Here is a 57,671-nt window from a genome sequence, read left to right on the forward strand (position 1 = left end):
AACCAGAATTTCAAAGCATTGCATAGGCAAGCTTACCGTACAAGCGCGGGATGGAGCAGTCTGGTAGCTCGTCGGGCTCATAACCCGAAGGTCGTAGGTTCAAATCCTGCTCCCGCAACCACATTTAAAACCCAGCTTTTGCTGGGTTTTTCTTTTTATACGACAAAACATAATAGCGTTTCTTGATTTACACGATAATTTTGAATTAATTACTACACTGTGTAAATTAGTGTGCTAAGTTAACCTCACGCCACCATTGAAAATTAAACTAATAGGTAGTATGGCCGCGTTATGATATCCCGTTTTTTACTTTTGAAGAACACGCTACCTTAATAGAAGGTGCTTATCATTTTCCTTTGGTTATTCTATCGCTTATGGTGGCTGTGTTTGCCTCATTTATGGCGTTCAATGTGGCAGGGCAAGCCGCGATCACCGAAGACAAACTTCGACGAAATACCTTATTAGGCACCGGCAGCGTTGCATTAGGTGGTGGTATTTGGTCTATGCATTTCTTGGGGATGACCGCTTTTGATTTATGTCTGCCCGTTGACTATGATCCTCTGATTACCGGGCTCTCTGCCGTTCCCGGGATTGCCGCTGCTTGGGTGGCGCTTCACCTTTTAACTAAGTCCCGTATTAGCCTCGCTGAAATAATATTAGGTGGTGTACTGGTAGGTGCTGGTATTGGCACTATGCACTATAGTGGTATGGCCGCTATGGAAATGGCACCGCTTCTTCGTTACGACCTTGGTATGTTTGCCCTTTCTATTGTGGTAGCTGTATGTTTAGCCATGCTGTCGCTGTGGATTAAATTCGGTATTACAGCTGCTACGAAAAGTAAAAAGCTGTTAGGAAAACATGTATTACTTGCAAGTATCGTCATGGGACTGGCTATTTCTGGTATGCACTATACGGGGATGGCGGCAGCAAGATTCGTATTGCCACCAGGAATGGAAACGTCGGGTCAGTCTTCAGATATTGCTGTTTTTCTAGCAATTTCGATTGCTATCGTTACGTTGATATTAATTACCATGGTATTGGGCATTAGCCTTCTGTTTAAATATCGCGATGTAATGGTACGCGCCATTGAAAGTGAGCGAATTCAAAGTGCTATTACCGATACCGCCGTCGACGCCATCCTGACCGTTGATGACAAAGGCATCATAAAAACCGCTAACCCCGCTGTTGAGCGCATCTATGGCTATACCCAGCAAGAAATAATCGGTATGCACGCAGCTGAGGTAGTAACTCCTGAAAGACGTCATTTATACGGTGATGACTTCTTCAGTCAACGAGTAGTACCAACTGAGCAAATTATTGGTACAGGAAGAGAAGTAGAAGTACTTCGCAAAGATGGTGAGCGCATACCAGTGCGCCTTGGTGTCGGCTACACAAAAATTGATGGAAAACCCGTTTTTGTCTCTTTCGCTTCTGATTTACGCAAACGCAAGGAAATGGAAGATGCATTGCGTGAGAGCGAAGCTAAGTTTAGAAGCCTCATCTCTAACATTCCTGGTATGGCTTATCGCTGTTTAAATATGCTAGGGTGGCCCATGGTATTTATTAGTGATGCTGTATTAGAGGTAACCGGATACCCGCCTGAAGATTTTACCTTGCCCAACCCGAAGCGCTCTTTCACCGATCTTTACCATCCTGATGATGTTGAACGCCTTTCGTCTATTAGTCCTGAGGTGGGCGAATTCTCATATGAATATAGAATTGTCGCGAAATCTGGCGAGGTGAAGTGGGTTATCGAGCATGGAGTACAGGTTAAGGACGACGATGGCATGGTGCTTTATGTAGACGGCTTCATATCTGACATAACACATCGAAAAGTGATGGAAAATGAATTAAAAGCGGCAAAGGAAAAAGCAGAGCAAGCTGCCGCTGCGCGTACCGCATTTCTTGCTAATATGAGTCATGAAATCCGTACGCCTATGAATGCAATCATAGGCTTTAGCGACCTCATGTTAGGAGAAGCCTTACGCGAAGAGCAAAAATCTCACTTAACCACGATAAACCGTTCCGCACGTTCATTGCTGCATCTTCTTAACGACATACTTGATAGCGCGAAGTTAGATAAAGGTAAGCTTGATTTAGATTATCGCGATTTCCTTATTCGCGAAGAGTTGGATTTGGTTATTTCAACATTTTGGTTAGAAGCCAAACGCAAAAAAGTTGGACTTGTACTTAATGTCGATGATTCGGTAGCTAACGGATATAGAGGTGTACCGGAGCGAATGCGACAGGTACTTAACAATCTGATAGGCAACGCCGTTAAATTCACTCACGAGGGTGAAGTGACTATCAATGTCAAAAGTGATGAAAAGTTTGTGTATTTTGACGTGACAGATACCGGCATTGGTATGACGCAAGAGCAAGTAGAAAGAGTATTCGACCCGTTCTCTCAAGCAGATGCATCGATGAGTCGAAAGTACGGCGGCACGGGGCTGGGAACAACTATTTCCAAGCAGTTAGTTGAATTGATGGGCGGTAATATTTGTGCAACTAGCGAAAAAGGTAAAGGAACGACCTTTACTTTCAGACTTCCTCTAGAAGTTGTAGAAATTGATGATTACGTATCTAGTGAGCTCTCCTCGAAAGCTGCACGTATTGAAACCTCGTTAACCGTACTGGTTGTTGATGATGTGCAGCAAAACCTTGAGTTGCTTTCGTTGCTGCTAAAACGCGCTGGCCACAGTGTAGAAACGGCAACAGATGGACAGATTGCATTAGATAAAATGCGCGCTAAGTCGTTTGACGTGGTACTGATGGATTTACAGATGCCTAAGTTAGATGGCCTAGAGGCAGCCAAACAGCGTCGAGAGTTTGAAAAAGAAAATAGCTTACCACCTACGCCCATTATTGCGCTGACCGCTAGCGTGTTAGTACAGGACAAACATGCCGCGCAGCAGGCGGGAATGGAAGGGTTCGCCAACAAGCCCGTCGATTTCCCTCAATTGATGGACGAGATTGCTCGCGTGCTTAACATAGATACGCTTCAGGTCGACTCGGTACCAGACACATTAGAAGTAAATGCTCCAGCATCTGCGCTTAAAGTTGATAAAAACGTGTTGGATTTGAAGAAGGCCATCGATTTATGGGGGAGTGAAGAGGCCGTCCTACAAGAGGTGGATAAATTCTCTACTACCTGCAGGGATAAAGTCGACGACTTAATGGGGGCGGCAATTCGCGAAGACTATAAAGCGGTTGCTACACTTTCACACGGTTTAAAAGGTACATCGGGTAATCTTTGCTTAACCACCTTCTATCATACGACCAGGGAAATTGAAGCTCAGGCTCTAAAATCAGAGGTGAATATTGAAGACGTTAACCGTCTTCGTGATGCCTTAGATAAAATCGAGTTGATGCTTAGCGAATCGCCACTGTATGCCGAAAATGCCATTAATGAAAGTATCGATAATGCATTGCTGCTGAGTCATTTGGAGGCTATGCTCGATAGTGTAGAGCAAAACATGGTAGATGAAGATGAATTGTCATTTTTACGCGAAGTTGGGTGTTCTAGTCACAAAGAACAGATAACTCAAATTCTCTTAGATATCGATGATTTTGAGTTCGAGTTGGCGCATGAGCGCATCTCTACATTGATACAAGAATTAAAGTAGCCAAGAGACGCGGCATGTTAAACATTGAAATCACAAAACCTACTTTATTACTCGTTGACGATGAGCCAGTAAACCTAAGGGTTTTAAAGCAACTTCTCGCTAATGATTATCAGCTTATTTTTGCGAGAAATGGCGAAGAAGCGTTAAAGCTCACTGAGACTAGACAGCCAAATTTGATATTGCTTGACGTTATGATGCCAGGACTGACGGGTTTTGAAGTATGCCGCCAGCTTAAACAGCAAGCAGATACAAGGCACATTCCCGTTATATTCGTCACCGCCTTAAATGATGAACACGAAGAAACGGAAGGCTTCGAAGCGGGCGCTGTGGACTACATTACTAAGCCTATATCTCCGGCCATCGTAAAAGCGAGAGTTAAAACCCACCTCAGTTTGGTGCAAGCTGACGAGCTACTTGATAGCCGTTTACAAGTTGTACAGCGTTTAGGTAGAGCGGCGGAATATAAAGACAATGAGACGGGCATGCATGTCATGCGCATGAGCCATTATTCGAAAGAGCTTGCGCTTGCCTATGGACTTACAGATAAACAGGCTGAAATTCTGCTTCATGCTGCACCGATGCACGACATCGGCAAAATTGGTATTGCTGATAGTATAATGTTGAAACCAGGGAAGCTGACAGACGAAGAATTTGCCACCATGAAAAACCACCCTGAGATTGGTGCGGAAATCATTGGTGATTGCGGCGATTCTTTGTTGTTGAAAGTTGCAAAGTCTGTTTCGCTTACCCACCATGAAAAATGGGACGGATCAGGCTATCCTAAAGGGCTTGCGGGTGAAGATATTCCCATTGAGGGACGTATTTGCGCCATTGCTGATGTGTTCGATGCCTTAACCAGCAAACGTCCTTATAAAGACGCCTGGAGTATTGAAAAAACGGTAGATTTTCTTCAAAGCCAAAAGGGAAAGCATTTCGAACCCAGACTTGTCGATTTGATGATAGAAATTATGCCTAAAATTCTTGATATTAAAGCGACATTTAAAGACGAAGACTAAGTCTGCTGGACTAAACCGCAATTAAAATACTTTCATGCAGGCCGAATTTTACACAGAAAAAATCGACACCCTCCAGTGTCTGCGCCTATTGGCTGTTGCTTAATGCGACGGCTATACGTATAATGTGCTCATTAAGTGATGAGAGCGGGCTCCCTCAGTACAGGAAAGTAACGCACTTATCATTAGCAAGCTATCACCTAACGGTGGTTTTACCCATAGGTTTGCAACTGCCCTTGTTGGCAGGTATGGGTTCAGAATTTTAATAAAAGCCCCGCTAGTCCGGGGCTTTTTGTTGTATTAAAACCTGGAGTCAGCCTCGCTGAGCCGGGTGATGACAGGTGGGCTTTAGGCCCTTTTTTCGTTTTTGGAGGTTTGCATTGGCAAAACTTGAAGAGAAACTAACCGAAATGCTAGAGCCAGGTGTTGAAGCACTGGGTTTTGAGTTGGTTGGGATCGAGTTTGTACGAGCGGGGAAGCATTCTATTCTTCGCGTTTTTATTGATCATGAAAACGGTATTACCGTTGATGATTGTGCAGATGTAAGTCATCAGGTTAGCGCAATTTTGGACGTTGAAGATCCAATTAGCACTGAATACAACTTGGAAGTGTCATCACCGGGTATGGACAGACCGCTTTTCAAAGAGAAGCACTATATCGAGTCTGTGGGTGAAGTGGTTCAAATTCGTTTGTCTATGCCAATGGATGACAGACGTAATTTTAAAGGCAAAGTACTCGCGTGCGAAAATGGCATCGTAAGTATTGAAGTGGATGGCCAGCAGTTCCAGTTAGCTGTGGCGAATATCGAAAAAGGTAACGTTGTTCCCACGTTCGATTAACGGAACAGCTCTGCTTTCATCGACGAAAGCAAAAGAGAGGCGAAAATGAATAAAGAAATTTTGTTAGTGGCGGAAGCCGTTTCAAATGAAAAACAAGTGCCTAGAGAGAAAATTTTTGAAGCGCTAGAGTTTGCGATCGCTAGTGCAACAAAAAAGAAAAACGAAGGCGAAATTGAAGTTCGTGTAAGCATCGACAGAACGTCTGGTGACTTTGATACATTCCGTCGCTGGTTGGTTATCCCTGATGATCAAGAACAGGAAAACCCATTTGCTGAAATTACGATTTCTGCTGCACAAATCGACGAACCAGAGATACAACTCGGCGATTATGTGGAAGAACAGATTGAATCTATTAAATTCGACCGCATAACTACGCAGACCGCAAAGCAAGTGATTGTACAAAAAGTACGTGAAGCTGAGCGTCAGCAAATGATTGCTGAGTACGAAGACAAAGTAGGTGAGCTGGTTACAGGTACGGTTAAGAAAGTAAACCGCGACAACATCATCATCGACTTAGGTAACAACGCTGAAGGTGTTATCTACCGCGATGACATGCTTCCTCGTGAAACTTTCCGTCCGGGCGACCGTGTACGTGGCCTTCTTTACGTTATTCGTCCAGAAGCACGTGGCGCACAGCTATTTATTAGCCGTACGCACCCAGACATGCTAGTTGAGCTTTTCCGTCTGGAAGTACCAGAAATTGCGGAAGAGACACTAGAAATTAAATCTGCAGCGCGTGACCCAGGTTCTCGTGCAAAGATTGCGGTTAAAACTAATGACAAACGCTTAGACCCAGTAGGTGCGTGCGTTGGTATGCGTGGTTCACGTGTACAAGCTGTATCAGGGGAACTTGGCGGTGAACGTGTTGATATCGTGTTATGGGACGAAAACCCAGCGCAATTCGTTATCAATGCTATGGCTCCCGCCGAAGTGGCGTCAATCGTTGTTGATGAAGACAGCAACAGCATGGACGTAGCGGTTGAAGCAGACAACCTAGCACAGGCAATTGGCCGTAGTGGTCAAAACGTTCGCCTAGCTAGCCAGCTTACAGGCTGGGAACTTAACGTGATGACGGTTGAAGATCTCAACAAGAAGCACGAAGAAGAAAACGCGAAGGTACTTGATCTATTTACTGCTGGTTTGGACATCGACGAAGAGTTCGCGTCTGTCTTGGTAGATGAAGGCTTTACAACGTTAGAAGAAGTGGCATACGTGCCTGCAAGTGAGCTTCTAGCGGTTGAAGGGTTGGATGAAGAAATGGTTGAAGAGCTGCGCAACAGAGCGCGCGCTTTCCTAACCACGCGTGCACTGGCGAACGAAGAATCGCTTGAAGGTGCAGAGCCTACAGAAGCCTTATTAAATCTTGAAGGTATGAGTAAACACGTGGCCTATGTGTTGGCCAGCCGCGGTGTTACCGACCTGGAAGAATTAGCAGAACAAGGTACCGATGATATCAGTGATATCGATGAACTAGACGAAGAGAAAGCCGGTGCGTTAATCATGGCGGCTCGTAATATCGTATGGTTCAGTGAAGAAGAGTAAGGTCAACAGGGGGAAAATTACGTAATGGCAGATGTATCTATTGAAAAGCTCGCCAGCGACATTGGTACGACCGTTGACCGATTGGTTGGCCAGTTTAAAGACGCGGGTATCTCTAAGAATGCCGGCGATCAGGTAAACGAAGACGAGAAACAAAAACTATTGGATCATTTAAGTAAGCAACACGGCAGCGCAGCTGAACCGACACGTATGACACTTAAGCGTAAGACAACCAGCACGCTAAGTGTTGGTAAGTCTAAAGAAGTGAAAGTAGAAGTACGTAAAAAGCGCACTTACGTTAAGCGTAGCGATGTTGAAGAACAGCAGCGTCAAGCGGAAGAAGAGGCGAAGCGTCTTGAAGAAGAAGCTCGTCTGAAGCGCGAAGCGGAAGAAAAAGCAGCTGAAGCGAAAAAAGCCGCTGAAGAGAAAGCGCGTAAAGCTGAAGAAGCGAAGAAAGCTGCTGAAGAAGAGCGTGCCCGTCGTGCAGAACAAGCGAAAAAAGAAGCTGAAGCACGTAAAGCCGACGAACCTGAGCTAACTGAAGCTGAAAAAGCGGAAGCTGAAGCGGCTCGTCAGGAAGAAGAGCGTCTGCGCAAAGCGCAAGAAGAAGAAGCGCAGAAGAAGCTTGAAGAAGACGCGAAGAAAGCGGCTGATGAAGCGCGCAAACTTGCTGAAGAGAACGAGCGTCGCTGGAAGGAAGAAGAAGAGCGTCGTAAGAAAGAAGAAGCTGAAGAAGTTCACTTGCACTCTAACCGTTATGCTCAAGAAGCTGAAGACGAAGAAGACATGCAGGTTGAGCGTTCATCACGCCGTCGTCGTAAGTCGAAGAAAAATGCGGGTGAGCATCTTAAGCAAGGCTTTAACAAGCCAGCCGCACCTGTAGAGCGTGTAGTTAAGCTTGGCGCAACCATCACAGTTGGCGAACTTGCAAGTAAACTTGCAATTAAGTCTAACGAAGTTATCAAAACGATGATGAAGATGGGCGAAATGGCAACCATTAACCAAGTACTAGACCAAGATACAGCGGTACTAGTAATTGAAGAAATGGGTCATAAGTACGAGCTTGTTAACGACAACGCACTTGAAGATGAGTTGTTGGCAGATGGCACTGGCGGTGAAAAAACCACACGTGCACCTGTTGTAACCATCATGGGTCACGTTGACCACGGTAAAACGTCATTGCTTGACTACATTCGTCGCGCGAAAGTTGCAGACGGTGAGGCCGGTGGTATTACCCAGCACATTGGTGCATATAAAGTAGAAACAGAAAATGGCGAAATCACGTTCCTAGATACACCTGGACACGCCGCATTTACCGCAATGCGTGCTCGTGGTGCTACGGCGACGGATATCGTTATTCTTGTTGTTGCTGCAGATGACGGCGTAATGCCTCAAACGAAAGAAGCGGTACAGCACGCTCGCGCTGCTGGCGTACCTCTTATCGTTGCAGTGAACAAAATGGATAAAGAAACAGCTGACCCTGATCGCGTTAAAACTGAGCTATCTCAACTAGAAGTTATCTCAGAAGAGTGGGGCGGTGAGCACCAGTTCTGTAACGTTTCTGCGAAAACAGGTATGGGCGTAGACGAATTGCTTGAAGCTATCGTTCTACAAGCTGAAGTTCTAGACCTTAAAGCAGTAGCTGAAGGCCCAGGTCGCGGTATTGTTATTGAATCTCGCCTTGATAAAGGCCGTGGTCCAGTAGCATCTGTATTGGTTCAAGAAGGCCAATTACGCGCTGGTGACATTCTACTTTGTGGTGAAGAGTACGGCCGTGTTCGTGCAATGCGTGACGAAAACGGTAATGAAATTAAGATTGCTGGTCCTTCTACGCCTGTGGAAGTACTTGGTTTGTCTGGTGTCCCGGTAGCGGGTGAAGACGCAGCCGTTGTTAAAGACGAGCGTAAAGCGCGTGAAGTAGCAGCGAAACGTCATCAGAAGAAACGTGAACTTAAACTTGCTCGTCAGCAGAAAGCGAAACTTGAAAACATGTTTGCGAACATGGAATCAGGTGACGTTAGCGAACTTAACATCGTACTTAAAGCTGACGTACAGGGTTCTGTAGAAGCAATTTCTGAATCACTTGTTAAGCTTTCTACTTCTGAAGTAAAAGTGAACATTGTAGGTAGTGGTGTAGGTGGTATCACTGAGACTGACGCAACCCTTGCGGCTGCATCAGGCGCTATCGTACTAGGCTTTAACGTTCGTGCCGATGCAACAGCGCGTCGCGTACTAGAAGCTGAAGAAATTGATTTACGTTACTACAGCGTTATCTATAACCTAATTGACGAAGTGAAAGCGGCCATGAGTGGTATGCTTGCACCAGAATTCAAGCAGGAGATCATTGGTCTTGCAGAAGTACGTGACGTATTTAAGTCACCGAAACTGGGCGCAATTGCGGGCTGTATGGTTACTGAAGGTAACGTTAAGCGTAGCAACCCAATCCGTGTACTTCGCGACAACGTAGTAATTTACGAAGGTGAACTAGAATCACTGCGTCGCTTTAAAGATGACGTACAAGAAGTACGTAACGGTATGGAATGTGGTATCGGCGTTAAGAACTACAACGACGTGAAAGTAGGCGACCAAATCGAGGTCTTCGAAATCGTTGAGGTTAAGCGCGAAATTTAATTGCCTTAGTTAATTCGGCATGTGAAAAACGGGGGCCGAGTGCTCCCGTTTTTGTCTGTATACAGTAAACAGGCTTCACGCATGCCCTGCGTTAAATAAGGAAAGGAGAGTATAATGGCCCGTGAATTTTCACGTACCGACAGAGTCGCTCAGCAAGTCCATAAAGAAGTGGCGAGCATTCTGCAAAATGAATACAAGCACCGCGTTGGCGACATGCCCTTGATCACGGTTTCTGACGTAGATGTGTCGCGCGACCTAGCACATGCAAAAATCTTTGTGACTATCTACAACAGCACCGAAGAAGAAGGTAAAGCGCAAATTAAAAAACTGGCAGAATACAAAAAGTTTATCCGCAGTATTCTAGCTAAACGTATTCGCATGCGCTCAGTGCCTGATCTTCACTTCTTTGAAGATAAGTCGATTGTTGAAGGTATGCGTATCTCTAATCTTGTGTCTCAGACCATCGCAAAAGATGAGTCAAAGCGCGATAAAGACGATCCACAAGAGCAGGAGTAAATGGCAAGACGTCGTAAAGGCCGTGAAATTAACGGCATAGTATTGCTTGATAAACCGCTTGGTGGGTCATCTAACCAACTGCTTCAAAAGGTGCGCTGGCTGTATAAAGCTGCGAAGGCTGGGCATACAGGCGCACTTGATCCCCTTGCCAGTGGCATGTTGCCGCTGTGCTTTGGTGAAGCTACGAAGTTTTCTCAGTTTCTTCTGGATGCAGAAAAGACCTACGAGGTAACCGCTCAACTAGGTGTTCGCACCACCACGTCTGACGCCGATGGCGAAGTGGTTGAAGAAAAGCCTGTTGATGTAAGCGAAGAACAAGTACATGATGCGTGCTTGGCGTTTCTAGGTAAGAGTAAACAAATCCCGTCCATGTTTTCAGCGCTTAAACATCAAGGTAAGCCACTTTATCACTATGCACGTCAAGGTATAGAGATTGAGCGTGAACCTCGTGATATTGAAGTGTATGAATTAGATGTACTGCGTATTGAACTGCCGTTTGTAGAAATGCGCATTAAATGCAGCAAGGGCACTTATATTCGCTCTATCGTGGATGATTTAGGTCAGAACCTTGGCTGTGGCGCCTACGTGACTCGCTTACACCGTACGGAAGTAGCAGACTATCCTACGGATAAAATGGTCTCGCTGGACAAGTTAATTGAAATTCAGGAATCACTGGAAGAAGGTGACTTTAAAGCGCTGGATGACTTATTGATTCCTATGGATACTGCCGTAAGTCGTTTACCTTTTGTGACCATTAACGACGCTGAAAGAAACCGTTTTGATAACGGTCAATCTGTAAAAGGGACTTGTAGCGAAACGCTGAGTGAAGGCGTGTCTTACCGCGTTTACCATGGCGACGATACCAGTGGTATTTTCTTAGGCGTAGGGGAAGGGGTTCTTGACCCGAAAGACCAAGGTATCCCTAAACAAGAAGTGTTTGTTAACCCAAAACGTCGAGTTGTTTATCCATCGTAGCTGCGCCGGTAAATAAAGACGGTTTATGGCTTGCTAAGTCTGTAAACGTCATTATAATACGGCGCTCATTCCGCTTTGCTGAATTAGTGATCGGCGAAGCATTAATATTAGGAGAATGATATGTCACTAACTAAAGCAGAAACCGCAAAAATCATTGCTGAGTACGGCGTTAAAGAAGGCGACACTGGTTCACCAGAAGTTCAAGTTGCTTTGCTTACTCACAACATCAACAAGCTTCAAGGTCACTTTGCTGATCACAAGAAAGATCACCACTCACGTCGTGGTCTTCTACGTATGGTTAGCCAACGTCGTAAGCTTCTAGACTACCTTAAAGGCAAGAACGCAGAGCGTTACCTTGACCTTATCAAGCGTCTAGGTCTACGTCGATAAGACTAGGTTTCAAGAAAAGCGCCCAATGGGCGCTTTTTTTTTGCAAAAATGTACAGCAAAGTGCAATACGCCCTAGTACATGTATGAAGCCAGCCAATTAACCTTGTGTTTGTACTACGCGTTAGTTCGACGGTATGTTTTTCTTTTTATCTTCAAACATCCGCTCATCTGCAATGTAAATTAACTCTTCTAGCGTCTTGCCTTCTTCTGGATAGCTCGCGTGACCTATGCTAACGCCAACGCTGAACGCGCCTTGTGTGGTAGTAATAGGCTGTGTAAGCTTTTTAGCAAGTCGGGCTTTAAGTGTCTCTACATTGTATTCAGTGCTTAGCTCGGTGATTACTACGATAAACTCATCACCACCAACCCGTGATGCAATATCGTACACGCGACACATGGATTGAAGCCTTTGTGCAAGCTCAACAAGAACTTCGTCACCGATTGTATGGCCGTATTCGTCATTAATGGGCTTAAATCGATTGAGATCCAGATAAAGTAGCGTACACACCTTATTGTTTCTCTCTAATCGAGGAAGCTCATTTCGCATATAGGTAGATAGGGCAAGCCTATTCGCTAAACCTGTTAGCGTATCGCTATTTGCCAGTTTTCTAATTTTCTGTTCTGCTTCGACTTGCTCGGTGATATCAACATTAATTCCAAACATCTTGTTGCCTTCAATGCGACCATAACCGCTAACATGACGGTATTTGTCGCCAGCGGCTTTCACTCTGAAAATTGCGTGAAATCCTGAGCTATCTTTTATTGATTGCTCTATCTTTTGCTTCACATTGGCAATATCGTCATCGTGAACTGTGTCTTCCCAGTCACTAAACTGACCAGTAAAAGTAGCTTTGGAGACATTATAGATTTTATGCATCCACTCATCCCAAATGAGCTCGTTAGTAGCGATGTCCCACTCCCATACTCCTATGTGTGCTGCGTCAGCGGCCATAGACATGCGGCGGTTTAACGTTTTAAGCGTCTGTTGAGCTTCCCGCCATTTTGTTACGTCTTCGGATAGTGCCAATATGTATTGAGGGGTGCCGTAGTTGTCATCAATGACAATCTTTTTGGTCTCAAAAAAGCGCGTCACACCACCTATATTGAGTTTGAATTCGTTAACGATTTGCTTTTCAGAACTTGAAAGTAATTGCTTATCGTCAGATATAAATTTTTTGGCCTCCGCCTCGTCGAATATATCAAAGTCAGATAGCCCCACGAGGGACGCTTTGTCGGTGCCCAATATTTTACTTCCCGCATCATTTACATGGGTAATCGAAAGGCTGTCGGCACGCTTTACAATCAACATATTAGGCAGTGCGTCAAACACCGTTTGTGCGAAAACTTCTTGGTTCTTGACGTCAGACAAATCTTTTACCGTACACACATATGAAATATGGTTTCCCGGCAGCGAATTAATACGAAGTGTTAAAGGAAAAACCTTTCCGCTTTTCCGAATACCGTCCAAAGTTAAAGGCACGTTGTGCGCTGCGCTATTCTTTGCCGCTTTTTTTAATCCTATCAGGAGTGGCTCATGGGCATGCTCAGAAGGGCTCACAAGCTCGCGTATGTGAATGGTCTGAGGAGAAAAACTGTCGAGACCAAACATGCTTAACGCGACAGGGTTGGCAAATTCAACCATGCCGGCACTGTCGAAAGTCAATACGCCTTCTTGTACTGTATTTAACACCGCGTTATAGCGCTCTAGCAGTAACGTACGTGCTCGCAGCTCGATAAAAATAAGAATAGTAAACGCGAAAAGCATCACCATTAGCATGACCAAATAAGCGAGGTTTTTGGTTTCTGGCTCTTGTAGTATTTGCGTAGAAGGCAGTGCATATACGTGCATAGACAGCATACCGGTGTAATGCATACCGGATATAGCACTGCCCATTATAATGGCGGGAACAATTTGTTTAAGTATTCGCAGTTGCGAAGTGGTGACATATTCATGGGTTTTTAAAGCAATACCTGCCAGACCGACGGCAACCACAATAGACAAAGAGAAGTACCAGCCATCGTACGCCATGATGGCATTCATCTGCATTGCCATCATGCCGATGTAGTGCATGCTGCCAATGCCAAGCCCCATATATAAACTTCGAAGCAAAAGCGAGTTAGCTTTATTTGGCAGTTTACTCATCACAACAATACTCGCAAGAATCGCGGGTAACACAGAGAGTAGGGTTATGAAAGGGTCGTACGAAACCTCAATAGGGAGCTGATAGGCAAGCATCCCAACAAAATGCATCGCCCAAATGCCAAAACCAAGAAAGCACGCTGATGCCAGCGACCAAAATGCTCGCTCATTTTGCAACTCTGTTTGCGACATCTTCGCAGAAAGAACGAAAGAGATAAGGGAAGCAGATATTGCAATAACAACAGAAGCCACCACGAAAAACACATCGTAGTTAGCCAATATTTCAGCACTAGGGGGAAAATCCTTTACCGAAAAAAATGATAATGTCCGTTTTTCAAAGTCTTAAATTGTCTTATCAATAAACTACTACTAAATGTAGTAGTTTCATTTATTTACGCAACTCAACTTTGCTCGCTGTTTTTGTAGAAGAGCGAACTGCATTTTGCATAATAGTTAGTTCACGGCTTGTTAGGTTACGCCACTGGCCAGGTTTTAGTGAGCCGAGTTCAAGGTGCATGATTCGGGTTCGTTTTAGTTTGGTGACCTCGTACCCTAAAAACTCACACATTCTGCGGATTTGTCGATTAAGACCCTGAGTTAGAATAATGGTAAATGTATTTTTGCCCGTGGGTTTAACCACACAAGGCTTCGTCACCGTCCCTAAAATTGGTACTCCGCGAGACATACGGTTGACGAAGCGCTCACTGATTGGTTGGTTAACCGTAACTTCGTATTCTTTGTCATGAGCATTTTCAGCGCGCAGGATCTTGTTCACGATGTCCCCATCGCTGGTTAAAATGATTAAGCCTTCCGATGGTTTGTCTAACCTTCCTACGGGGAAAATACGTTCCTTGTGACCGATAGCGTCTATAATGTTGCCTTTGACATGACGCTCAGTTGTACAGGTGATACCAATGGGTTTGTTATAGACAATATATACGCGATCTGACTTGTCTGAGGCAACTGCGCCTACAACTTTACCGTCTACCTTTACAGTGTCACCAGGCCCCACTTTCGTACCCAGTTCAGGTGGTTGGTTATTAACGGTAACGCGATTTTGCTCAATGAGTTTATCCGCTTCACGGCGAGAACACAGGCCAGTGTCGCTAATATATTTATTTAAACGTTTGGGCGCTTGCTCACTCATTGCGCATTAGGTCCTATAGGTTTCAAAAGAGGGCAATATTATCACGGCAAAAAGAAAGGGGCGATTCGCCCCTTTCTTTTTTATGCGTTAAACCGTGGTTTTTATTCTCGGTTGTATACTATTGCAACAGATTTAATCTGGTTTACTGGTTACCTGCAGCTGAAGGAGCCGAACCACTTCCACCCGTTGAACCACCGCTAGATACTACTTTGGTTGCTATATCGCGAATTTCGTTTTCCAAACTGGTAATGCGGCCAGATAAGGTCGTATTGCGTTGCTCTAACACAGACAATTTGTCGGTTAAATTGCGTACGCTTTGCTGAGCGCTTTGTTTATCGCTTGCTGCTTGCTCAAGTTGAACATTAACAGCGAGCAGTTCATCAGCTAACGAAGCAAGTTGATTCTTAACCGAGCCAATGGCCGCTGCTTGCGATTTTACATTTTCTGAAACTGAGTTGATGTTCTTATTCAAGGCGTTTTGAACGTTACCTACGCGGTCGCCAAGATCAGCAATCTCTTGTTGATTACGACGCCAAGCTGACGCCCACAACTTATCCATTTGTTCCCAAAGCTCGTTTGTCTTGTTGGTTAGCTCAGTAACTTTAACTTGCAGGGCAACAGTAGATTCACCAATTTCTTCACCTGTAGCAGATAACTTGTTTTCTAACTGTAATATGCGCTGCTCCGCTTGCTCAGCAACCACTTTTTGTTGCTCAAGCATGGTGTACAGGTAATAGCAACCACCACAGGCGGCTAAGGCGATGACGGCAACGAATACAAGCCAGATTCCATTACCGTTTCCACCACCAGAGGGTTGGCGGTTTGCTGATGGGGCAGATGAAGGTGGAGGCGTTGCTTTTGTTGGCGCCGCCTGACGTTTTGTTTGGTAATCACGACGGTCTTCATCATCCAATCTAATGGTTGGAAACTCATCGTTTTTCGAATTATTTGCCATAGTAAATTTATAATCTCGTTATGTAGTGCTAGCTTCATCGCATTTAGATGCTTTAACTCAATAAGAAGACAGCACATTTATATTTGCGCGCTAAAGCATGTTATCGCTAAATTAAAGGAAATTCTACGGCTTATGCTCAATGTCAATTATACATAAGCCATAAAATCCGAGAATTTCCTTAAAGCGTAGCGCTACTGCTTATCGCCGATCCATTCAACGCGATACAAATCTCGTCTTCTATCAAGATAATTCCGCACAGAGCCTTCATTTTGAAGCTTAGTGAGTTTATCCAAATCCAAATCAACAATGAGCGTCATTTCTGTGTTTGGCGTGGTCTCAGAGACAATTGCGTCATGTGGGAACGCGAAATCACTTGGCGAGAAAACCGCGGTTTGCCCATATTGAATATCTACGTTGTCCACTTTGGGTAAGTTACCTACGCTACCTGCAATTGCCACGTAGCATTCGTTTTCAATAGCGCGAGCCTGCGCACAGCGTCGCACGCGCAAATAACCGTTTTTGGTATCTGTCCAGAAGGGGACAAACAAAATTTGCATTTCCTGATCGGCAAGAATACGCGCAAGCTCTGGAAACTCCACGTCATAGCAGATCAAAACGCCGATTTTGCCGAAGTCGGTATCAAATGTCTTAAGGCTGTTTCCGCCTTTCATTATCCAATCTTCTTTTTCGTGAGGTGTTGGATGAAGCTTATACTGGCTTTCAATCGTGCCGTCGCGTTTGCAAATGTAGCTGACGTTATAGAGCTCTTCCTCTTCTACCACAGGCATCGAACCTGCGATAATCGTAATATTGTACGATACGGCCAAATGAGACACGGCAGTTAAAATCTCATCGGTGTAGGTCGCTAAATGCCAAATTGCATCAATTGATGAATCTGACGGGCTTAGGCCCATTAATGGCGCGTTGAAAAACTCAGGGAACAGGGCAACGTCGCAAGAATAGTCAGACAAGGCATCGACGAAGTACTCTACTTGTTGTAAAAGCTCTTCTACATTATTGAAGTAACGCATTTGCCATTGAATACATCCGATTCGCGCGCTGGTCTTCCTGCTGGCGATGAGGGAAGGCGTGCCCGGTTCATAATAAATATTGTGCCACTGAAGTAGCGTCGCATAACCCTGTGAGGCTTCATCCTCTGGAAGGTATGCCGACATGACTTGCTTGACTTCAAATCCATTTGAAAGTTGAAAAGTTAAAATCGGGTCGTAGATGTCTTTGAGCTTAACTTGCTCAATGTATTCATAAGGCGACAGCTCATGCGCATGGTTTTTGTAGTTCGGGATTCGACCGCCCGCCATAATGGATTTTAGATTCAAATTTCGACAGAGCTCTTTACGCGCTTCGTAGAGACGACGACCAAGGCGTAGTCCTCGATACTCGGGTGAAACAATTACTTCAACACCATAAAGCACATCACCGTTAGGATCGTGTGTGGTCAAATAAGCATCACCCGTAATTTCATCGTAGCTGTGTTTATCCCCAAACTGGTCATAATCTACAATCACTGAAATGGCGAAAGCGACCACTTTGCCTTTATCTTCAATACATATTTGCCCATCGGGAAATGTAGTAACTTGGGCTTTATAGTTAGAGTAAGGCCATGCGCCTCCAACGTTGGCGTATACCTCATCCATTAACGCTTTAACATCGTTGTAGTCGTCCAGTCTCAAGTTTCTTAAGTCTAGATGATGTTCCGTTTCTTCTATTTGTGTTTGATCTTGACTCATGAGTTACTCTTTTTGCTAAAAATTTTAATACGTACATTGCGTATATCTTTACTAAACCGCCTTGCCATGCGTTTTTCAACTGTTAATTACAATCCGTATGTGCAGACGTAATGGCAACGGAAACAAGGGCAGAAGAAAAGTCTCTCAATCAACCCTGTTAAAATATACACCTCGGTTTACTTATTGATTTAGTTTACCTTTACCGTCATTTGCTCACTTTAAAATTGATATTAAATAAGCAAGAAGCGTGCGACTTCTTAACGACAAATAATTTTTCTTTTATCGATAAAAAAATAGCGCGGTGATGCAATTGCTATAGGATTCAACCCCGCGTATAAGTTCGCTAGTTTTTTAACATACACAACCCGCTCCTAACTACACGATTAGTTAACCGCTCAAAGGTAGAAATGCTCTGATGAATAGAGAACAACTTGCGTCGTATCAGCCTCTTCACGTTTTCGATGAAGCCATATTTGAAAATATCGTCGATGACTTAGTCACGAAAGGCTTTTCTATTCAAGAGCATGGTTTACCTGATTTCATTACACAAGCACTTTTGGCCTGCCAGCGTTCAATCTCTGAAGCTGAATATCAAGCGGCAGGTATTGGTCGCGCAGAGAATTATCAAAAGGCTGAAAAAGTTAGAGGGGACGAGATTTGCTGGATTACAGGTTCATCTAGCGAAGGCGCTTTGTGGCTTTCGTGGTGTGAAGCCTTGCAGCAGTATGTAAATCGTTCGCTTTTTATGGGGCTCTTTTCTTTTGAAAGTCATTTTGCCTGCTATGAGCCGGGTAAATTTTACAAACGCCATGTAGATGCGTTTAAAGGTCAGGGCAATCGCGTGTTGTCTTTAGTCGCCTATTTGAATGACGACTGGACTTCAGAAGATGGGGGAGAACTCGTGCTCTACGCTGATGAAAATGATCTAATTGGAACAAGGGTGCTGCCAACGAAAGGTACTTTCGTTGTCTTTTTGAGCGAACAATTCCCTCATGAAGTATTACCTGCTGCCCGCAGCCGTCACTCGGTTGCAGGTTGGTTTAGGGTTAACGGAAGCGTTAACGACGCGATTGATCCGCCTCGATAAAAGCACTAATCACGTTGTGAAACGCACGTGTATCTAAAAACCAAGACTTATGTATAATAAGTTTAGGCTGTATGCGCGCTATTATTACAAAACTGGTTTGAATTATGGGCCAACTCCTCTCGCGCACAGCTCGCGCAACATTGTGCCGTCGCAATAGCAAGTATTCTATTACGACGCTTAGGGAAAAGACGTTAGAAGTGATTGGTAAATGCTGGAAAAAATACCTGCCCCAACCCCAAGAGAAGAATTACATGTGCTGGTTATCGATAACCAGGGGCTTGTACATGATGTAGTGTCATCAGCTTTGCATGAAATTGGAATAAAAAACGTAAGCAGTGCTTTTAATGCCTTTCACGCGAAAAGGTTATGTGCTGCAAGACAATACGACTTTGTTTTACTGGCGTTTAACGTCAGTCACGACAAAGATGGCTTTCACCTTTTTGAAGAATTAAAACACCTCAATCACATCAACGACACCACCACGGTCATTTTTCTCAGTGCAGAGACATCGCCTGAATTGGTTAATTGTATTGTTGAATTGCAACCGGATGACTTTTGGGTCAAACCTCTTCAGCGCAACAAAATTGAGCTGCGTTTGGAATACCTTATCCAAATAAGGTTAAAGCTACATAAAATGCTTCATTGTATGCAGGTGCGGGACTATTCCACCGCTATGTACTATGCAGAGCGCCAGTTAAAAGATCCTTCGCTATCGGAGTATCACACCAGAATTAAACGCTTAATTGGTGATTGCTTATTGCAGCTTCGCGATTATCAAACTGCGGAAGACTACTTTAGAAGCTTATTGCAGAGCATGGATCATGCGTGGGTTCACATTGGTTTAACCCGGTCGTTGCTTCGACAAGATGAATTAGAAGAAGCCCAGCTACTGGTTGATGACTTATTGCAGCGCCACGACACGCGATTCTTAACCTTTGACTTGCTTGCTCAGTATTTTATTGAGAAAGAGCAGTTCGATATTGCCTACGAACAAATGAAAGAGGCGAGTAGGCTAGCACCTCGCAATATTGAGCGTAACAAACGGTTATGGGATCTTGCTCGATTGAACCACGATAAGGCAGGGCAACTTTCAGCCGTTCAAAATATGGCAAAGTTTGCTAAAAATTCTATTCATGACTCACCTCAGCTAACGCTCAATGTTATTCGTTCAACCATTGATTTAGCCACAAGTCTTGGCAGTACAGAAGGCGAACGCTATATGAAACGCGCAGAATCTGAACTGGAAGAATTGAAACAACAAAAGGGCATGCAGTCTCAGCTTGGCGAGCAGATTGACGTCGTAAAAGCGCGTGTCTTGTGCTTGCGAGACGACAAAAAAGGGGCTGAAAAGTTGATGAAGGATCGTTCGGCATCTACCGACGGCCTCTCGATGGAAGATAGCCTCGATAAAATGAAAGCATTTCACGAGCTAGGAATGCGTGAACACTGTGTGAGTATATTAGATAAGCTTAGAAAGCAAATTGAGGGGGACACGTTTACTTCTCAAGTGGTAAATGAATACCTGAATCAAGAATCGATTGAACGTACTGAAATTCAATTTACCACAAAAGAGCTTAAGCAAATGGCTGCGGTTAACTACAAAGAGAATCGGTTGTCGCCAGCCTTCAACAATTTACGCCAGGCACTAACACTGTCGCCTAAAGACAAACAAGTTGCGCTTAGCTTGTTAAAAGTTATTACTCAAATTCACTTAGGGGATAATTTAACAGACGAGCAGATGGAAGCGGCCTATAAAGCGGCGAAGTTTCTTCTAAGTAGCGACTTGTCGCCAACCCAGGCTGAAAAGCGGGATCAGTACATAAGCCGAATAGGTATAGAAGTGGACGACAGTAACGCTGCTGACTTAGTTGGTGTGGTGGCTGTTAAAGCATAACGGTTACTACACAGACTGTCATTGGAAAGAGTACCAATAAAAAAGCTGCCTCCATTGAGGCAGCTTTTTTTATGTGAATGAAGCACACCCGTTACGCGTGTACTTCATTCTTTCACTTTTTACTTCTTAACAGTAGTCGAACGACGACGAAAGCCAATCGCTGCAGCTAGCAGGGCAAGAATTCCTCCCATTGCTCCACCTGAGCTATCATTGTTTTCTTCTTCTTCCTCTTCAACTACGTCTGCTTGTAGGTCAAAGGTTGCGATGAATGGGTCGTGATCTGAGCTTCTAAATGGACCAACATCAGTAAAGGCGTAACCGTCTTCATCTGGGTAATAACGAAGCGCTTGATCGTACTGCAACTGGTAAGCTTCAACTGAGTTGATGTTCCAGTGAGCACCGTCAATGGCGTCTTCAAGCATGGCTTCACTTGCTAGTACGTGATCTAAACTACCTACCTGTTCAGTTCCGTAGAACCAATATGAGAAGCCTTCTGCATCAAACTCTTCAGCCAAGTTGTGATAGCCGAAGCTAGACTCTACGTCCACTGACGAGCCTTCATCCATACCTGTATTGACCGCAGTCGTAATAGTGTATCCACGAGACTCAGGTGTGTAATCGGTAAGTACAGCTAATGGACCTTCAGCGCTATAAGCGTTTAAGTCGCCTAAGATAACCTTGCGCTCTGGCAGGCTCTCATCACTTAGCGCGTTGCCTAATGTGATAGCTGCCGATACACGAAGTGCGTTACAGCTACCCTGAATCGTGGTAATTTCAGACGGCGCTTCTGCCACATCTTCTGCACACTGTGAACCTTTTGATTTAAAGTGATTCACGGCAACAAGGAACGATTTGCTGCTTTCAGTGTGTACAAACGATTGAAGAAGGCTTGGGCGCATGCGTGCCAGGCTATCTTCATCAATTTGTTGCTCTGGCATAGCAACTACCATGGCATCATTTTCTGGCGTCACTACTGTAGCTTTGTATAACAAGCCTACAGTAATCGCATCCGTACCAATTTCACTGCCATCACTGGTTGCGATGAATGAGTATTGCTCGGTTTCACCAAGTTCGGCGTTAATAGCATTAACTAGAGATTGGATAGCGCTATCTTCACCAAAACCATCGTTTTCGATTTCCATCAAACCGACAACGTCTGCGTTAAGGTTAACGATAGCTTCGACGATACGACCCTGTTGCAATTCAAACGCCACTTCATCGTCTGCGCCGCAGTTTTCGTCATAATCGAAAGTTACGTCGCCATTTGCATCTACTTCACCATTAAAGTAGTTAAGCACGTTGAACGTAGCAATAGATAGGTTGCCTTCCGTAACCACTGGGTTTGCTTCGCGAGAAGACGTTACTTCGATAACGTCGCTTGGATTAATTCTGTAAGTGCCAAAACTGTAGTTTAGTGGGCCAGCAGCAGAAACCGAATCACCAATGCGAATGGCATTAGCGTAGCTGAAAGTAGGGAAGTAATTAAGAGCGTCTGGGTACTGCAAGCTGCTGTTATCTTACGATTGTAAGAAGGCTTGTTTCGCTCGCTTCTTCTGCCGCAGTATAAGCTTCTGACAGAGGCGCAGCTACGTCGCTTGGTTGGCGTTTAACTGTGTCGCTAACAACGATTTCACCAAAACGCCATAGGTTGTTTGTACTCGTCACTGTTGCATCAGTCACGCTAACAACCATACCTTCAACGGTTTCAAGGTCAAGTTCGTACGGCATAGAAAGTTCTACCGCTGCTACAGCATCCGCTGTACCACAATCAAGTGCAGCCACATCACTATCCATAGCAAGTGTGGTCATACCGTAGTTTTCTTCTACTTCACCGTAAAGGCGAACCAGGTTACCTGTTTCAACGTCAACAGAACCTTCTACAAATAAGCCTTCAGATGTGGCGTCGTCAGCGTCGTAATCAGACGCTTCTTCTTGGACAAAGAAGCCGCCAGCACGTGTGCCAGTTACAATAGCTTCAATTATAACGTTATTGCCAACTTCAGCAGAGCTGCTTTCACTGCCCTGTATAGCACTAATAAGTGTCGCGTCTGCACCGCAAATACCTAGCTCAACAGCAGGCTCTTCTGGAACTTCTACAACGTCACCGCCACCTTCAGTGTTAAATGTACCCGCTGGAAACGGCGTTGCAGCGTCAGTGTTAGTGGTCGAGCCATCAAGCGCGTCAACACCACTGTAAGTTCAGTTAGATGCTTCGAAACTGCCGCCATTTGCTGTTTGACCTGACGTTCGGTATGCCCAACCGTCTAAGTACTCCCACGTGGTGCCACTACCGTCGGTGTTGATATCGCCAAACGTGTCAATAACGCTGCCATCTTTAAAAAGCTCAATAGCGTCGTCACCATTAATACCCATTGATGAAGTATCGTAGTCTGGTGCAGAACCGAAAAACGCAGTAAATCCATCAATTTCTGATGCTACGTAGATATAAGTACCAGCGCTTGCAGACGCACCAGCTGGAAACGTAAACTCTTCGCCATCAGTACCGCCGCCGTTGTTTGCAGTTCCAAGGGCATAGGTAGATAAATCTGCTATGTCATTGACTACGAAAAGTTCAACTGCTTTTGGAACACCACCGCTTAACGGTCCATCGATAACACCGCTAATGACTAAATCGTTAGCTTGGATGGCGGTTGAAGAAAGTGCAGAAATGATTCCTGCAGATAGTAAAGTTAATGATGTTTTCACGTCATTTTCCCTTTGTAGTTTTCATTATTTTTAATTCACATAATTACTGCTTCTGCTTTTGCCGAAATAGAAAAAACAGAGTGATATGTGAAGCGCAATTTTCTTATTGCTTGAACTACACTAAGGGCATTTGTAAAGGACAGGAATGACTAAACCTTATTCAAGCTGTTTTTAAAATATTACTTAAATATCAAGTTCTTATTATCTGCAGGTAAGTTTACTCATACCTTTAACTCTTAACCAAAAGCTAATATAGGTGCTAAGTAATGCTAACGACACGACTATGACAACAGTTCGTCGGGTAAAAAATACGCTTTTTATTGATATCTTTATTTCAGCGCACGAGTGAACAGCGCATGATCATCAACTACTTGTTCTGTATAAAGATTTGCTATTTTTACGAGCAGGCTTTTTACTTGAGAAAAAGATGTTGATGCTGACGACGCGAATCGTGTACTTCTTCTATCGCCTCGGCAGTGAGCTAGCGCAAGGCTATACCCGCACAATTCGGCAAGATACCAATCCGCACAGATAATCACCCACGCAGCGAGATTTAAAATGTTCGTAATCGCGGCGTGTTGCCGCAGGTATAGTGGCTCTACATCAAGGTAACACAACAAAGAGTACGGACATTTTAAACTCGCCCTCCGGGAAGGTCTGGCAAGCTTCCTAGCTTCATTCTGGGAATTTGAAAGGGAACAGCCATTCCTGCATTCCCACGCTTCGCTAGGAAACTTGCCAGCGCCTTCTGAGTGGGCGATTATCTGTGTGCATTGGTATTACACTCAAAGCCACCATTTATCGCTTTATTTCCCATTGCAATATCTTGTGGGTCGATTCCCACTTTAGCGTGATGTCGGGAGCGAACCAGGTAATGCGCATTTTCAAACTTAACTTCATCAAGCACTAAGTCGGGTTTTCGTTGCATTCTTCGTTGGCATCGAGCTGTAAGGTGTGCAGCATTTAGGCGATTAACCGGGTTAAAATCTGGAAAGTAATAAATAGGCGCAGCAACACGTTGTTGCTTAACCTCTACAATATGACAATACGCAAAGCTTGCTGAATTATGTGGTTTTGCTGGTCCTACTATAAAGTAGTAGCGCGCCATATTTACCGACCCGGTGCCCGCATCAAGGCGTTTCACTATATCGACTACCGCATCGTCCATGTAGGGAGCAAAAGCTTCTAGTAGCGTGGCGTATTCTTGTGGGCTTAGGGTAGAAAATTTTTCACTGTTGGCCTTAAACCCCAAGGTCTTGCCATCAAAATGAACGGCTTTAGCCAGCGCACTTTTAATCGTGAAGTCTTCTCCTCCTGCGCTGCGGGCTTTGGCTTTTTTATATAGTTTGGTCAGCTTGCTTGGCACGGCATCTGGGCAGTAGTCTATGGCTTCATTGATCACCATGGCGTTTTCTACTACTTGGCTACAGGTTTCTACATAACGCTCAACAAATGCGTATTGCGCATTAATAACCTGCTGGTGGCTGACAACAGGTTTAGTGATGTCGATGCTATCGCACGCATACTTTCCATCAACGGCGCCTAGGCAATGTATCTGGGCAAGGTGCAATGAAGTGAGATAACGTAGCAGATCCCAATGTGCTTTGCCGACGCACGCATCATCAAAGTCGTTGGGTGAGAAGATCACTGTATCTCCGTGAGACCCTTCTTCTGTGAGAAAGCCAAAGTTGGAGGTATGACAGTCTCCCATCACGCTGGTGAGGGGAACTGTCTCGCATTCTTTAGGAAAATTGATAAGGCCAGCTTTTATATCAGCGTAAAACAGCTGCGCACTGCCTCTGTAGAAAACAAAGGGGCTGGCCTCCATTTTTGCATGCTTTGTCAAAGTGCGAGATGGCGCGTGTCCATCGATTAGCATTATTTCGTGGGAGATGCGCTGTAGTCGGGAATGGGTCATAGTTTTCTCATTCAGCAGAATTTAGCCGGTGAAACCGTATTGCAAAACAATCAATCTATTTTGGCTCAATTTTCATCGTTCAATTCAATAACCTGATTAAGCGATTCATTTTTACCAATTAGTTTTTTGTGATTGTGCACGCTATTCTTATCACCAGTTTCGAGAGACATGAATTTCGCGTTAAGTGATTATCTTCACAAAACTGCAAAACCATGTCGACACAATAAACGTAAAGTTTGTATTCGTATGTGTTTAACGTGCGAAAATAATTTAAACCAAATGGAGAATTAAACATGGCATTGATTAATACTGCTATCAAACCTTTCAAAGCAACTGCATTTAAAGACGGCGAATTCGTAGACGTAAGCAGCGAAGACATCAAAGGTAAATGGGCAGTTTTCGTATTTTACCCAGCTGACTTCACATTTGTTTGTCCAACTGAGCTTGGCGACATCGCGGACAAGTACGAAGAACTTCAGTCACGTGGCGTAGAAGTATTTTCAGTATCTACTGACACTCACTTCACTCACAAAGCATGGCACGATTCTTCTGACACGATCAACAAGATCAAATTTGCAATGATTGGCGACCCAACAGGCGAAATCACTCGTAACTTCGATTGTATGCGTGAAACTATGGGTCTTGCTGACCGCGCTACATTTGTTGTTGACCCAGAAGGCATCATCCAAGCGATGGAAATCACTTCTGAAGGTATCGGCCGTGACGCAGATGACCTAGTACGCAAAGTTAAAGCCGCTCAGTACGTTGCAAACAACCCAGGTGAAGTTTGCCCAGCTAAGTGGAAAGAAGGCGAACCAACTCTAGCACCTTCACTTGACCTAGTAGGCAAAATCTAAGCAGCACGCTTAGCGCTTAATATATGAAAGCTCAGCGCTTCGTGCATTGCACAGTATTAAGCAAATAATTTGTAGGGAGTGGGTCTCCACTCCCTGATATTAATTTCCAATTTCCGCTTATGTTGTTGACCCTTCAAAAGGTTGGCGGGGATCGGCGTGTCGAAAATAAGGCAGAATAACCGTGTTAACTAAAGAAATTTTACAAGCATTGAAATCATATGCAGAGTCAATGCAAAAAAACGTAACCTTTGTCGTACAGACCGGTGAACATAGCAAGCGTGAAGAGCTTGTGACGTTTCTGTCCGACATTGCTTCAGTAAGCGAAAAATTAAACGTAGAAGAGCGTGACACAAATGGTGAGTTGCGCAGTGCAATCAGCTTTTTGTTGGAAGCTGATGGCGAAGATACGGGAATTCGTTTTTCTGGTATCCCTGGCGGTCACGAGTTTAACTCGCTTGTACTTGCCATGCTGCATGCAGCGGGTACTGAACTTAAGCTAGACGATAGCGTTAAGTCGATGGTGAAAGCGGTGAATGAACCACTTAATTTTGAAGTGTTCATTAGCTTAAGCTGTCACAACTGCCCTGAAGTCGTACAGGCACTTAATCAATTTGCTTTGATTAATCCTAACATCAAGACCGAAATGATCGACGGCGGGTTATATCAAAATCTAATTCAAGAGCGCGACATCCAAGGTGTTCCTAGCGTATACCTTAATGGCGAGCTATTCGCGAATGGTAAAGTTGATGCCTCTGTGCTTATCAACAAGTTAATTGAACGCGACCCTAGCCTTAAAGAAGCAAACAAAGGCGATGCGTTACCACTTCAAGACGTAACGGTTATCGGTGGTGGTCCAGCAGGCGTTGCTTCGGCGATTTACAGTGCCCGTAAAGGCCTTAAAGTTGCCATTGTTGCTGAAACTTTTGGCGGCCAAGTTAAAGATACCATGGGTATCGAGAACCTTATCTCAGTACCTAAAACAACGGGCCCTGAGCTTGTTGGTAACTTGATGGAGCACGTACGCGATTACGACATTACGCTCAAAGAGCACGTACGCGTTGATAGCATTGAGAAAGGCAATATTAAAACCATTACGCTTTCTTCTGGCGAACAGATCCGCACTCGTACGGTTATTGTTGCGACAGGCGCCCGCTGGAGAGAACTTGGTGTTCCGGGCGAAAAAGAGAACATCGGTAATGGTGTTGCGTACTGCCCACACTGCGACGGCCCTTTCTTCAAAGGTAAAGACGTAGCGGTCATTGGCGGTGGTAACTCAGGTATTGAAGCGGCACTTGACCTTGCAGGCATTGTAAAATCGGTGACGGTATTTGAATTTATGCCAGAACTAAAAGCGGACAAGGTACTTATCGATCAAGCTCAAAAGCGCGATAATATTACCATTATCAAGAACGCGGCAACGCGCCAAATTACTGCTGAAAATGGCAAAGTGAACGCAATTGAATACCAAGATCGCTCAACTAACGAAGTGCACACCCGTGAACTTGCAGGTGTATTTGTTCAAATTGGACTAGTACCAAACAGTCAGTTTATGAAGGGCACGGTAGACATGACACAGTATGGCGAAATTATCGTTGATACTAAGTGTCATACATCTGAGCCGGGTATATTTGCAGCCGGTGACGTAACAACAGTACCGTATAAGCAAATTGTTATTTCGATGGGTGAGGGCGCGAAAGCATCGCTTGCTGCATTTGAATACTTGTTAAGCCATGAAGTGGTTGAGTCTGAACAGGAAAGTGAAGCGGCATAGTCATTAGCCTTTCACTTCTCATGAGAGTTAAAGCCGAGCTAACGTTGTTAGTTCGGCTTTTTTGTATGCGCGTATCTTTATGTTACTTAACAACCTCGGTTAACGCGTTTTCTGTTACTTATTGATGTTAATGTGAATGATACTGGTTATCATTTGTGTAAATTTTTGCTAAATTAGACGAAAGTACTAATGCAGCCTTCATTTCACTTCATTCTTGTAATAGGCGAATTGATGGGTCTTAAAAATAAATCACAGAAAGCACTCAACATGAATAAGAAATTACTCAGCTTGGCGGTAGCGGCTATCTTAGTGTCTCACGCACATGCTCAGGAAGATAAAAGTGGCGCTGGCTTAGCTATAGATAAGCGAGAAGCAACAGCGGAAAAAGCAGAAGCGAATGCAGTAGAAAAGATTGAAGTAGTGGGCATGCGTTCTCCGTTTGGCGCAACAAAAACAAATACACCGATTGTTGAACTCGCCCGTACAATTTCCATTGAAACCGCATTAGATTTAAAGCAAAAAGGTGTGTTAAATCTTTCTCAGTCTGCCACCTATATGGCGGGCGTGACGGGGGAGTCATACGGATACGCCACCCGAGTCGATTCAATCTCTTCCAGAGGATTAAGTATTCCGCGCTATCGCGACTCAATTCAAGAGTTGTTTGGCAGCTATAATTCTACGCGAGCTGAAATTTACACAATGGAACAGGTTGAGTTGCTTAAGGGGCCTGCCTCTGTACTTTACGGTCAGGGCTCTCCCGGTGGCATAATGAACTATGTGTCAAAAACGCCCACGTTAGGCAAAGGAAGCGAAGTGGTGTTGTCCTACGGAAACTTCGACCGCGCGCAAGTTGGGGTGGATGTAAACGGCAGCCTGTCTGAAGATGATAAGTGGATGGGGCGTTTTGTTGGTATATATCGTAATGCTGACTCTCAGGTTGATTATGTTAGCGATGACACCCAAGTATTCATGCCGTCACTTTCCTTCATGCCTTCTGACGATACAACGCTAACGCTAATCGGGTTATTCCAAGATACTGCTAGTGATACAGCAGCGCAGTTTATTCCTGTGGAAGGCACATTATTGCCTTTGGCTGACGGCACTTATTTACCCGACCAAGATGTTTACGCAGGTGAACCAGGGTTTAATAAATTTGATACTAAGTCGAACCAAGTTACCTTGCTTGGCGAGCACTTGATTAACGATACAACGTCACTTTCATTTACTGCCTTATGGCGAGATGGTGAGGCAGACTACCACCAAGCGTGGCCCACTTTTACGGGCGGTACTCGCTATCTAAACGCTTTTGTAGGGGCACCGGTCGCGCCTACCGATACCTTTGTGCCGAGAACGTTTTATCAAGCAGACAATACGTTTAATCAACACGCTTTTGATATTCGTGTAAACAAGGGCTTTGTAACAGGCGCTTTCGAACACGAGTTATTAGCGGGTGTACAATATCAACATGTTAAAACTGACGCCAACTCTGCTTACTATGCTGGTGGTGGGGTATTACAAGGTGATTTTAGGTACATTCTGGACTTGGCTAACCCTGAGTACACAGGCGCACCAGAGCAAGCCATTTTCGACGCAATCTACATCGATGCGCCTGAACAGACAGTCACGGACACGGGGTTATACCTGTCTGATCAAATTTCCTATGAAAACTGGCGGGTAACGCTAGGCCTACGTCACGACCGCGTTGATAATGATACGGGCGTAACTGAGCAGGATGACACGCAAACATCATACTCAGCTGGAATTTTGTATCGTTTTGACAACGGCATTTCTCCCTACCTTAGTTACGCTGAGTCGTTCGAGACGGTAGTGGGACTAGATAACAATAACAACCAGCTTAAGCCTGAAGAAGGTCGTCAATACGAGGCAGGGATTAAGTATGAACTCTCGTCAGTTCCTGGTTTTATCACGCTGGCGTATTACGATATTGAAGTTTCAAACCTTCCTAATCCTAACGGATTACCAGACGAAGCGGCGCAACAGCAAGGCGTAACGACCATTGAAGGGATTGAGCTAGAAGGGCGCGTAGACTTTGGCCAGATAACAGCGCAGTTTGCGGCGTCGGTCTTGGATGCAGAAGATCCTAACGGTTTTTCGTTGTCAGCACAGCCAGACAGCAATGCGTCGTTGTGGGTAAATTATTCTCCACTTGAGCTTGAAGCGCTAACCGTAGGAGCTGGTATTCGCTACGTGGGAGAATCAGTTTCCGAGAATGGTGTCATCAGATACGACACGCCTAGCTACACCCTTGGTGACCTGATGGTGTCGTATGAGCTTTCAGATAATTTGAATTTGCAGCTGAATGTAAGAAATGTGACCGATAAAAAATATCTCACGTCTTGCTTATTCAGAGGTGACTGTTTCCCTGGTGTACGCAGAACAGTGAACGCGTCGCTAACCTATTCGTTTTAAGGATTTATCATGCTTTCAGTTGCAGCGGGTGGTTTAACACTTGCAGCCTTAGGTGTTATTTATAAAAGTTGGCGCGCTCAAGCGTCAACGTATCTTTATTTGGGTCTTGCCGTATGGCTAGTTGCAGCAGTGTGCTGGTCTTATGCTCAGGGGTGGGAGTTTGGCGTGCTATATGCGCTGTGTATCCCTTCCATTTTAGTGTGGCCTTTTATTGCGTTTAACCAAACGCATTTGCCTCAGCCAAAAAATGTACCTCAGCCGAGGAGCTTTGATTTCTCGCGACGTACAGTTCTAGGGAACATCGCAAACTACATCGTGGTGCTGGTTGTTTTATTGGTTGTGAGCGTGTTATTGACGCTAGGACTATGTGCGCTACTTCCATTCTCAATAGCAGGGAAGTTGGCTACAGGTATCGTGCTGTTGCCAATTTTGTGGGGTCTTATTGCTTATCACTACCTTGCTACCGCCCACAAAATTAAAGTTGTTGTTGCTTACGCAGTTTTGGCTGCGCTTTGCCTACCAATACTTATTTTCTTCCCCATGTAGGTGAATATCGATGGATAAAATAACAAAACAAAATGCATTAAATGCACATACTTGGGTAGGCGTTTTTCTGAGTGTACTTCTCTTTTTGGTGTGCTTATCTGGGACCGTTGCGGTTTTTCACTTAGAGTTTGAAAGGTGGGAACAGCCGCATATTGAAGAAATGAAGGATGTTTCTCCTGATGTTGTTGAAAAGGCGATGGACACCTTTTTGGCTCAGAATACGCAGGAGTCTCACCATCTTTATGTGGTTTTCCCTACATCAGATATCCCTCGGTTGGTGGTAGAAAACGATCATGCTGCTTACTTTGCCGACAGTGAAGGTAACTTATTAGAGCAAGAAAGCGTGTCTTTTACCGAAATGCTCGTGAACTTGCACTTGTATCTCAATTTGCCACAAAGTTGGGGAATGATTTTGGTCAGCGCTTTGGGCGCTATCATCTGTACCCTTGTCGTCACTGGAATTATTGCTCACAAACGAATAGCAAAAGATGCTTTTAAACTTCGACGGGGTGGCAACGGTCAGCAAGCACAAATTGATTTGCACAACCGTTTTGGACTATGGGCAGCGCCTTTTCATTTAGTTATAGGTATAACAGGCGCATATTTTGGTATGGCAGGGATCATTTTGGTGGTTGTTGCCTCACTAAATTACGAAGGCGATCGCGACGCGGTTATCCAGAAAATCTTTACGCCAGACCCTGTATTAGCGCCACAGGAAGGTAAGCCGGCTATTGGTAGGGCGTTTGCACAAATGGAAACGCTAGCGCCAGAAAAGTCGCCAATATTTTTAACGGTACACGAAGTCGGTGAACCAGAGCAGTTCATCGAAATATATGCCAAGGCACCCAATAGAATGATCTACGCAGAAGGTTATCGATTCGATACGGCGGGTAACTTTATCGGTGTGGCCGGCTATGAATTCGGTGAATGGGGTAAGCAGTTGGTATGGGCGATGTACCGTTTGCACTTCGGTGACTTCGCCGGCCTTACCAGCAAATGGCTGTACTTTGTTCTTGGTGTAATGCTGACCATGCTTTGCGTGTCGGGTATGGAGATTTGGCTGTCTAAGAAGGCGCATCCGCCGTTAGCAAGTAGGCTTTGGTACAGCACGGTGTGGGGTAGTGTGAGTGCACTCGCATTAACTGCTGTAGCAGATATGTTTTTTACAGGCTCGCTCATCGCCGTTTTTTGGTGCCTTATGCTACTTAATACCGGTATTACAGTGGGAGTGAAACCACTCACAAAGCCGATATGGTTGCTTATATCAGGCCTAAGCGTAATGGTGTTACTCATAGCCTATGCGGCTGTGCACCAAAGCGCGACGCTATCGGTTGCGTCACTTCAGCTTAATATACCTATGGTGGTGTACGTGGTGTGGAGTGTTTATCGTGCTAATACGCTGATTAAGCGAGCTAAAAATGCAGAAACACAGATTGAAGCCGACGCGAGTAACGGCGCGCCTCAATCAGCGCAAGAAAAAAGAGTGAATGCGTAAATCTTATCGTAACTATTAGGGGCTCACAGGAAGCCCCTTAGTTACGCTTCTTTCTTTTCCACGTACCGCCATACATATAGCCATTGCAGGCCTTTGCTCGTTCTTGACAGGCTTTGCATACTATACGCCACGTGTCTTCATCACCACATCGAATACGAAACTGTGTGTCGGCATTGATACCGCAATTGTCACAGGGTTTTGGTAGCCGAACTCTGTCCTTTTTTCCCACTCTAAAAGCGTCTCTTTTTTTTCAATTAATAAATTCTCTGATGCCTATTTTTTATCACAGGTCACTGCGCATAAGCTCGAAAACTTAAATCACTTTTGCGATTGCAACGGCAATAGAAGAGCCTTTTTCAACGGCTGCGCCCCATAATTTCATTAATAACGACGGCCTTTTCGTCATTAGGAGCAGCGCTTCATCTCTGTGATGTTGTTCATCTGCTTGGCATTGTCTAAACCGATTTATAACGTTTGAAGGGGGGATGGCTAACGCAGAAATGCGCTTACATTGTTCTTCGTAATGCGAATCTACGAACTGCTCTACTCGGTAAATGGTGTAGTAAAAGCAATTAATACCGCAAAGTCTTGGAATAAAACCGGTGATAAACCCAGAAGCTATCCATACAGGTAAAATAAAACTTCCCCTAAAAAGCGGCATTTCGTTTTCAAAGACGGCGAGGTGTCGTCTTTCCGTTTTAAGGTGCTCATGTATGAAGGGTTGTGCCTCGTTGTTTGTGCCAGAAAAATTAACCAGTTTTAAAACACATTCGGCAAATAGAGCACCACGGTATATCCAAACGGCTCCCGTCTCTCCCGCGTGGCTCGCACGTAACTCTTTGTCTACTTGCTTAGCATAATTATCTCCGAGTGTTTTTGCATTAAATGGCATGACGTACCTCTGCAGCATTTTATAAAAAAACGATCTGAAGGGGGGAATGGATGCTACCTAACGAATTTGTAATGCTTATTTGAACATGCGCTATTTAGAAAGCTCTGGATGATAGTGTTCTATTTATAAACGAAAGCAGAGTATCGGAGGGTTGCTTGCTATGGTTGATAGATACACAACATGCGTTGCTTGCACGAGAGCATAAATGAAGGTATTCGGTGGCGTTGTCATTCTTGTCTTAGGGTATTTACTATTGTGGCCAGTCCCCATTGCGCCAATAAGCTGGCAAGCACCGAGCAGTAGCGGATTTTCGGGGGAGTTTATTGAAAACAACCGTTTGGCGGGCCTTTCGTTTATTGAATTAGGCGCAGATAAAGGGCCGGAGGATTTTGCGATAAACGCTGCGGGAACTATTGCAACCGCCACTCATTCTGGTGCGGTATTACTCAAGAAAAAAGGTGAGGCAGCATTTACTCCATGGATTAACACTGGTGGACGCCCGCTCGGTATCGAGTTCGATACCAACGGCAACTTATTAATCGCCGATGCACATCGCGGATTGCTAATTGCAGACCCTGAAGGTGAGCTAACGGTATTGGTTAACCAAGTAGAAAACACTAAAGTTGTATATGCGGACGATGTGGATGTTGCCGACAACGGCAATATTTACTTCACTGACGCAACCACCAAGTTCTTCGCCAAAGAGTATGGGGCAACTTACCGACACGCTTCTGCCTAGCCTTTCGCTGACGAAGGTTTACGTTTTAGCCACGGGCGCGACATGTTCAGCAAGTGAAGCGGTAATGAATGCACTTCGTGGTATTGATGTAGAAGTAGTGCAAATTGGCTCTACTACTTGTGGTAAGCCGTATGGGTTCTACCCAACAGACAATTGTGGTGAGACTTACTTTACTATCCAGTTCCAAGGGGTGAATAACAAAGGGTTTGGTGATTATGCTGATGGTTTCATGCCTACCACCACGCCTAATTTCGATTTTGAGTTGCCGGGGTGTGAAGTTGAAGATGACTTTACCGCAAGCTTGGGTGATCCGGATGAAGGGATGCTGTCAGCCGCATTGGAATATGCTGCTACAGGCTCATGTCCCGAAGTTGTCACGTCAAACGGCGTGGCGGATGTCAAAGCACTGCGCAGTAACCAAAGTGCGTTAGGTGGCGAAAAGCTCATTCCTATCGACAAGCCTGAACAACGCAAAGAGAACTTTATTTTACACAACAAAATAAATCAGCCTGTTATTCAGGAGCGCAATTAATGTCGCTTCCTAATAAAAAAGGAAAACTGCTAAAAGGAAGACTGCTAGCTGCACCTCTCGCCATACTTTTGCTCTCGGCGAGCGGATGCGCGACAACACAGGAGGCTGAGTTACACGAGGCAATAACCAAATCCATCAGTGTGAGTCAAAAGCAAGCTATTGAAAGTAAGATCAGCAACTGGTTTGGTGGTCTAAACATAACGATAGCCGATGATGCATTCAGTCAAACCGCGAGCATTACGATTGAGCGTAAAGCAAAGGTTGATAGCAGGGGATTACCTATTGACGGAAGGCACGACAACCCTGTTTATAGTTTTACGCTGCTAAGTGATGGTGAACAGTGCGTGTTGCGTAACGACCAAAGTAGGGAACTTACCAAGCTTGAAAATGTGACCTGTTATATAGTGGACGAGACATAAGTCGAGGTAAATCGACGAAAGCGCAATGTCATCGTTGACAATAGGCCTTAAAAAAACGCCCAGAGTTTACAAGCTCCGGGCGTTTTTGTTTCTATCATTTGTGCTGCTATCGTTTTTGCATACTTGGTTGCTTTTGCGTACGGCCGCGGCTGTTGCCACTACTATTATTTCCTTTCGAAGCGTTGCCTCTATTCTTATTCCCGCCGGTGTCGTTACGCTGCTGTGCTGTGTTTCCATGACCTTGTTTGTTAGCGTTGGAATTACGTCGGCTCTTATTTACGCCGTTACCGCCTTTGCTGCTCTTGCCCTGAAAGGTAGGAGGAAGCCCAGTATGTTTGGTTAGTGCGCGTTCACCACGACGGCCTTTTTGCGCTTTTTGGCGTTTTTCATCTGCTGTTTCTGGCGGAACAAGGTGCTGAGGACCACGGCCTATCAAATCTTCGCGCCCCATACGTTTAAGTGCTTCACGAATTTGTGCAAAGTTTTTCGGGTCGTGATAACGCAGCATCGCCTTGTGTAATCGACGGTGAATTTCACCTTTTGCAGAAGGCACCTCTTCACTGTCTTTAGTGACTTTGCGAAGGGAATTTACCTCGGTATGGTACATGGTGGTAGCCGTTGCCATTGGCGACGGATAGAAGTTCTGTACCTGATCGAGCTTAAATTTGTTTTCTTTAAGCCAAATCGCAAGGCTTAGCATATCTTCGTCTGTCGTGCCCGGGTGCGATGCAATGAAATACGGAATGAGATACTGTTTTTTACCAGCTTCTTGAGAGTACTTATCGAACAGCTCTTTGAAGCGGTAGTAGCTGCCCATGCCCGGTTTCATCATTTTTGAAAGTGGGCCATCTTCGGTGTGTTCTGGAGCGATCTTTAAGTAGCCGCCTACGTGGTGAAGGGCCAGTTCTTTCACGTATTCCGGGTCTTCTACCGCTAGGTCGTAACGCACGCCTGACGCAATCAATATCTTTTTAATTCCAGGCAATTCACGAGCGCGACGGTATAAGTCGATAGTTGGCTTATGGTCGGTGTCCATATGTGCACAAATACTTGGATACACACAGGAAGGGCGACGGCAGGTTGCTTCGGCTTTTGGACTTTTACAGCGCAAACGATACATGTTGGCCGTTGGGCCACCAAGGTCTGAAATGACGCCAGTGAAGCCGGGTACTGTGTCGCGAATTTGCTCAATTTCTCGAATAATTGAGTCTTCAGAACGACTTTGAATGATACGGCCTTCGTGTTCGGTAATAGAACAGAAGGTACAGCCACCGTAACAACCACGCATAATATTAATGCTGAAACGAATCATGTCGTACGCCGGTATTTTTGCATCGCCATAAACAGGGTGGGGCACACGCTGATAAGGCAAGTCAAATACCGCATCCATTTCTTCGGTTTCAAGAGGCATAGCCGGTGGGTTTATCCAAATGTGCCTGTCACCATGACGCTGCATAAGCGCGCGAGCACAACCTGGATTGGTTTCTTGGTGTAAAATACGCGAGGTGTGTGCATAAAGCACTTTGTTGTCTTTTACCATTTCATAGGCCGGCAACTTAACGTAAACATTTTCCCAAGGTTTACGCTTTTCTTTTTCTTTTTGAGGCGGCTGAATGACAATAGGCGCAGCTTCGGGCGCTTCGCTACTTTTCGTGTCTTTATCTTGCGAATCGCACTCGGGCTCCATTTGGTATGGGCTTGGAATGGCGTCGATTTTGCCTGGTCTGTCTAACGATGTTGAGTCTACGCCTTGCCATTCCGGTAGCGCTTCTTTCACAATAATTGCGGTGCCGCGAATATCGCGCAGGTCGGCAATGTCTTCACCTGCCGCTAAGCGATGAGTGACTTCGACAAGAGGACGTTCGGCGTTACCAAAAAACAGCATGTCGGCTTTTGAGTCGAACAGTACAGAGCGGCGTACTTTTTCACTCCAATAGTCGTAGTGCGCAATGCGACGTAAGCTCGCTTCAATGCCACCAACAATAACAGGTACACCTTTATAGGCTTCACGGCAGCGTTGCGAGTATACGGTAACAGCACGGTCTGGGCGCTTGCCGCCCACGTTGCCAGGCGTATAAGCATCGTCGTGACGTAGCTTTTTATCAGACGTGTAACGGTTGATCATTGAGTCCATATTGCCGGCTGTTACGCCGAAATACAGATTGGGCTTGCCCAGCTTCATGAAGTCGTCTTTGCTGGTCCAGTCTGGCTGAGAAATTATACCAACGCGAAAGCCATGCGCTTCAAGCACGCGGCCAATTACCGCCATTCCAAAGCTAGGATGATCTACATAAGCATCGCCAGTAACCAAAATAACGTCACAACTGTCCCAGCCAAGGGCATCCATTTCTTCTTTTGACATAGGTAGAAATGGCGCTGTGCCTAAACAATGTGGCCAATATTTAGGATAAGAAAACAGACCGCGATCGGCCTTAATGGTGGCTTGCATAGTAATCACATCTAGATAAATCAGAGAGTTGCTGAGCTTAAATTAAGCTAAAGCTCAGAATAAGTGCGTAATTATAGCAGTGTTGGCGAAGCTAAGGTATAGCGCTGTCATTAAATTAAAGAGCTTTGTATACTCACTTAAATCAACAAGCTGTAAAGCTAGCCATGAGCGCATTTTTTTATAAGCGCTTCAAATGCCCGCATTTAGCGAATGACAGACTTGTCTATTTACAACGAAGAGAATTAACAACGACTATGGCGTATTGGCTATTTAAAACAGAACCTGATGCATTTTCAATCGATGACTTGGCAAACCGCCCAGAACAAACGGAACCGTGGGACGGCGTAAGAAATTACCAGGCGCGTAACTTTTTACGAGACGGCGTTAAACGGGGTGACAGAGTATTTATCTATCATTCAAGTTGCAAGCTGGTGGGCATTGCAGGTGTTGCTGAAGTGGTAAGAGACGGCTACCCGGACACCACGCAGTTTAACCCTGAATCAAAATATTACGACCCTAAATCAAGTCAGGATAACCCCCGCTGGTATCGCGTTGACGTGAAATTTGTAGAGAAATTTTCAAGCGTTCTGCCGCTTTCAGTGATTAAAACGATGGACGGTATTACTGAACTGCCATTGGTCAAAAAAGGTGGAAGACTGTCAATCATGCCTGTAGAAGAGGCTGAATGGCAGCAACTGTATGCTGCTGCCAAACAGTAAGTTAAATGCTAAAAAGCGTAGCCGTCATATCTTGTTAGCTTGCTAAAGCTAAATATAAGGGCTATCGCTATGCGCTAACTTTCTAGCGTGCGGTGTATCTAGCGTGTTTAGCTAACGAATAGCTGCTACTTGCCAAAGGCAAATTTAGTATCGGCATCGCGCAATAGGAAAAGTGCAAAGCACGCGCCCCACATTGGCCATGCAGCAAAAAACAGCAGGTGATTAAAGGCATCTAGATACTGCGGGAATGAAGACAGAGTAGACCCACCGTGAAGAATAAAAATAAGACCGTAGGTGTATTTTTTCGCAAGTCCCGCTAAGAATGCCAAAACCAGCGCAAGCTGCAGTGCGCCCATAACGTAAACGGCCATTTCAGGCACGCCGCCGATACCATAGAACTTTTCAAAAATGGCCATGCCGTGGGCTGGGTTAACAAACTTATCGAGTGTCCATACGAACATAACGATAAATATTGTTACGCGGAGAGAAAGTAGCGACCATTGTAGTCGGTTTTGAATATCGGTGTTGTTTTGCATACATGCTCCAAAATTATAATAGTGCAAGCATACTAGAACGACCGTTCAAAATAAAAATTTCAATTAATTTTGTGTTTTTTAATATCTTTTGAAAATTAAATGTACTGAAATTTTTTGTGACGCGTATCGGTCTTGTCGAACAAGAATTAAAAATACGGATCTGTTAATGAAAAAAGTAATCGGCCTAGCCGTTAGCACACTCGCACTTGCAATCAGTCAATCGCTCTATGCCCAGCAAGCGGCAGATATTGAAGTGGTTGAGGTAACCGGAAACCAGCAGAGTTTAGATACGCTAAATCCTGGTGATAATACACTTAAAGGCATTTTCGGTAGCGGTTTAAGTGCAGCTGAGACACCTAGAGCGGTGACGTCACTGTCGGCACAAGCGATAGAGGCACTTAACATTAACGATTTACACGACATCGTAAAAGCGGCGCCCAACGCGTACGCCTCTAGCGGCTTTGGCACGCCAAGCCTGCCCAGTATACGCGGCCAATTAGGTGAGCTTTTTCAAGATGGTATAAGACGTCAAGCAGGCAACAATGGCTTTGGTTTGCCTTTGTCGTTCAATAGCATTGAGCAAATTGACGTGGTGAAAGGGCCGTCGCCAGTGTTGTTTGGTAGTACGCAGCGCAACGGTGGCTTTGTAAACCTTCAAACTAAGGTTGCGCCTACCACAGAAAGCAAGGGGAAAGTTACCCTTCGCGCCGGGCGCTGGGATCAGTATTCAGCGCAAGTGGATTACGGTAAAGCTATAGAAGAAGGTAAAAGTGGTATTCGCTTTAGTGCAGAGTACTTAGACCATGGCAGTTTCTACGATTTTGCCGAGCGTGATAGCACGAACCTGTTTGTAGCGTATCGCTATACGCCAAGCGATGTACTGACGTGGGATATCAGCGCGGAGTATTACGACACAGACTATCCAGACAACGCAGGTATCAACCGCCCAACGCAAGACCTTATCGATAACGGCACCTACATTACAGGCCAAGGTATTCAGTCAAATGGCAGTACAGTACCGGGGGCAGGTGCTATCATTTCTCCTACCGGGGAAGTGGTTATTCCTCGCAACCGCGTATTCACAAATCCTGACGACATTAACGGTGCTGAAACTACGGTTATTCGAAGCAGTGTCGAATACAAAATGACTGATAACGTGGCGCTTCGCAACATTACCTACTACCAATACCTTGAACGTGAAGAAATTGCGCAAAATAGTTTTGTTGAGATCATTGACGGGGCTGACACGTTCGAAAACCGCACTGAGCTAGATTATAAGTGGAACGACGGCCAAACTACGACCGTAGGGTTAGCGCTACGCTACAACGACGTGTTGGGCTATAGCCAGTTTACCACTGAGGCCGATAATCCGATTGATTTAACTGGGCCTATCTCAAACCGCGTTATTCCGCTTACCGATGCCCAAAAAGCCCGATTAGTTGAGCTGCGTCCTGGCGTCTATGTTTCACCGGGGGCGCAGTACGACGTAGACGGCGATGGTAACGGCGATTTTAATTTATCAGACACCACCGACTCTACTGCATGGCAAACAGGCCTGGCGCTTCAGCAGCGCTCTATTTGGACCGATAAATTTTCAACTATTGCTGGCGTACGCGTTGATTACTATGACGTAGACGCGCGTGACCCACTAGCGCCGATTGGTGTTGAAGCAGCGTCAGATTCGTACAGCGATACATTAACCAGCTACCAGTTAAGTGCAGTGTACAAATTAACGGGTGATGTGAATGTTTACGCGGCGTTTTCAGAAAACGACGCAACATCGAATAGTATGGCGGGTGGCACGGTGTTAGGCGGTAATAACGAGATTAACCCGCTTAACTTTGCTACTGAAAATACGTTATACGAAGTGGGTGTAAAATATGCGCCAAACAGCAGCTGGTACGCAGAGGCCGCTGTGTTTGACCAAACCCGAAGCCTACGTAACCGTGATGGCAGTAACAGTGGCGTGAAAACGCAAGGTTTTGAATTACAAATGTTCTATCAAGCAAACGATGTTTGGATCAATGCCGCCTATAGCTACTTAGACGCGCGTTTTGATGATTCAGCGGCGTTTCAAGGTACAGCGCAGGTTATTGATGCGTTTGATAATACTCGTCCTGATATTATTGAAGGTACAGGAGTAGGATCACCTTCTTTTGCCGCGTTCTCTGCATCAGACAGTCGCGTTCAGGGGATCCCGCCACAAATTGCTTCTATCAATGCTGGCTGGCAAATTACGGATGACCTGCAAGTGGGGGCAAGTGCGCTATATACCAAGTCATTCCCACTAGACTTTCTGCAAACGGTGCATATTCGCGACCAATATACGGTTGACGTAAATGCAGATTATCAAGTAACAGACGACCTTCGATTACGTTTAGATATCATTAATGTGACCGATGAAGAAAATTGGCAGCCACTGTTTGAAGGTGGGTATTTCGGCGCGACGCTTGTCATGCCAAACGTACCACGTCATGCTCAGGTAACCATGCAATATGCGTTTTAAGCGCTAAGGATATTTATGTTTAAGAAAATAGCACTTTTAGGGGCTATTGTTGCCGCCATATTTAGCTTTTTTTATTTTGATTTAAATAGCTATTTAACCCTTCAAGGCATGAAGGATTCACTCGATACGTTTCAATCGCAGATTGCTCAAAACCCGGTATTAAGTACTGGTGTGTTCTTTGCCATCTATGTTGCCGTAACTGCACTTTCTTTGCCGGGAGCAGCTATTTTGACCCTGGCAGCAGGGGCTTTGTTTGGCCTGGTTCAAGGCTTAGTTATTGTATCGTTTGCCTCGAGCGTAGGGGCAACGCTGGCGTTCTTAGTTTCACGCTTCATATTGCGCGACACCGTGCGAAATAAGTTTAAAGAAAAGCTTAAAAAGATTGATGAGGGCGTGGAAAAGCAAGGTGCGTTTTACTTATTTACCCTGCGCCTAGTGCCAGTATTCCCGTTCTTCCTAATCAACCTGTTGATGGGGTTAACGTCGCTTAAAACCTGGACATTCTACTGGGTAAGCCAAGTAGGCATGCTTGCGGGCACCGCGGTATATGTAAATGCGGGTACTCAACTTGCGCAAATAGACAGTTTGTCTGGCATTGTCTCGCCTGGGCTTATCTTTTCATTTGTACTTTTAGGCATATTCCCCTGGATAGCTAAAGCTATCGTAGCAGTAGTCAATCGCCGTCGCGTCTACAAAGGCTACAGCAAGCCAAAGAAGTTTGATCGCAACTTAGTGGTTATTGGAGCGGGTGCGGGTGGTTTGGTCACCAGCTATATTGCTGCGGCGGTGAAAGCAAAAGTCACGCTGGTAGAAGCTGGCGAAATGGGCGGCGACTGTCTTAACTACGGCTGCGTACCGAGCAAAGCCGTTATAAAAACGGCAAAAGTGGCCAATCAAATGCGTCATGCTGATAACTATGGTTTAGAGCCGCTAACACCCGCTATGTCGTTTAAAAGGGTGATGGCACGTGTGCACGAAGTAATTGCGGCAATCGCGCCTAATGACAGTGTAGAGCGTTACACTAGCTTGGGTGTTGATGTTGTAAAAGGCTATGCGAAAATTATCGACCCTTGGACAGTTGAAATAAAAAGAACGATGGCGGTACCCAAACACTAACCACAAAAAATATTGTGGTTGCTACAGGTGCAGCACCATTTATTCCCGAATTACCAGGCATTGAGCAAAGCGGCTATGTTACCTCTGATACCTTGTGGACCAAGTTTGCTGAACTTGAAGACACGCCAAAACGTTTAATCGTATTAGGTGGCGGGCCTATTGGTTGTGAGCTCGCCCAAGCCTTTTCACGCCTTGGCAGTGACGTAACGCAAGTTGAGCGTGCCCCGCGTTTAATGGGCAGGGAAGATGCGGATGTGGCGGAGTATGCTGAGTCTGTGCTTAGAGAGAGCGGCGTAAACGTATTGACGTCCCATGATGCGCTTCGCTTTGAGCAACAAGACGGTGAAAAAGTGCTTGTTGTAGCGAAAGAGGGTGTTGAATCTACCATTGCCTACGACGAAGTCATTGTGGCTGTGGGACGAAAAGCCCGTTTGCATGGTTTCGGTCTGGAAGACTTGGGTATTCAATTTGATAGAACGATTGAAACCGATGAATACTTGCAAACCCTGATGCCTAATATCTTTGCCGCTGGCGACGTAGTAGGGCCTTATCAATTTACCCACGTGGCCGCACACCAGGCATGGTACGCTGCAGTCAACGCACTATTCGGCACGTTTAAGAAATTCAAAGTTGATTATCGCGTTATTCCTTGGACAACCTTTATCGATCCGGAAGTAGCGCGGGTGGGCATTAACGAGCGTGACGCTGCCGAGCAAGACATTGACGTTGAAGTAACGCGATACGAGTTTGCAGAGTTAGATCGCGCTGTTGCGGAAAGTGCCAGAAAAGGGTTTATTAAAGTGCTTACGCCACCGGGTAGAGACAAAATATTGGGCGTTACTATCGTCTCGGAACACGCAGGAGACTTACTGGCTGAGTTTGTTATTGCTATGAAGCACGACCTAGGGTTAAACAAGATCCTTGGCACTATCCACGCTTACCCAACATGGGCTGAAGGCGCAAAGTATGCAGCAGGGAATTGGAAACGCGCAAACGCGCCTGAAAAATTACTCAGCTATGTAGAGAAATTCCACACGTGGCGCAGAGGGTAGTTAATGTGAAGAAAGTATTAGCGGTGACAAAAGGATTAGCGGTGAAAAACGCATTGGTGATGGCGAGCGAACAAGTAATGACAAGAGTAATCGCGATGTCCAGACGAATCACTATTAGAAAATTTGGTCGATTGGCAGTAAGCAGCATCATGCTGCTTGCTGCTAGCACGAGCTTTTATGCGCTTTCTGACGAAGCTGCGCTTTCTGACGAAGCTGCGCTTAAAAAAGCAGACAGCCTACACGAGCCGTTTAGTGCGTTGCTGAGCGAGCACGTGAAAACCATTGACAATGGTGCCAGCACGCAAGTTAATTACCATGGGTTTAAACGAGACAGGGAACGTTTAACTCAGTATTTAAATAGCTTAGCTAAGGTAGGAAAAAGTACCTTTGACGGCTGGAGCAAGGCTGACCAACTGGCATTTCTCATAAATGCTTACAATGCCTACACCGTTGACCTTATTCTTAACGAATACCCTAAGATTGAGTCTATTCGCGATTTAGGCAGCTTTTTCTCGTCGCCATGGAAAAAGGAAATTGCGCCGCTACTTGGTAAAACCCGTACGCTGGATGAAATAGAGCACGAACTTATTCGTGGACAAAATGAAACCACGGAAGGATATAACGAGCCTCGAATTCATTTTGCCGTAAACTGTGCCAGTATTGGTTGCCCCGCGCTGCGAGAAGAAGCGTATGTTGGCGCAAGGCTAGATAGCCAGCTTGACGCACAAACCAAGCGTTTTTTAGCCGATACGTCTCGCAACAGAATGGACGGTAACACCTTGAAGCTTTCAAAAATATTCGACTGGTACAGCGAAGATTTTGAAAAAAACACCAATCGGAAAAGTGAAAGTTGGCAAGGTATTAAAAACGTAAACACGGAAAATCTCAGCCAATTTTTGCTGTTATACAAGGATGCATTAAACCTATCGAGTCAGCAGATTTCAGTGCTTGAGCAAGATAACGCAGAGTTAGAATTCTTAGATTACGACTGGGCACTCAATGCCACGCAATAGCGCTTCAGTTAGCACGAAAGCGACTTGTTTACGCCGCTTTGGCAAGTTTAGTCGCCTCATTAAGGGGCTGGCACTGGCGTCAGCTGTTTTCAGTTCTCAGCTAATCACGGCTTCTCATTCATTTGCGGTACCGTTTGATATTCCCAGTGTTGATGTTTCTGGCAATGAAATACAGAGCCAGCATCAATCGCCAGTACGTGCGTCAACGGTGCTCAAGCGCACCTCAGCGCAATCGCCTAAAGACGACACACAAAGCAAACCTCTGGTACGTTTTCATGCATGGGGGGGAAGCGCTCAAGTAAATGGTTATTTGCAATGGGTAGCGGCGCAAGTTAGCCAGCGTTTTAACATTGAACTGCAGCACGTTAAGCTTGCTGATACCAGTGACGCCGTGTCACGCGTATTAGCAGAAAAAGCGGCCGGTAATCACGATAACGGCAGCGTAGATTTAATATGGATAAATGGCGAAAACTTTGCGGCAATGAAAAAGCATAACTTGCTCGCTAAAGACTGGGTTAAAGAACTTGATCATTTCGCGCTAACCCGCCCGGAAAAGAACTCTGCCATGGTAACCGATTTTGGCGAACCCACGCTTGGTATGGAAGCGCCGTGGGGTAAGGCGTCCATGGTGTTTTATTATCGTAGCGCGCACATGAAAGCGTTAGGCACTGCGCCTGGGCAAACCATTAATGAACTGCTTCGGTTCTCTCAAAAAGCGCCAGGACGCTTCACTTATCCAGTGCCGAGCGATTATTTAGGCATTAGCTTTATAAAATACGCAGCAATTGCACTTAACGGCGATAAGCAGTCTTTGTTTTACCAAGCCGTTACTGAATCGTCTCTTCAGGCTGTATTGCCCGCGCTTTGGGCTTATTTGGACCAATTGCATCCCACTATGTGGCAGCAAGGGAAGTATATGCTTCGCCAAGCCTCACAACTTCAACGCTTGGTTGGCACAGGTGAGCTAACACTCGCGTTTTCATTTACCGCCGCTGAAATTCCATCAGCCGTAAATCGTTTTGATTTACCCGATGATGTTCGCACCTATGCCATGCAAGACGGTAGCCTTGCTAATGTCCATTTTGTGGGGCTGACCTACAATTCGAAAAACAAAACAGCAGCAAAGACAGTAGTAAATTTTTTGCTTTCGCCAGAAGCACAGGCCGAGAAGCAAAAGCTGGAAGTGTGGGGTGACGATACGGTTCTTGATATGGCATCGCTGACACAAGCACAAGCTATGCTGTTTAAAGACGAGGCTGTGCACAAATCTGCCCTCGACAAATCTCAGTCAGCGGTGCTGTTGGCCGAGCCCCATGCAAGCTGGACTGATAAATTGCGCGAAGCCTGGTATAAACGTTACGGGGCACGCTACTAATGTTTACTCACATTACACTTGTTGCACGCTGGTGCTTGCTGCTTTTACTTTGTATTCCCGTATTGGCAGGGCTGGTAGGGGTAATATTTCCTGCGTTAGGTTACTTCCCAGCTATCGGCGCAAACGCCTTTTCAACGCAAGTGTTTGCGACGCTATTCGGTCTTCCAGACATTTGGCAAATGATGTGGTTGTCGCTTTTTACGGGCATAGGCTCAACCCTTTTAGCCGTAATAGCAGCGTTTTGTATTCTCGCCACGTTTTACCAATCTTCCCTGCTAGGCAAAATCCAGGGTGTGTTAAGCCCGTTTCTGGTGTTTCCCCACGCGACTGCGGCCATTTCCCTTTTATTTGTAGTTAGCCCTTCTGGTATATTTGCAGCAGTCACCACGCGCTTGAATGCGTATTTTAGTCATGCTTTCACAACCCCCTTTGTTAATGAAATCAGCGAAATGGCATTGCCCGCTGCGAATGATGGAACGCTACTTTATGACAGTCTAGGACTAAGTATACTTATCGCGCTTAGCCTGAAAGAGCTGCCGTTTATTTTGTTAATGACGCTAAGCGTTATGTCTCAGCCGCTGGTGAAAAAGAAACTCACGGGGTATGTAAAGGTGGGGACAGCGTTAGGTTATTCGCCTACTGCGAGCTTTTTTAAACTGGTGCTGCCGACAATTTTTTCCCAGATAAAGTTACCGCTTTTAGCAGTACTAGTTTTCGCCACTTCAAATGTAGAAATTCCACTTATTCTAGGCCCAAATAACCCGAGCACTTTGGCTGTCGCCATTATGCACTGGTTTAATCATATTGATTTGTCCATGCGACTGCTTGCAAGTAGCGCTGCTGTGGTTCAGGTGGCAGTTTCAGCCGTGGCGGTACTGTTGTTTTTTGGTATAGAGCGATTAGTGACTTACACCGGTAAGCGCAGCCTTTCAGGTGGAAATCGATATTTTGCCGATGCAGTGTTACGCGCGTGTGGCTTTGTCATCATGGCGTTTTACATTATTTTGATTTGCACAGTGGTATACACGGTTGTTGTGTACTCCTTTGCTAAGCAATGGCATTTCCCGCTGTTATTGCCAGAGGGGCTAACACTGCTGCATTGGAATACGGCAACAAGTGCGCTGACAACACCGCTTATTAATACCTTGTTGCTTGGAGTGCTGGTGAGTACAACTTCATTGGTACTTGTTTTATTTACGCTGGAAAGCGAACAGTTAAAGCCAGCGCGTGCTGTTGCTGAGAATGCATTTTCTGTCTCTCTATTTTTGCCTCTATTGGTACCTGGCGTAGCTTTCCTATATGGTCTGGTCTGGTTCCAGCAGCTTGTTTTTCAAAACGCCGTATGGTTTCACACCTATGTAGCGCACATGGTTTATGTTTTGCCTTACGTGTTTTTATCGATGGCGGTGGCGTATAGGAAGTTCGACAACCGATACGCCATGGTGGCGCATAGCTTGGGCAAAACGCCGTGGCAGGTGTTTTATCATGTTAAGCTGCCTTCGTTGTTCAGCGCCATTATGGTGGCATGGGCGTTGGGGCTGGCAATTAGTTTTAGCCAGTATTTACCGACCTTGCTGGCGTCTGGCGGGACGCTCCCTACTGTTACGACCGAGGCTGTAGCGTCGGTATCGGGGAGCAGTACGCGACTTACTGCGGTGTATGTCATTATTCAAGCGGTAATGCCGTTAATTGGCTTTATGATCGCTTGGTACATGCCTGCAATTGCAACGAGAAGACGAAGTAGGCAAATGCTGGTATCAGATACTCACAGCAATCGTTCCGCAGACCCGGTGCAGTAAAAGCGCATGGCTAACATAAGAACAAAAACTACAAGGGCGTAATTTATAGTGCTTAGTTTAGAAAACATCGTTATTTATCGCGATGACAAGCCGCTGCTTCAGTTAAGTGCTGAGGTAGCAAAGGGAGAAGTGCTGACCGTTATGGGACCTAGCGGCGCAGGTAAGTCTACTTTACTTCAAGCCATCGCCGGACAGCTTCAGGCCCCCTTTAGCGTTACTGGACAAATTAAAATTAACCACGTGGTGATAAACGAAATCGATGCGCACCTTCGCAAAGTGGGCATTATGTTTCAAGATGCGCTTTTATTTGAACACATGACCGTGGGCGAAAACATTGCGTTCGCTATGCCTGATAAGGCATATAAAAACAAGCAATTGAAACACGACGCCATAAACGCGTTATTAGTGGCCGTCGAACTTGACGGCATCGCTGACCGGACTGTGAATACGCTCTCTGGTGGTCAGCAGGCCAGAGTAAGCCTTATCAGAACGTTAGCTTCTGAGCCTGATGTGGTATTGCTTGACGAGCCGTTCAGCAAACTAGATGTAGCCCTTCGAAGTCAAATTCGCAGCTGGACGTTTTCGCAGCTAAAAGCACGTAATATTCCCGCAGTATTAGTGACACACGATAAAGATGATGCGCTAGCCGCAGGCGGCAACGTCATAGAAATTTTATAGCGGTATTACATAGGTGCTGCCGAAGGTAGTACTGAAATAGTAAAAAATACTGCAGAGCGAGTAAAGAGACATGTCATGTTAGATGCCAAAGTTACCCCTTTTATAAAGCCACTTTTAAAACCGTTGATAAAAGCGCTAGACAGCAAGGGCGTTACCCCAAATCAGGTTACGCTTGCCGGGTTTGTCATCGGTGTTCTTGCGCTTCCCTTTATTATTCTTAACTGGTGGAATATGGCGCTAGCCTGCATCATATTGAATCGTGTTTTTGATGGAATTGACGGTGAATTGGCGCGCTATCAGCAAAGTAGCAGTAGTGCGGGTGGTTTTTTAGATATTTGCTTAGATTTTCTATTCTACGCTTCTATTCCTTTGGCGTTTGGCATTGCTAACCCTCAAGAGTGGGGCATACCAGCAATGGTGCTGTTAGCTACCTTTATTGGCACTGGCAGCAGTTTTTTAGCCTTTGCCATTGCGGCAGAGAAGTTTCAAATAGATAGGCCCCAGTTTGCTAATAAAAGCTTTTATTATATGCAGGGGTTAACCGAAGGCACTGAAACCATTTTAGTGTTTTTGGCGTTCTGTATTTGGCCGCAGTATTTTGTAACGCTTGCCTATGTGTTCGCTGCAGCCTGTGCCGTAACAGTCATTACTCGCATAGTAGGGGGCTTTTCTACGCTTCACAGGGTAGAGCGCGACGCTGCTAAGTCAGAACGTACAGTGCCTTCTTCAGGTTATGAATGATGGTGAAAGTTCTCGTAGCAGTAAAAGTATTCTGAATTTTGAAAGTAATTAACGTGATAAAGGTAATTTGCTTTGGATAATACCGCGGTTATTCGCTTAAGCGTATTTCTTGGCGTTTTTGTACTTATGGCAGTACTTGAAGCACTGTTGCCAGCGCGTGAAGCCGTGCTTAGTAGGAAAACACGCTGGTTGGGTAACTTGTCCATGGTGGTAATGGGGGCGTTGGTATCGCGTATTTTGCTTCCGGCCACACTCGTTGGTGTGTCTTTATGGGCGCAGCAGAAAGGCATAGGTGTGTTCAACGTTTTTTTGGATGCCGTGCCGGCTGATGCCTCAAGCTCTAATCAACTGCTAAATAGTGGTGAGCCTCTCAGTAATTCTTCAACGTATCTTGTTCATATAGCCATCGTAACCTTAAGTGTTTTACTACTTGATATGCTTATCTATTGGCAGCACCGACTTTTTCATACCGTGCCTATGTTGTGGCGCTTTCATAAAATGCATCATGCCGATAGTCATGTCGACACCACTACAGGCCTTCGCTTTCATCCAGTTGAAATTGCCATGAGTTTAGTTATTAAAGCCGCGGCGGTAGTGATACTAGGCGTGCCAGCTATTGCTATTGTTATCTTTGAAGTGGCGCTAAATGGCTTTGCCCTTTTTAATCATGCCAATATTAGGTTGCCACAAAAGTGGGATGATAGAATTGGGCTTGTGCTAATCACACAGCGCTTACATCGCATTCACCATAGCCAGGCTAAAAATGAATCTAATTCGAACTACGGGTTTAGCGTATCGTGGTGGGATAGGCTCTTTAATAGTTTTACGCCTCGCGCTGCGTTTAGCGACGAAACATTGCCCATTGGTCAAAAAGATGTGCCGGCCGTAAGAGAGAACGCGTCTATCAAAGCGCTGTTGCTACAACCATTTAAATCAAAATAGCGTTTTAGGCTTTTCCTTAAGGGCAAGCGGGGAGGTAGCTGCTATGCGCTAACTGCATCCAAGCTGCGGTGCCAAACCACCTATCGTACTCTCCACGTTAACTTCATTTTCGTCAGAAAGCACGGGCATGATATTCAGGCCTGTTCTTGCTTCAACCTCGTCAATAGTGACCTGTGTTGTGCAATAATCATCACTGCGCGCAGCACTTTGCTGCATGATAAAAGCAGAGGCCTCTATTAGACCGTTTATTTCAGTGACAATAACTTTAAAGTAGCCGCTGGGAACGTTGTGCATTTCATCGGCGTCAGGAAGTGACGCGAAGAACCATTCATATAAGGGGCCTGATACCACATACACATCCCGGCCGGTTCTTACAAAGCTGCGTACGGCGTTTTCTAATTTTACCCATGGGCCTTGGTTTAAATCAGAGTCTTGAGGCGTAATGTTTGAGAGGTAATTAAGCTCTCGCCAATTTGGCGAATTGCTGAAAGAAGCAAGGGGGACTTGGTGACCTCTGTCGGTACCTATACCTCGCCACGCACCTTTATAGTCATTTGGCTCGAGAGTACTTTCATCGCTTAGTTCAGGGTCGGCTCTCCAATTTCGACTTCTAGATGGACCATCGATAGTGTCAGGCGTAACGTGATACGCCACCCAATTAGCAAATTTCGTTTGTGGGTTATTTTGTAGCGTATATATAGAGCGGGTAATAGTTTGACCATTTAAACCGATAGGGCAACTGAAAACGCAGTTTTCTGCAACAGCACTAAAGGCAGAAAAAACGAAGGATACAGCAAGAGAAACAGCAGCAAGTCTCTTCATGAATTTTTACTCTATTCAAATAAGATTATTTTCCTGTACCAAAGCACAGTTTTATAATTTCACGAATAGTACGCAAAAACTACGATAAAACAAGTGGTTGTAGCCTAAAGTAGGGGCTGCTCATAGCGGTTACTTTTAGCTACATCATGGCAAGCGCCTTAAACACTAAATATCCAGTGCCTAGTTGAAGCAGTATGCCAACAATAAGAAAAACGCCGTCACGATTCGTTATACCAAGCGCGGTAATGCATAACGCAAAAGCGGGTACTGCAACCGCAAAAGGCAACACCTCTAACGGGATCATACAAAGTGCTGCTATGGCACAATACGCAGCAATAAAATTTTTAGATGGTGAGTGGGAAAGAAACGTAACCCTGGGCTTTAGCAGCTTTTCAGTTTTTTGTGCATAAGGCTTGGCTTTTTCAACGGCTCTTTCTAGTTTCTCTGTGGACACTTCTTTATTTTTAATAAACGTGGGTAGCCACGGACTGGTTTTTCCTATTGCGACTTGTGTACATATAAAAAATAAGGTGATGCCACACAAAGTAGGCACGCCTGGGATGGCGCCTGTAGGAAGTAGTGCAATAAGAGCGGGGATCAGCAACAGTGGACCAAAGCCTCTGTCTTCGAAACGTTCAATTACCTCTCCTAATGACGTGGCGCTATCTTCTTCGTCATACATGTTATCCATCAATTCAACAATAGAATTTTCCATATTCGCCTATTCAGTCCTATTTAACGGCAGCTATATCTATCATTACGCTTTTACCTTAAATAAGTTTAATGAAGTACTGGAGCGCGTCGTGGGATAAAAAGATTTTTCACTAGTTGGCGAACTACTGCTACATTTACATAGAAGTAATTCGTGGAAGTTAAATTGAATACGACAGATATAATTTCGATTTTGTATCAAATGCCGTCTAGCATTTTGTTCAAATGCCCCGATCTAGAGTGCATTTACGCCAGCAGGGGCTTTGAGCAGGATTTTGGGTTAAGACAGTCTGGCGCTGAAGCCACACATACATTCCTTTTTTTTGACCTCGAAACAAAAGAAATTGTTCCTCAATGTAGCTTGCCATTTACTCTTGCAGAAAAAGGAGAGGAAATAGCAAAGCACTACAGACTTCAAACAGATTCACGAACAATGAACTGTTTTATTGAAAGCGATGTTATCACTACGCCTACAGGCGAATGGGTTGTATTGCAGGTGAAATCCAACATAACATCGCTTTTAAATGAGAATAGTAAAAGTTCAGCGGTAAGCAAGCATATAGAGTTTAATCAGCTTCTCACTAATTTTTCATCAAAACTAATTACAGCTAGTGTTCATGAACTCGACGGTATTATCGATCAAGCGTTAGCGGCTTTGGGCACGTTCTGCGATGTAGATAGGTGCTATATATTTGAATTCAGCGATGAAGATGAATCCATGTCTAACACACACGAATGGGTTGCTGCAGGCGTTACGCCTTTTATTGATGAACTTCAGGATATACCAAGTAGCACGCTCCCCTTTTTCATGACCCACATTTCCAACGGTTTGTTTAAAGTTGATAATGTAGCTTCTCTGCCTAAAGAGGCTGTTGCAGAAAAAGAGACGTTTGAAGAACAGCGAATTTTTTCTGTTTTGTGTGTTCGTATCATGGTTGACGACATCATGTACGGATTCATTGGCTGTGACATTATAGGCAGCCCGTATTCGTGGAATGCATTTGACATTGAATACCTGCAGCGAATAGGTGAGATGTTAGGTAATACGTTACAAAACCTACACAACCGAAAGGCGCTTCAAAAAGCACAAACTGAGCTACTAGAAGCAAACAAACAGCTTGAGCGCCTTGCAAACATTGATGGTTTGACAGGGATTGCTAACAGAAGGTTATTTGACAGTACGCTGAAACGAGACGTTGAGCGATGCACTGAGCAGATGACAACTCTTAGTTTACTTCTTATTGATGTAGATTTTTTCAAACAGTACAACGATGCTTACGGTCACGTTGCGGGCGATGCGGCATTGCAAAAAATTGCGGATACCTTAACTAATAGCTGTGTTGGAGGTGACGACCTCGTCGCCCGCTATGGTGGTGAAGAATTTGCCGTTATTTTACCCAATACTCGGCTTAATGAGCTGCATGCTATTGCTGCACGAATTATTCGTAACGTGTCGTATTTAGATATTCGTCATCAGGCGTCAGACTACGACAGTAAACTTACAGTGAGCATTGGTATGGCGTGTATGGAGATGAATCTATCACGCCAAGATGCAGCCCTGCATAGTAGTGATGGTGCTTTGTCACTGGTTCAGCAGGCAGACAAAGCTCTGTATCGAGCCAAAGCGTCTGGAAGAAACTGCGCTAAGCTTTAATCCGCATAAGCATCAAACACTGACATTTTACTTCACGCTTTTGGTTAGTACAGTGTGTGTTTCAAAACATCTAATGTTTAAGTAGCGTTAGCAAGTGTGATCCTATCGCACCAAGTTTTTTGTACTAGGATTTGTTTTCTCCAACTGTCAGTACCATCTTGCCAATATGCTTTTTCTTCTCAAAGTCTTGTTGTGCCTGACCAATTTCAGCGAGAGGGTAGGTAGCAGATACAAGCGGTTTAATGCTTCCTTTTTCGATGTGCTTTACCAAGTTTCCAAACACCTCACTCTCCAAAATCGTACACCCTAAAAGGGTTAAGTCTTTTAGGTAGAGTGTACGTACATCTAACGTCACCTCAGGGCCGGCGATTGCGCCAGAAGTAGCGTAACGCCCAAATGGTTTAAGTACCTCAAGGAGTTCAGGCCAGCGCGGGCCAGCAACAAGATCAATTACCACATCGAAAGCTTCGGATTCTGCTAGGCTTGCCCAGTCACCATCGCGCAGCACGGTTTCATCGGCGCCTAATGCTTCTAGAGTATCGCGTTTTTCTTCACTTGTTACCGCTATTACGTACGCGCCTCTCGCTTTCGCTAGCTGAACTGCCGCTGAGCCTACGCCGCCCGAGGCACCGGTTATAAATACTCGCTCACCTGTTTTTACGTTTGCTCTGTGCAGCATGTTTTCGGCTGTAGAGTAAGAGCAGGGGAACGAGGCTAGTTCCACATCTGTCATCGTTGAATTTACTGCATGGGCGTGGCGCGATGCGACTTTAGTAAACTGTGCGAAACCTCCATTGCATTCCGAGCCGAAGTACCAAGGCGAATCAAGCTTTTGACTGTCAACTTCAGTCAGGCATGGCTCTATGATCACACGCTCTCCAATACGTTTTTGGCTAACATTTTTACCCACAGCAACAATGTAGCCACACACGTCAGCGCCTTGTATAAGCGGCAGAGCCAGCGCGTTACCCCCCCAGCCGGCATCTTCTGCATTGTTGTCGCCTTTGGAATACCAACCTTTTCGCGTATTTAAGTCGGTGTTGTTTACCCCCGCAGCGCGCACTTCAATAAGTACATCGTTGTCGCTGAGTGTAGGCAAAGGTATGTTTTCGTTAAATGTAAGCGCGTCGAGATCGCCATGTTTGGTTAACTGCACGCCGTACATTTCATTTGGCAATGATTTCATATTGTCCTCCAGAATTTTTGCTTTAGACGAGAAAGGTAATGGTTGATGCAAGTTCTAAGAAGGGCTAATCAAGTAGCACTGTTAGTGCGCCTTTCGCTGCGGTTAACGCTTTATCACCAATCGTTGGCCATGCTGATGACATGCCCTCATGTAGCAGGAACACGCTGTTTGAAAGGGCTGGGTCTTCGAGCTTTTCATTCAGCCACGTTAGCACCGCGTGTTTGTGGTTGTTCACAGCGGTTTCAATTTGAAGGTTATTGGGGTAACTCGCCAAAGCCTGCAATGACATGCAACCTCTGGGAGCGAATGTCGTTAGCCACACCGACAAGCGTTCAAATATGTGGTTAATTGCTTCGTTACGCGTCGAGGGACAGTTTTCTTCCAGAAACGCGATGTAACGGCTGTGACGATAGTCAAGCGCGCCAATAATCATGTCTTCTTTTGAAGGGAAGTATTTGTACAAGGTTTTAAGTGTGGTGCCAGTGTAGTCCTTGAGTTTAGCCACATTAGGCTCTGCGAATCCGTAAAGGGCAAAAGCTTGCTCTAGTTTCGAAGCTAACTCAGATTGTTTGGGCGCGGTCATACCGGGTCTCCTCGAAAACGTTTGTTATTTTCGTCTACTTGGCACATCGCTTGTTAACCAATTAAACAGATTTTAAGTAGAATGAATGTTCTACTCTAGGGTAGAATAAGTATTCTACTTAATCAACAGCCGCTATACGTTCTTTGTTATATTTTGCTTTCCGTTACGCAATTTAGTCACATGTGACTTTGTGATTAATAATAATCACATTTTGCTGTGTGATTGTTTTTGAATTTGAGATGGTAGCGTGTCATAGTGGACCTCTAAACGGAAAAAAGTGTCTATTGAAAGTAGAAAAGACAACGCGGCGCATAGTGAAATGACAAGAACGAGTGCTCTAACAAGCAATACAAAAAAGCGCGCTGGTGTGATCACCGGTGACGTCTCCAACTCTCAGTCTTATTCTGATGCTGAATTCAGAGAAATAATTGCTACGCTGAGAGAGCGTTTAACATACTACGCCGAGTACTACGGTGGAGACTTTGATATTTATCGAGGAGACGCATTTCAGCTAGTTGTTGCACAACCACAGCATAGCATTTCAGCCGCAGTTGGATTGCGACTAGCACTCAAGGCGCACGCTTCAGGCGTAGACGTGCGAATGAGTGTTGCTGTGGGAGAAGCGCAATTTCGTCCTTCAGAAGTAAAAACTGGCACTGGAGACGCATTTGTGTTGTCAGGACGAGGTTTAGATAACATAAAGCCGCACCATCTTATTTTTTGTAGCGGTGAACAAACACTCGACGACAAAACGCAGCTCTTAACACGTTTTGCCGACGCGCATATCAATGGACTGACACAAACCCAGTCGCAAACCTTACTCGCGTATCTTGAAGCCACGGATAAGAGCCATGAAAGTGTAGCGGCCATACTAGATAAAAATCGCAGTAATGTAAGTCGAATTCTCAATGCCAGTAACTATAAACTGATAGCAGAATATCTCGACTATATGGAGAGAGCGCTCATGTTATGGGTTCAAGGTGGAACCTCATTAAAAACGGAACAATTGACCAAGGAAGACTAACGTGATGACGGGTTATGCAAAAAACATAATGCTTGTGACAGGAGAACCAAATGCTTGCTGAACCTCAACTGCTGGTGGCACTCGTGTTAGCGCATCTATTAGCAGACTTTTATTTTCAACCGTTTACCTGGGTACAGCAAAGAAACGAACGTCACGCACTGGCTTTGCCTTTATACCTACACGCAATCATACACGGTATACTCGCGGCAGCAGCAATGTTCTTGTTTTCATCAACGATGAGTATCGCAAGTATAGGTGTTGGTGCAATTGTAGTCGCCGTTTCTCACTTCAAAATTGACGTGATTAAATCGTATTGTAAGCAAAACACTACGTCTTTTGTTGTCGATCAAATAGCGCACATTGTCGTGATCTTAGGCGTATTTTTGTATGCCACCAATCAGTGGCGCGAGGCAGTGGGACTACTTCAGCAGGTAGGTACATCGCACCTATTAGTGATCTTGGCTTATTTGGCGGTACTCAAGCCCAGTTCAGTTATTATTAAACAGCTGCTGTCGCCTTGGAGCGATGAAGTATTAGCTAACAAAATGCCGTCTTCTCACCCCAATGATCCGCCCACAATAAGTACAGAGGAACAACAAACTTTATCACTGGCAGGTCAACGAATTGGCTATTTAGAGCGCGTACTCATGCTTACCTTTGTGTTGTTAAATCAGTTTTCTGCCATAGGTTTTCTTATTGCGGCGAAATCTATATTTCGCTTCGGTGATCTTACTAAACACCAAGACAGAAAATTAACTGAATATGTACTTTTGGGCACCTTCACCAGTGTGGCGATGACGTTTGCCATTGGCTTGGCATGCGCAGCGGCATTAGGGCAGTTACCTATAAAGTCTTAGCAAGGGCTTTATTGAGTAGGTAGTGTCCAAAGTAGTTTATTCTACGTGCTGTATTGTTTAATGAATTGACTTGGGGTAATGCCTTCGTGATTTTTGAAAACACGACTGAAGTGAGATTGATCATTGAATCCCAATGATAACGCGATGTCGCTCATGGAATGAGTATTCGCGAGTAAGTATTTTTTACTTTGCTCAACACGGTATTGGGTAATAAATTGGTAAGGTGTTTCCCCAACACTCTTTTTAAACTCTCTTAAAAAGTGGAACTTGCTGCAAAAAACAAGCTCGGCCAGCGCATCTACGCTAATGGTACTGCCGATATTTTCTTTAACATATTGTTCAATCTTATCTATCTGTGACTTGCCTATTTTGACACTCTTTGCAGAGGCATCTTGAAGGTCGCGGTAATTTGAATAATTTTGGATATACTGAGCAGAAAGTGCAGACAATAAGTTACTTAAATAGGCTTTCCCATTACGACCCTTTGCTTGTGTCTCTAATAACAGAAGCTCAATTAGCCCCTTTATGCTCTCGTCTTCCACGTTATAGTTGTTCAGAAACTGCAGCTGATCTTGTTCTACCTTAAACGGACATGCGTCTAAAAATACACGCTCTTCAACCGCTAAAATAACAAAATAACAAGGCTCGGATATGTCGTGTGTAAACGGCGTTTTAGGTGGATTTATCCAAATGTTTCCCGGACTGGTTTTTAAAGAAACCATACTTCCATTCGCTTCTATGTTCCAATTCAGATCGCTTTCAAGGGCGAGTGCGAAATAGAAATAAGGGGTATACACATTTTGAGGGTAAAAGTGAGGCGACTTTCCTTTCTCTAAAATGATGCCTTTCCAATCGAGACCGTCGTTTGAAAACGCAATATCTAGTACGTCTTTGCACGATGAAGGTTGATGTGTCGCATGATCAAAAAAGGCTAAACGTGACTTCAAGCTTTATGTTCCCTTTAGCAATAACCTACAAATAATTAGCATTAATGTGCAATAACTAAGGCGCACTATTTCATATCCTGTGCTCATTGATTACCCACTTAAAGAGCACAGCCAAATGCTTAAAACTACCATAACAGTAATTGCACAGTCACTTTT

General features: G+C 45.0%; 44 protein-coding genes, 1 tRNA gene and 2 pseudogenes (1 of these 47 running past the window's edge). 32 read left to right on the top strand and 15 right to left on the bottom strand.

From position 1 onward, the window contains the following. The first annotated feature begins 44 nt into the window (after positions 1 to 44). From KUL49_RS16280 to rpsO, 9 genes are all read left to right on the top strand, one after another. A tRNA-Met gene (locus KUL49_RS16280) sits at positions 45 to 121 on the top strand. 235 nt (positions 122 to 356) lie between these two features. Next, on the top strand, positions 357 to 3,626 hold the full coding sequence (locus tag KUL49_RS16285) for an MHYT domain-containing protein (RefSeq protein WP_373995660.1): 3,270 nt from the start codon (positions 357 to 359) through the stop codon (positions 3,624 to 3,626). 14 nt (positions 3,627 to 3,640) lie between these two features. Continuing rightward, a complete protein-coding gene (locus KUL49_RS16290; RefSeq protein WP_014976349.1) occupies positions 3,641 to 4,642 on the top strand; it encodes a two-component system response regulator in 1,002 nt (333 codons plus the stop codon). Positions 4,643 to 5,019: 377 nt separating this feature from the next. After that, positions 5,020 to 5,478: a ribosome maturation factor RimP gene (rimP, locus tag KUL49_RS16295; protein WP_014949254.1), complete on the top strand. Its 459-nt coding sequence runs from the start codon at positions 5,020 to 5,022 to the stop codon at positions 5,476 to 5,478. 45 nt (positions 5,479 to 5,523) lie between these two features. Further along, positions 5,524 to 7,020, top strand: a complete 1,497-nt coding sequence (nusA, locus tag KUL49_RS16300; RefSeq protein ID WP_014949255.1) for a transcription termination factor NusA — start codon at positions 5,524 to 5,526, stop codon at positions 7,018 to 7,020. Positions 7,021 to 7,044: 24 nt separating this feature from the next. After that, positions 7,045 to 9,648 (top strand): translation initiation factor IF-2, encoded by a 2,604-nt coding sequence (gene infB, locus KUL49_RS16305; protein WP_131137962.1) that lies wholly within the window; start codon positions 7,045 to 7,047, stop codon positions 9,646 to 9,648. 114 nt (positions 9,649 to 9,762) lie between these two features. Beyond that, positions 9,763 to 10,164, top strand: a complete 402-nt coding sequence (gene rbfA, locus KUL49_RS16310; RefSeq protein WP_131137963.1) for a 30S ribosome-binding factor RbfA — start codon at positions 9,763 to 9,765, stop codon at positions 10,162 to 10,164. Next, positions 10,165 to 11,139, top strand: coding sequence for a tRNA pseudouridine(55) synthase TruB (truB, locus tag KUL49_RS16315; RefSeq protein ID WP_131137964.1), 975 nt, complete (start codon positions 10,165 to 10,167; stop codon positions 11,137 to 11,139). It abuts the gene before it with no gap. 120 nt (positions 11,140 to 11,259) lie between these two features. Next, complete coding sequence (rpsO, locus tag KUL49_RS16320) at positions 11,260 to 11,529, top strand: 30S ribosomal protein S15 (protein ID WP_012518257.1); 270 nt, start codon at positions 11,260 to 11,262, stop codon at positions 11,527 to 11,529. A 121-nt stretch (positions 11,530 to 11,650) separates the two neighbouring features. Here rpsO and KUL49_RS16325 read toward each other — a convergent pair whose 3' ends face one another. The 4 genes from KUL49_RS16325 to KUL49_RS16340 all read right to left on the bottom strand — a co-directional run bounded on the left by KUL49_RS16325 (position 11,651) and on the right by KUL49_RS16340 (position 17,519). Next, the gene (locus tag KUL49_RS16325; RefSeq protein WP_131137965.1) at positions 11,651 to 13,948 is read right to left on the bottom strand and encodes a diguanylate cyclase domain-containing protein; all 2,298 of its coding nucleotides are present in this window, start codon (positions 13,946 to 13,948) and stop codon (positions 11,651 to 11,653) included. A gap of 109 nt (positions 13,949 to 14,057) precedes the next feature. After that, entirely contained in the window at positions 14,058 to 14,816 is a 759-nt protein-coding gene (gene rluF / locus KUL49_RS16330; protein ID WP_014949260.1) for a 23S rRNA pseudouridine(2604) synthase RluF, read from the bottom strand. A 142-nt stretch (positions 14,817 to 14,958) separates the two neighbouring features. Continuing rightward, positions 14,959 to 15,771, bottom strand: coding sequence for a hypothetical protein (locus KUL49_RS16335; protein WP_131137966.1), 813 nt, complete (start codon positions 15,769 to 15,771; stop codon positions 14,959 to 14,961). 191 nt (positions 15,772 to 15,962) lie between these two features. Beyond that, complete coding sequence (locus KUL49_RS16340; RefSeq protein WP_014949262.1) at positions 15,963 to 17,519, bottom strand: bifunctional GNAT family N-acetyltransferase/carbon-nitrogen hydrolase family protein; 1,557 nt, start codon at positions 17,517 to 17,519, stop codon at positions 15,963 to 15,965. 415 nt (positions 17,520 to 17,934) lie between these two features. Here KUL49_RS16340 and KUL49_RS16345 point away from each other — a divergent pair, with 415 nt between their 5' ends. Continuing rightward, positions 17,935 to 18,606 carry a 2OG-Fe(II) oxygenase gene (locus tag KUL49_RS16345; protein ID WP_131137967.1) on the top strand — a complete coding sequence of 224 codons (672 nt, stop codon included), beginning with the start codon at positions 17,935 to 17,937 and terminating at the stop codon, positions 18,604 to 18,606. 208 nt (positions 18,607 to 18,814) lie between these two features. Next, positions 18,815 to 20,500 carry a response regulator gene (locus KUL49_RS16350; RefSeq protein ID WP_131137968.1) on the top strand — a complete coding sequence of 562 codons (1,686 nt, stop codon included), beginning with the start codon at positions 18,815 to 18,817 and terminating at the stop codon, positions 20,498 to 20,500. Positions 20,501 to 20,619: 119 nt separating this feature from the next. On the opposite strand, the pseudogene KUL49_RS21465 reads toward KUL49_RS16350, so the two are convergent. From KUL49_RS21465 to KUL49_RS16365, 3 genes and pseudogenes are all read right to left on the bottom strand, one after another. Beyond that, positions 20,620 to 23,206 (bottom strand): annotated as a pseudogene (locus KUL49_RS21465) (ExeM/NucH family extracellular endonuclease). A gap of 329 nt (positions 23,207 to 23,535) precedes the next feature. Beyond that, positions 23,536 to 23,745 carry a DUF2252 family protein gene (locus KUL49_RS21295; RefSeq protein ID WP_230598793.1) on the bottom strand — a complete coding sequence of 70 codons (210 nt, stop codon included), beginning with the start codon at positions 23,743 to 23,745 and terminating at the stop codon, positions 23,536 to 23,538. A gap of 221 nt (positions 23,746 to 23,966) precedes the next feature. Further along, a complete protein-coding gene (locus KUL49_RS16365; RefSeq protein ID WP_242633864.1) occupies positions 23,967 to 25,124 on the bottom strand; it encodes a DUF2252 family protein in 1,158 nt (385 codons plus the stop codon). 293 nt (positions 25,125 to 25,417) lie between these two features. Between KUL49_RS16365 and ahpC the strand changes: the two genes are divergently transcribed. The 5 genes from ahpC (at position 25,418) to KUL49_RS16390 (ending at position 32,223) form a co-directional block, all read left to right on the top strand. After that, entirely contained in the window at positions 25,418 to 25,981 is a 564-nt protein-coding gene (gene ahpC, locus KUL49_RS16370) for an alkyl hydroperoxide reductase subunit C (RefSeq protein WP_131137969.1), read from the top strand. Positions 25,982 to 26,162: 181 nt separating this feature from the next. Continuing rightward, positions 26,163 to 27,752 carry an alkyl hydroperoxide reductase subunit F gene (gene ahpF / locus KUL49_RS16375; RefSeq protein ID WP_014976359.1) on the top strand — a complete coding sequence of 530 codons (1,590 nt, stop codon included), beginning with the start codon at positions 26,163 to 26,165 and terminating at the stop codon, positions 27,750 to 27,752. Positions 27,753 to 27,941: 189 nt separating this feature from the next. After that, positions 27,942 to 30,182 (top strand): TonB-dependent siderophore receptor, encoded by a 2,241-nt coding sequence (locus KUL49_RS16380; protein WP_242633865.1) that lies wholly within the window; start codon positions 27,942 to 27,944, stop codon positions 30,180 to 30,182. A gap of 9 nt (positions 30,183 to 30,191) precedes the next feature. Further along, on the top strand, positions 30,192 to 30,728 hold the full coding sequence (locus tag KUL49_RS16385; protein ID WP_131137970.1) for a hypothetical protein: 537 nt from the start codon (positions 30,192 to 30,194) through the stop codon (positions 30,726 to 30,728). Positions 30,729 to 30,738: 10 nt separating this feature from the next. Then, a complete protein-coding gene (locus KUL49_RS16390) occupies positions 30,739 to 32,223 on the top strand; it encodes a PepSY domain-containing protein (protein WP_131137971.1) in 1,485 nt (494 codons plus the stop codon). A 313-nt stretch (positions 32,224 to 32,536) separates the two neighbouring features. Here the strand turns inward: KUL49_RS16390 and KUL49_RS16400 are convergent, their stop codons facing one another. Next, the gene (locus KUL49_RS16400) at positions 32,537 to 33,115 is read right to left on the bottom strand and encodes a demethoxyubiquinone hydroxylase family protein (RefSeq protein ID WP_131137973.1); all 579 of its coding nucleotides are present in this window, start codon (positions 33,113 to 33,115) and stop codon (positions 32,537 to 32,539) included. 205 nt (positions 33,116 to 33,320) lie between these two features. Here KUL49_RS16400 and KUL49_RS16405 point away from each other — a divergent pair, with 205 nt between their 5' ends. Genes KUL49_RS16405 through KUL49_RS16415 form a run of 3 tightly spaced genes read left to right on the top strand, consistent with a single transcriptional unit; the run spans position 33,321 to position 34,805 of the window. Next, a complete protein-coding gene (locus KUL49_RS16405) occupies positions 33,321 to 33,854 on the top strand; it encodes a hypothetical protein (RefSeq protein WP_242633866.1) in 534 nt (177 codons plus the stop codon). Further along, positions 33,823 to 34,386: a hypothetical protein gene (locus KUL49_RS16410; protein ID WP_373995661.1), complete on the top strand. Its 564-nt coding sequence runs from the start codon at positions 33,823 to 33,825 to the stop codon at positions 34,384 to 34,386. Before KUL49_RS16405 ends, KUL49_RS16410 begins: the two co-directional genes overlap by 32 nt. Further along, positions 34,386 to 34,805, top strand: a complete 420-nt coding sequence (locus tag KUL49_RS16415; protein ID WP_131137974.1) for a hypothetical protein — start codon at positions 34,386 to 34,388, stop codon at positions 34,803 to 34,805. The genes KUL49_RS16410 and KUL49_RS16415 overlap by 1 nt, the downstream gene beginning before the upstream one ends. Positions 34,806 to 34,911: 106 nt before the next feature. On the opposite strand, the gene KUL49_RS16420 is transcribed toward KUL49_RS16415, so the two are convergent. Further along, entirely contained in the window at positions 34,912 to 37,254 is a 2,343-nt protein-coding gene (locus tag KUL49_RS16420; protein ID WP_131137975.1) for a YgiQ family radical SAM protein, read from the bottom strand. A gap of 254 nt (positions 37,255 to 37,508) precedes the next feature. On the opposite strand from KUL49_RS16420, the gene KUL49_RS16425 reads away from it, so the two are divergent. Then, positions 37,509 to 37,973 (top strand): EVE domain-containing protein, encoded by a 465-nt coding sequence (locus KUL49_RS16425; protein WP_131138001.1) that lies wholly within the window; start codon positions 37,509 to 37,511, stop codon positions 37,971 to 37,973. A 125-nt stretch (positions 37,974 to 38,098) separates the two neighbouring features. Here KUL49_RS16425 and KUL49_RS16430 read toward each other — a convergent pair whose 3' ends face one another. After that, on the bottom strand, positions 38,099 to 38,509 hold the full coding sequence (locus tag KUL49_RS16430) for a hypothetical protein (RefSeq protein ID WP_014976366.1): 411 nt from the start codon (positions 38,507 to 38,509) through the stop codon (positions 38,099 to 38,101). Positions 38,510 to 38,675: 166 nt separating this feature from the next. Here KUL49_RS16430 and KUL49_RS16435 point away from each other — a divergent pair, with 166 nt between their 5' ends. The 8 genes and pseudogenes from KUL49_RS16435 (at position 38,676) to KUL49_RS16470 (ending at position 49,731) form a co-directional block, all read left to right on the top strand. Continuing rightward, positions 38,676 to 41,015 carry a TonB-dependent siderophore receptor gene (locus KUL49_RS16435; protein ID WP_131137976.1) on the top strand — a complete coding sequence of 780 codons (2,340 nt, stop codon included), beginning with the start codon at positions 38,676 to 38,678 and terminating at the stop codon, positions 41,013 to 41,015. Positions 41,016 to 41,030: 15 nt separating this feature from the next. Next, positions 41,031 to 43,183: pseudogene (locus KUL49_RS16440) on the top strand (FAD-dependent oxidoreductase). Between the two features lie 5 nt (positions 43,184 to 43,188). Beyond that, positions 43,189 to 44,196 carry a DUF547 domain-containing protein gene (locus tag KUL49_RS16445; protein WP_131137977.1) on the top strand — a complete coding sequence of 336 codons (1,008 nt, stop codon included), beginning with the start codon at positions 43,189 to 43,191 and terminating at the stop codon, positions 44,194 to 44,196. Then, positions 44,183 to 45,571 (top strand): ABC transporter substrate-binding protein, encoded by a 1,389-nt coding sequence (locus KUL49_RS16450; RefSeq protein WP_131137978.1) that lies wholly within the window; start codon positions 44,183 to 44,185, stop codon positions 45,569 to 45,571. The genes KUL49_RS16445 and KUL49_RS16450 overlap by 14 nt, the downstream gene beginning before the upstream one ends. Continuing rightward, on the top strand, positions 45,571 to 47,370 hold the full coding sequence (locus tag KUL49_RS16455; RefSeq protein WP_131137979.1) for an ABC transporter permease: 1,800 nt from the start codon (positions 45,571 to 45,573) through the stop codon (positions 47,368 to 47,370). Before KUL49_RS16450 ends, KUL49_RS16455 begins: the two co-directional genes overlap by 1 nt. Positions 47,371 to 47,418: 48 nt before the next feature. Then, positions 47,419 to 48,048 carry an ATP-binding cassette domain-containing protein gene (locus tag KUL49_RS16460; RefSeq protein WP_014949285.1) on the top strand — a complete coding sequence of 210 codons (630 nt, stop codon included), beginning with the start codon at positions 47,419 to 47,421 and terminating at the stop codon, positions 48,046 to 48,048. A gap of 75 nt (positions 48,049 to 48,123) precedes the next feature. Then, on the top strand, positions 48,124 to 48,789 hold the full coding sequence (locus KUL49_RS16465; protein ID WP_131137980.1) for a CDP-alcohol phosphatidyltransferase family protein: 666 nt from the start codon (positions 48,124 to 48,126) through the stop codon (positions 48,787 to 48,789). A 72-nt stretch (positions 48,790 to 48,861) separates the two neighbouring features. Continuing rightward, positions 48,862 to 49,731 (top strand): sterol desaturase family protein, encoded by an 870-nt coding sequence (locus KUL49_RS16470; RefSeq protein ID WP_131137981.1) that lies wholly within the window; start codon positions 48,862 to 48,864, stop codon positions 49,729 to 49,731. Between the two features lie 48 nt (positions 49,732 to 49,779). Here KUL49_RS16470 and KUL49_RS16475 read toward each other — a convergent pair whose 3' ends face one another. Further along, positions 49,780 to 50,553: a DNA/RNA non-specific endonuclease gene (locus tag KUL49_RS16475; protein ID WP_131137982.1), complete on the bottom strand. Its 774-nt coding sequence runs from the start codon at positions 50,551 to 50,553 to the stop codon at positions 49,780 to 49,782. A gap of 139 nt (positions 50,554 to 50,692) precedes the next feature. Further along, a complete protein-coding gene (locus KUL49_RS16480; RefSeq protein WP_131137983.1) occupies positions 50,693 to 51,268 on the bottom strand; it encodes an exopolysaccharide biosynthesis protein in 576 nt (191 codons plus the stop codon). A 150-nt stretch (positions 51,269 to 51,418) separates the two neighbouring features. Here KUL49_RS16480 and KUL49_RS16485 point away from each other — a divergent pair, with 150 nt between their 5' ends. Further along, positions 51,419 to 52,918 (top strand): diguanylate cyclase, encoded by a 1,500-nt coding sequence (locus KUL49_RS16485; RefSeq protein WP_131137984.1) that lies wholly within the window; start codon positions 51,419 to 51,421, stop codon positions 52,916 to 52,918. A 124-nt stretch (positions 52,919 to 53,042) separates the two neighbouring features. Here the strand turns inward: KUL49_RS16485 and KUL49_RS16490 are convergent, their stop codons facing one another. Together KUL49_RS16490 and KUL49_RS16495 are read right to left on the bottom strand one after the other, a co-directional pair. After that, the gene (locus tag KUL49_RS16490; protein ID WP_131137985.1) at positions 53,043 to 54,104 is read right to left on the bottom strand and encodes an alcohol dehydrogenase family protein; all 1,062 of its coding nucleotides are present in this window, start codon (positions 54,102 to 54,104) and stop codon (positions 53,043 to 53,045) included. A 64-nt stretch (positions 54,105 to 54,168) separates the two neighbouring features. Then, positions 54,169 to 54,687: a TetR/AcrR family transcriptional regulator gene (locus KUL49_RS16495; protein ID WP_014949290.1), complete on the bottom strand. Its 519-nt coding sequence runs from the start codon at positions 54,685 to 54,687 to the stop codon at positions 54,169 to 54,171. 277 nt (positions 54,688 to 54,964) lie between these two features. On the opposite strand from KUL49_RS16495, the gene KUL49_RS16500 reads away from it, so the two are divergent. Continuing rightward, on the top strand, positions 54,965 to 55,711 hold the full coding sequence (locus KUL49_RS16500; protein ID WP_131137986.1) for a hypothetical protein: 747 nt from the start codon (positions 54,965 to 54,967) through the stop codon (positions 55,709 to 55,711). Between the two features lie 50 nt (positions 55,712 to 55,761). Continuing rightward, complete coding sequence (locus KUL49_RS16505; protein WP_131137987.1) at positions 55,762 to 56,568, top strand: DUF3307 domain-containing protein; 807 nt, start codon at positions 55,762 to 55,764, stop codon at positions 56,566 to 56,568. Between the two features lie 41 nt (positions 56,569 to 56,609). Here KUL49_RS16505 and KUL49_RS16510 read toward each other — a convergent pair whose 3' ends face one another. Next, positions 56,610 to 57,515, bottom strand: a complete 906-nt coding sequence (locus KUL49_RS16510) for an AraC family transcriptional regulator (protein WP_131137988.1) — start codon at positions 57,513 to 57,515, stop codon at positions 56,610 to 56,612. 115 nt (positions 57,516 to 57,630) lie between these two features. On the opposite strand from KUL49_RS16510, the gene KUL49_RS16515 reads away from it, so the two are divergent. Beyond that, positions 57,631 to 57,671, top strand: partial view of an alpha/beta hydrolase gene (locus tag KUL49_RS16515; RefSeq protein WP_242633867.1) — the start only. Its footprint extends 1,066 nt past the window's final position; the window shows 41 of its 1,107 coding nt (coding positions 1–41); it begins with the start codon at positions 57,631 to 57,633; its stop codon lies off the right edge, out of view.

Source organism: Alteromonas sp. KUL17 (assembly GCF_006538305.1).
GTDB lineage: Bacteria > Pseudomonadota > Gammaproteobacteria > Enterobacterales > Alteromonadaceae > Alteromonas > Alteromonas macleodii.

Coding starts and splice junctions, on each gene's coding strand:
- KUL49_RS16290 (WP_014976349.1), top strand. CDS start 3,641: ATGTTAAACATTGAAATCACAAAACCTACTTTATTACTCGTTGACGAT.
- nusA (WP_014949255.1), top strand. CDS start 5,524: ATGAATAAAGAAATTTTGTTAGTGGCGGAAGCCGTTTCAAATGAAAAA.
- infB (WP_131137962.1), top strand. CDS start 7,045: ATGGCAGATGTATCTATTGAAAAGCTCGCCAGCGACATTGGTACGACC.
- rbfA (WP_131137963.1), top strand. CDS start 9,763: ATGGCCCGTGAATTTTCACGTACCGACAGAGTCGCTCAGCAAGTCCAT.
- truB (WP_131137964.1), top strand. CDS start 10,165: ATGGCAAGACGTCGTAAAGGCCGTGAAATTAACGGCATAGTATTGCTT.
- rpsO (WP_012518257.1), top strand. CDS start 11,260: ATGTCACTAACTAAAGCAGAAACCGCAAAAATCATTGCTGAGTACGGC.
- rluF (WP_014949260.1), bottom strand. CDS start 14,816: ATGAGTGAGCAAGCGCCCAAACGTTTAAATAAATATATTAGCGACACT.
- KUL49_RS16335 (WP_131137966.1), bottom strand. CDS start 15,771: ATGGCAAATAATTCGAAAAACGATGAGTTTCCAACCATTAGATTGGAT.
- KUL49_RS16340 (WP_014949262.1), bottom strand. CDS start 17,519: ATGAGTCAAGATCAAACACAAATAGAAGAAACGGAACATCATCTAGAC.
- KUL49_RS16345 (WP_131137967.1), top strand. CDS start 17,935: ATGAATAGAGAACAACTTGCGTCGTATCAGCCTCTTCACGTTTTCGAT.
- KUL49_RS16350 (WP_131137968.1), top strand. CDS start 18,815: ATGCTGGAAAAAATACCTGCCCCAACCCCAAGAGAAGAATTACATGTG.
- KUL49_RS16365 (WP_242633864.1), bottom strand. CDS start 25,124: ATGACCCATTCCCGACTACAGCGCATCTCCCACGAAATAATGCTAATC.
- ahpC (WP_131137969.1), top strand. CDS start 25,418: ATGGCATTGATTAATACTGCTATCAAACCTTTCAAAGCAACTGCATTT.
- KUL49_RS16380 (WP_242633865.1), top strand. CDS start 27,942: ATGCAGCCTTCATTTCACTTCATTCTTGTAATAGGCGAATTGATGGGT.
- KUL49_RS16385 (WP_131137970.1), top strand. CDS start 30,192: ATGCTTTCAGTTGCAGCGGGTGGTTTAACACTTGCAGCCTTAGGTGTT.
- KUL49_RS16390 (WP_131137971.1), top strand. CDS start 30,739: ATGGATAAAATAACAAAACAAAATGCATTAAATGCACATACTTGGGTA.
- KUL49_RS16400 (WP_131137973.1), bottom strand. CDS start 33,115: ATGCCATTTAATGCAAAAACACTCGGAGATAATTATGCTAAGCAAGTA.
- KUL49_RS16405 (WP_242633866.1), top strand. CDS start 33,321: ATGAAGGTATTCGGTGGCGTTGTCATTCTTGTCTTAGGGTATTTACTA.
- KUL49_RS16410 (WP_373995661.1), top strand. CDS start 33,823: ATGGGGCAACTTACCGACACGCTTCTGCCTAGCCTTTCGCTGACGAAG.
- KUL49_RS16415 (WP_131137974.1), top strand. CDS start 34,386: ATGTCGCTTCCTAATAAAAAAGGAAAACTGCTAAAAGGAAGACTGCTA.
- KUL49_RS16420 (WP_131137975.1), bottom strand. CDS start 37,254: ATGCAAGCCACCATTAAGGCCGATCGCGGTCTGTTTTCTTATCCTAAA.
- KUL49_RS16425 (WP_131138001.1), top strand. CDS start 37,509: ATGGCGTATTGGCTATTTAAAACAGAACCTGATGCATTTTCAATCGAT.
- KUL49_RS16430 (WP_014976366.1), bottom strand. CDS start 38,509: ATGCAAAACAACACCGATATTCAAAACCGACTACAATGGTCGCTACTT.
- KUL49_RS16435 (WP_131137976.1), top strand. CDS start 38,676: ATGAAAAAAGTAATCGGCCTAGCCGTTAGCACACTCGCACTTGCAATC.
- KUL49_RS16450 (WP_131137978.1), top strand. CDS start 44,183: ATGCCACGCAATAGCGCTTCAGTTAGCACGAAAGCGACTTGTTTACGC.
- KUL49_RS16455 (WP_131137979.1), top strand. CDS start 45,571: ATGTTTACTCACATTACACTTGTTGCACGCTGGTGCTTGCTGCTTTTA.
- KUL49_RS16465 (WP_131137980.1), top strand. CDS start 48,124: ATGTTAGATGCCAAAGTTACCCCTTTTATAAAGCCACTTTTAAAACCG.
- KUL49_RS16475 (WP_131137982.1), bottom strand. CDS start 50,553: ATGAAGAGACTTGCTGCTGTTTCTCTTGCTGTATCCTTCGTTTTTTCT.
- KUL49_RS16480 (WP_131137983.1), bottom strand. CDS start 51,268: ATGGAAAATTCTATTGTTGAATTGATGGATAACATGTATGACGAAGAA.
- KUL49_RS16490 (WP_131137985.1), bottom strand. CDS start 54,104: ATGAAATCATTGCCAAATGAAATGTACGGCGTGCAGTTAACCAAACAT.
- KUL49_RS16495 (WP_014949290.1), bottom strand. CDS start 54,687: ATGACCGCGCCCAAACAATCTGAGTTAGCTTCGAAACTAGAGCAAGCT.
- KUL49_RS16505 (WP_131137987.1), top strand. CDS start 55,762: ATGCTTGCTGAACCTCAACTGCTGGTGGCACTCGTGTTAGCGCATCTA.